Here is a 57,671-nt window from a genome sequence, read left to right on the forward strand (position 1 = left end):
GACTCTGAATCAGTGGGTTCTGGGTTCAAGTCCCAGGGGGTGCACGGAACAGCCTCAGTAGATCTCGCCATCTACCGAGGCTTTTCTGTTTTCCCGGTTGCTCCCCGATGGGGCGAACCTTTCCGCCCGCTTCTCCTCGACGTGTCGGCCGTGCTCGCCCCGCGTGACGACGGCGATGTCATCGTGTGTCCGAGCGACGAGCGCGACGGATTCTGCGGTATCGCGTAATGGATCGAGCCCGCCGCCGTCTCTCATATGGGGACACATGCCTCGCGCCCTCGGACGCCTCACTGCTTCGCAGCAGCGCCGACGGGATGGGCTACATCAAGAACTGGGGAAGATCTTGTACGAGAGAAACGGTGGCGCCGTCGTGCGCCGGAAGACAACCGCGATCATCGCCGCTGCGGCCGCAGCGCTGGGCGCCGTGATCACACTGGCCGGTGCGGGAGCCGCCTCAGCTGCGGAGTACGACTATCCCGCGGCCATCGATCCTTCGTCGATCACCGTGACCACGGTCGGGGGCGGCGGAGCGGTCTCGCAGTGGGACCAGGTGCGGGTCGACGCCGAGTGGTCGGTGCCGGACGGCGCGGTCGGTGGACAGACCTTCGGGTTCACCCTGCCGAAGGAGTTCGCCCGGGCGGGGACATCCTTCTCGGTACCCTCTGCGGAGGATCCGAGCAAGACGATCGCCGAGTGCACCGTGAGCACCGACGCCGCACCGGTCGTCACCTGCACGCTCACCGACTACGTGAACGGGCGCACCGGGGTCAGCGGCTCCCTGTGGTTCGTCGCCTCCGCCGATGAGCAGACGACCGAGAGCACGGTGGAGTTCACCGTCGATGGCACCATCACGCCCGTCGAGATTCCCGGCGGCGGCATCGGACCGTCGTCGCCGCTGCCCACAGAACCGCAGAAGTGGTCGTGGCAGACGGATGACGGCAGGATCGCGTGGCAGCTGGCGCTGCCGGGTGCGAGCTTCGCGGGCGCGGAGTCGATCGTCGTCGACGACACCCTGACCGGGGCGGGCGACGGATTCGCCGAACATCACAACGAGGATGAGCAGCTCGAGGTATGGAGCACGACGATGCAGGATCGGGATCCGCAGTCGATCACGAACTGGACCGGATCATGGAACGACGGCGGCACGGCCTTCCACCTCGTGATCCCCGGCCCGATCGACCCGACGCGGATGTACTTCGTCAAGTACTTCACGGTGCCGAGCTCGCAGGTCGACGGTGCCACCTACGCCAACACCGCCGACGTCAACGGGATCAAGCTCCAGGACAGGGAGGTGTGGTCTGTCACCGGTGGGGGAAGCGGAGACGGCGACGCCACCGGCGCATTCACCCTCACTAAGGTCGTCGGCGGCTCCGGTTCGTCTGAGGTACCGGCCGATGCCGTCTACACCGTGCGCTACAGCTATGGCGACCCGGTCGTCGAGCGCACCGTCACGGTCACGGCGGGGGCGACCGCACCGCTCATCCAGCTGCCCACGGGGACCGTCGTCACACTCGTGGAACTCACGCCACCGGCGGTCGAGGGGGTCGACTGGGGTGTTCCCGTGTTCTCGGGACCCGATGTGCACTCCGTGGCCGACGGCGGAGCGCAGTTCACCGTCGGCTCCGGTACGACACTCGCGGTCACGCTCACCAACACCGCGACGACGACGCCGCCCGTGATTCCGCCGACGACACCGCCGACACCGCCCACCGCGGTCACTCCGCCCACCGAGCTGCCACTCACGGGTGGGTCGTCGCTGGCCACCACCGGTGGCTATGTGCCCGCCGCGATGCTCTGGGGCGGCGCCGCTGCGCTGCTGCTCGGCATCGCTCTGACCGTTCTCGGAGCGGTCCGGGCGCGCTCGCGCGCGGCCCAGGACTGATCCATCGGACGACTGATCCATCGGACGACTGGTCCATCGGACGACTGATCCACCGGACGAGGCCGGTGCCGAGGAGTCTCCTGCTCCGCGGTACCGGTTTCGTCGTACCGGCTTCGTCGCGCGCGGGAGAGCAAAGGCTCTCCGGTCTTCCGCGAGATCCTTCTCCGTGAGGTCGTTCCCGGGAGTCAGACGACGGCGATCACCGTCGCGTCCGTGATACGGCGGAGCTCGTCGAACGTCAGTGGCATGACGGTGTGCGGATGGCCCGCGGCCGCCCACAGCTCTCGATGGTCCCGCAGTGCTTCGTCGATGAACGTGCGGAGCGGCGCGGGGTGCCCGACAGGCGCGACGCCGCCGATCGCCTGGCCGGTCGCCGAGCGGACCACGGATGCGGGCGCCATGGACACGTCGTCCGCGCCGATGCTCGCCCGCAGGGTGGAGAGCTCCACGCGGTGACCGCCGCTGGTCAGAACCAGGACGGGGACGCCATCGGCGAGGAACACCAGACTGTTGGCGATCGCCGCGACGTCGCACCCGATCGCCGCAGCGGCCTCCACGGCTGTGCGTGCGGAGTCCGGAAGCACACGGATCGCTGTCTCGACGCCGGCGTCCACGAGATGCTCATGCACGAGACGGCTGCGTTCGGGGAGGGAAGGCGTTTCGCTCATCGCCCCACGATATCCAAGGCGCAGGCTGCCGGATCCAGAGGGTGCAGGCTGCGACGCCGGAGCGGGCTCCGCTGGCCGTTCCGACGTCGCAGGTCCGGTTCAGGCGGCGTCGCCCACGAGGATAGCCGCGGCGTCCTCCGTCGTCGCGTCCGCAGGCTCGTCGTCGATGTGCGCGAGCACTCGGCGTCCCAGGAACACCGTGAGTGCGGCCAGCAGCACCGAGGCAGCGGCGAACAGGTAGGGAACCGTCGCGTTGAACGCGTGCCACAGCAGCGCCGCGATCGGAGGAGCCATCGCACCGCCGAGGAATCGCACGGCGGAGTACGCCGAGGAGGCGACGGAGCGCGGAAGATCCGTGGCCTCCATCACGGCCTCCGTGAGCACGGTGTTCATGACGCCGAGCAGGAGCCCGCCGATGACGATGCAGGCGACGAGAGCAGCGGCGTTCGCGACCAGGAGGCCGGCGGCGACGAGGTCGATCGCCAGGAGGGGGAGCACGACGAGGATGACGCGCGTGCGGGGCATCCGGCGCATCAGGATCGGCGCGACCCACACGCTGGTGACGGCGAGTGCGACGCCCCATCCGAAGAACGTGAAGCCGATTCCCATCGCGCCGAAGCCGAGGGGGAACGGCGAGAACGCCAGCAGCACGAAGAAGCCGATGTTGTAGAACAGCGCTGTGATCGCGAGGACCGCCAGTGCGGGACGCCGCAGCGCGGCGAACGGCGCGGAGAACTTCACGGGAACCCGCTTCTCCCCGGGCCCCCGCAGCAGCACGAGCACGGCAACGAATGCGACGGCCATCAGCACGACGACGCCGAAGAACGGGCCGCGCCAGCTCTGCTCCCCGAGGAGTCCGCCGAGGAGAGGGCCCACGGCGATCCCGAGGCCGAGCGCCGCTTCGTAGAGCACGATGGCGGCGCTGCTGCCACCTGACGCGGCGCCGACGATCGTAGCGAGCGCGGTCGAGATGAACAGGGCGTTGCCGAGGCCCCAGCCTGCCCGGAAACCGATGACGGCGTCGACACTGCCGCTCAGGGCGCACAGCAGGGCGAAGACCACGATCAGCGCCAATCCGATGAGCAGGGTGGCCTTCGCGCCGATGCGGCTCGAGATCCAGCTGGTCACGAGCATCGCGAGCCCGGTCACGAGGAGGTAGCTGGTGAACAGCAACTCGGTCTCGACCGGCGAGGCCTGGAGCGATTCCGCGATCGCGGGCAGGATCGGGTCCACGAGGCCGATGCCCATGAAGGCGACGACGCACGCGAATGCGACGGCCCACACCTGGGCCGGTTGCTTCCACACCGAGGGGGTGGCGGGGGTGTTCACCGAGATTCTCCTGTTCGATCAGTGGCGGTGTGCGCGGCGAGAATCTCCGCCGCACGCGTGAGGGCAGCCCATTCCTCGTCGCTCAGCGCGGCGAAGCGCGGGGCGAGCGTGTCACGGAACTCGGCGCGCCAGGCGGCGAGGGCGGCGGTTCCCCGTGGAGTGATGTCGACGACCGTCGCTCGTGAATCGTCGGGATCGGGGGAGCGGAGCACGAGTCCTTCCCGTTCCAAGCCGCCGAGGAGACGGGTCATGCCGGGTTGGGTTGTGCGGGCGGCCGCGGCGAGTTCACCCACCCTTCTCGCGCCTGCCTGTTCGAGGAGGCTCAACACTCGCCACTGCGCCGCAGGTGCGTCGTTTCCGGCGTCCTGAGCGGCGATGCGGCCGAGCGCGTACCCCGACAGCACCAGAGAGGGGATGACATCGACGCGATTCATACCAACGAGTATATACCGGTTGGTATGAATGGTCGTCACCGCCTGGTGCTGGCGATCCTCGCGGAGAGTTGGTGCGCGTGCGCGAGGAGCGTGCGACCGAGTTCGGCCATCCGGTCCGGGCCGAAGCGGAACTCGACGCCGGTCAGACTCAATGCCCACTCCGGACGTCCGGCGCGATCGAAGACCGCAGCGCCCAGCCCCCAGCTGCCCTCGACGATCAGGCCGGGGTTGACGGCATAGCCCCGTTCCTTGGTCTCGGCGAGGCGTGCTCGGAGGGGGAGCTGACCGTGCGCGCGCCCCCACGCTCCCTCCAGCTCGGGGTGGCGGTCGAGATAGGCATCCACATCGTGGTCGGGGAGGAACGCCAGGATGGCGAGTCCGGCGCTGGCGACGCCGAGAGGGAAGCGGACCCCTTCGCTGAGCACGAAGGAGCGGATCGGGAACGACCCTTCCTCGCGAAGCAGGCACACCGTCTCGTCCGCCCGTCGCACGGAGAGGAACGCGCTCTCCTCGGTCTTGACCGCGAGGGAGCGAACGATGTCGCGGGCGAGCGTGGTCACGTCGTAGCGCGCCGCCGCCACGGATCCCATGAGGAACAGCTCCGGCCCGGGCATCCATCGCGTGCTCGCGCCGTCGCGATCGACGAGACCTTCCGACTTGAGGGCGCTCAGAAGACGGTGGGCAGTGGAGCGCGAGAGCTCAGCGGCGACGGCGAGCTCCTGCAAAGAGGCTCCGTCCGAGCCGGCCGCGGTCACCAGGCGCAGCAGGCGCGCGGCCCTCGCGATCGCCTGCGTGCCGGGTACTGAAGAGGCGGGTTCCATAATGTGGACGCTACCTCCGTGTTCGGCCACATCGCAAGATCTGGCTTCCCCGCAGACGGCTCTTCGGCGGATGCTGGGGTGAGCACGGAATCGAAGGAGCCGACGTGATCGACAAGCAATGGGAGTCTGCGGAGGCTGCCGTCTCCGACATCGAGGACGGAGCGTCGCTGGCCGTCGGCGGTTTCGGCCTGTCCGGGAACCCGATCGCCCTGATCGAGGCTCTCCTCGCGCAGGGCACCAAGGGCCTCAGCGTGGTGAGCAACAACTGCGGAGTGGATGACTGGGGACTCGGCGTGCTGCTCGCCGCCCAACGCATCCGCAAGATGACCTCGTCGTACGTGGGGGAGAACAAGGAGTTCGAACGTCAGTTCCTGAGTGGCGAACTCGAACTCGAACTCACCCCGCAGGGCACCCTGGCAGAGAAGCTCAGGGCCGGCGGCTCGGGGATTGCCGCGTTCTACACCCAGACGGGCGTCGGCACGCAGGTCGCCGAAGGCGGGCTGCCGCGTCGGTACAACCCCGACGGAACCATCGCCACCGCCTCGCCGGTGAAGGACGTGCGCGTCTTCGCGGTGAACGGGCAGCCGAAGGAGTTCGTCCTGGAAGAGGCGATCACCACCGACTTCTCGCTCGTGCACGCGGCACGCGGCGACCGACACGGCAACCTCGTGTTCAACAAGGCCGCGCGCAACTTCAATCCGCTCGCCGCGATGGCCGGTCGCATCTGCATCGCGCAGGTCGAGCAGCTGGTGGAGCCGGGCGAGCTCGACCCCGACGACATCCACCTCCCCGGCGTTTTCGTGCACCGGATCGTCGAGGTGGGCACTGACATCCCCAAGCGCATCGAGCGGCGGACCGTCGCCGTGGAAGGAGCCTGAGATGTCACTCACCCGTGAGCAGATGGCGGCCCGCGCGGCGATCGAGCTGGAGGACGGCGCCTACGTCAACCTCGGCATCGGCCTGCCCACCCTCGTACCCAACCATGTCCCGCCCGGGGTCACGGTCGTCCTGCAGTCGGAGAACGGCATCCTGGGCGTCGGTCCCTACCCGCGGGAGGACGCTGTCGACCCAGACCTCATCAACGCCGGCAAGGAGACGGTCACCACCCTCCCCGGAGCGGCGTTCTTCGACTCCGCGACCAGCTTCGGCATGATCCGCGGCGGCAAGATCGACGCGGCCATCCTGGGAGCGATGCAGGTCTCCGTGAGAGGCGACCTCGCGAACTGGATGATCCCGGGCAAGATGGTCAAGGGTCCCGGCGGCGCCATGGATCTGGTTCACGGAGCCGGCCGCGTCATCGTGCTCATGGAGCACGTGGCCAAGGACGGCTCCGCGAAGATCGTCGACGAATGCTCGCTGCCGTTGACCGGTCGCGGTGTCGTCGATCGGATCATCACCGACCTCGCCGTGGTCGATGTGACGGCCGAAGGCCTGGTGCTCGTCGAGACGGCGCCGGGCGTCACGGTCGACGAGGTCATCGCCGCCACGGAACCACCGCTCACCATCTCCCGCACTCTCCTCACCGGAAGGACCACAGACCATGACTGAGAACGATGTCGTCATCGTCGCCGCCGCCCGCACGCCTCAGGGTCGCCTCAAGGGGCAGCTCGCCGCGTTCACCGCACCTCAGCTCGGCTCCTTCGCCATCCGAGGTGCGCTGGAGCAGGGCTCGATCGATCCGGCTGACGTCGACGCGGTCATCGTCGGCCAGGTGCTCGCCGCGGGGTCGGGGCAGAACGCGGCGCGTCAGGCGGCCATCGGCGCAGGGATCGGGTGGGACGTTCCCGCGCACTCCGTGAACAAGGTGTGCCTGTCCGGTTTGACCGCCGTCATCGACGCGGCGCGGATGATCCGCACCGGCGACGCCGATGTGGTCGTCGCCGCCGGGATGGAATCGATGACGCGCGCGCCCCATCTGCTCATGGGATCGCGCGACGGCTGGGCGTACGGCAGCGTCGAGGTTCTCGACCACATGGCATACGACGGCCTCACGGATGCGTATGACCGGGAGAGCATGGGCGCGTCCACCGAGCGGCACAACGCGCGCTTCGGACTGACCCGTGAAGCGCAGGACCGGGTGGCCGCGCTGTCGCATCAGCGGGCGACGGCAGCGCAGGAGGCAGGTCTCTTCGACGAGGAGATCGTCGCCGTCGACGTGCCGCAGCGTCGGGGAGAGCCCGTGCGCGTGACGAGGGACGAGGGCGTGCGTCCGGACACCACCGTCGAGACCCTCGCGGGACTGCGTGCCGCGTTCGCAGAGGGAGGTTCGATCACGGCGGGGAACTCGTCACCGATCTCCGACGGTGCCTCGGCTGTGGTGGTGACGACACGACGGACTGCGGACGCCAAGGGATGGCCCGTGCTCGTGACCGTCGGAGCGAGCGGTCAGACCGCCGGTCCCGACAACTCGCTGCAGGCGCAGCCGGCGCGTGCCATCGAACGTGCGTGCGAGAAGCAGGGCATCGCGCCCGCCGATCTCGACCTGGTGGAGATCAACGAGGCCTTCGGCGCTGTCGTCTCCCGTTCGCAGGAGGAGCTCGGCCTGGACGAGGGCATCGTGAACATCCATGGCGGCGGCATCGCCATCGGCCACCCGATCGGCGCATCGGGGAACCGGCTCGTGGTGCATGTCGCACATGAGCTCGCTCGTCGAGGTGGCGGTACGGCCGCCGTCGGCCTCTGTGGCGGTGGCGGTCAGGGAGAAGCCCTCATCCTCACCCGGTGACAAGAGTCTCGGGCGGGGAGGACGTCAGGGGCGAGCGTCCTTCGCGTGGTCCTGCGTGTCGGCGAGAGCCTTCTGCGACCGGAACTGCAGTCGCTGGGCCTTCTTCGCCTTCTTGACCGACTGGGGCGAGTCGGCGTCGACCAGGACGCCGCGGCGCTCACGGTTCATGTCGACGACGGCGCCGACCGCGAGTGCCATCGTGATTCCCCAGCTCACCCACGACAGGACGGCGCGCCAGGTGATCGGCTGCTCGCGCGTGCCGCGCAGCAGGGAGACCCCGGCAGAGATCGCAGCGACAAGTCCAGTGCTGAAGAGGTAGCGCATGCCCCCACGCTACCTTCCCGTACCCCAGGTCGCACCGAGCCTTGACAAGCCCTCCCTGATCCTGGCAGGGGAGTATGTGGTGAAGGACAGGCGGAGGGTGCGTTCGTCGGGGATACCGGAGAAGAACGACGTGCCCGGCACGAAAGCGACGTCGTGAGCGAGCGCTGCGGGAAGCGCCGATGCGGCGTCCCGTCCCTCGGGGAGTCGAACCCAGACGAACATGCCACCGTCGGGTCGGTTCCAGCTGCTTCCGTCCGGGAGCGCGGAGGGAAGCAGCTCCAGCATCGCGTCGCGACGAGCGGCATACGCTTCGCGGATGCGCGAGAGCGCGAGCTCGCCGCGACCCGAAGCGAGGTAGTGGGCGGCCGCTGCCTGGTCGATCGTGGAGGTGTGCAGGTCGGCCGCCTGTTTGGCGATCGTGATCGACGAGCGGATGTCGGCCGTGGTGCGGATCCAGCCGATGCGCAGGCCGGGTGCGATCACCTTGGAGAAGCTGCCGAGGCTGATGACATGTTCGGGGGCGAACGCGGCGAGCGAGGGGAGGGCATCCCCCGAGTACCGCAACTGGCGGTACGGCTCGTCCTCGACGATCCGGAAGCCTCGGCGCTGCGCGATCGCGGCGATCGTGCGTCGTGCTTCGACATCGTGCGTGCGTCCGGTCGGATTCTGAAACGTGGGCACGGTGTAGAAGAACTTCGGTCCATGGTGCGCGGCGAGGCGGTCCAGTGCGTCGAGGTCGAGGTCATCGCCGACGTAGGGGACACCGACGACGCGGGCACCGGCCAGCGCGAACGTCTGGAGCGCTGCGAGGTAGCAGGGCTCCTCAACCAGGATCGTGTCGCCGGGATCGACGAGCGTCGTCGAGATGAGCCCCAGCCCCTGCTGCGACCCCGTCGTGACGATGAGGTCGGATGCCGCGGTGGGTAGCCCGTCGGACGAATAGCGTCTGGCGACCGCGTCCCGCAGTCCCGGGTCTCCCTCGGACGTGGAGTACTGGAGCACCCCCGGGGAGTCGAGCACGGCATCGAACGCGGCGCGGATGCCCTCGACGTCGAAGAGCTCGGGCGCGGGGAGCCCGCCGGCGAACGAGATGACCTCGGGGCGCGCGGTGAGGGCCAGCAGGTCGCGGACCGGCGAGGTCTTGGCACTGCCGGCACGCTGTGAACGCGACGGGAGGGAGAGGATCGGCGCGGCGGGCTGCGGGGCAGTGGGCAACGGGGACTCCTCTTGCGCTTGTCGTTCGGCGGGTGTCGCCCAGACTAGACCCGTCCCGAGGCGCCGGCTTCCCTGCTGTTCCCCGGGCCGACCCGCTATCATGGCCTGGTCGCGGCTCGCCCGCGGCCGCACCCCGTGTATCTACCGGCCGTCGGCATTCCGACGGACAGCGGCGGCACCCGACATCGCGTCCTCGACGCGCGAGAGCCATGACACGCGCCACAGCAATCCCACCACTCACCGAGCCGAGCCTTCTGCGTCTCGCCGGTCTGCCCTACTTCCTGATCGCCTTCATCGCGCGGCTGCCGTTCGCCATGATGGTGGTCGGCGTCCTGACCGTGGTCGTGTCCGCCCGCGGTTCCCTGTCCCTGGGCGGGCTCACCTCCGCAGCCGTCGGCCTCGGCACGGCCTGCTTCGGGCCTCTTCTCGGCGCCGCCGCAGACCGCTTCGGTCAGCGCGTCGTCCTGATGGTGCTCGCCCTCGCCAACGGCGCCATGCTCCTGCTCTTCACGTTCGTGGTCTATGGCACCGCGGCAGACGGCTTCGTGCTGCTGGCCGCAGTGGGCATCGGAGCCACCGCCCCGCAGGTCGCACCGCTCTCGCGCTCGCGGCTGGTGACGATCATCAACGAACGGATGGCCGTGGCTCGCCGCGCCAAGACGGTGTCGGGCACGATGGCCTACGAGTCCGCGGCCGACGAGACCGTGTTCGTCTTCGGTCCCTTCCTGGTCGGTATCCTCGCGTCGGCCATCGCGCCGTGGGCGCCTCTGGTCGGCGCGGCCGTGCTCACGGTGGTCTTCGTCGGTGCCTTCGCTTTGCACCCCAGCGGTCGACACGTGTCGCAGGACCGCGACGCCGACGGCAGGGCGCCGTCCGCCGTCTCCGAGCTGTTCCGCCCGCAATTGCTGATCGTCGTCCTCGGCATCCTCGGAGTCGGGATCTTCTTCGGCACGATGCTCACCTCGCTGACGTCGTTCATGGCCGATCGCGGCGCGCCGGAGCAGGCCGGGCTCCTCTACGGGGTCATGGGCGTCGGTTCCGCCATCCTCGCGCTCGGCGTCGCCTGGCTTCCCGCCGCCTTCTCGATGCGGGCGCGATGGCTCGTCTTCTCCGGCATCCTGCTGGCGGGCACCCTTCTGCTCGGATTCGTCGACACACCGGGCACGATGATGCTGGCGCTCGCGATCATGGGAATCGGCATCGGACCCACCCTCGTCACGCAGTACAGCTTCGGCGCCGCCCGCAGTCCGCGCGGACGCTCGGCCACCGTCATGACCATGTTGGGATCCGGTGTGGTCGTCGGTCAGTCGATCGGAGCCGCGTTCGCCGGTGAGATCGCAGAGAACGTCGGCACTCCTGCGGCGCTTCTCTTGCCGATGATCGCGGCGTTCATCGCCTTCGCGGCGGGCCTGGCCAACTGGTTCCTGACTGGTGTGGGGCGCCGGGAGGCTCTCGTCAAGGCCTGAGCGACGATCCGCGGAAATCCGCGTTCCTCGATAGCCTGGAGGAAACCCCCGGGAGGAGCCCTCGTGGCCGCAGCAGATTTCGTCGTCGTCGCCAACCGCCTGCCCGTGGATCGCGTGGTGGGGCCTGATGGTGAGGAGACCTGGCGCACCTCTCCGGGCGGACTCGTCGCCGCCCTCGAACCCATGATGCGCAGTGTCCACGGAGCCTGGGTGGGCTGGCCCGGTCAGGCCGACGTCGAGCTGGAGCCTTTCGAGGCCGACGGCATCGATCTGATTCCGGTCGCGCTGAGTGCCCAGGAGGTGGCGGAGTACTACGAGGGCTTCGCGAACGACACGATCTGGCCGCTCTATCACGACGTGATCGCTCCTCCGCAGTACCACCGCGAGTGGTGGGATGCCTACGTCACCGTGAATCGACGGTTCGCCGAGGCGGCCGCTGATGCCGCGGCGCCGGAGGGCACGGTCTGGGTTCACGACTACCAGCTGCAGCTCGTGCCGCAGATGGTGCGCGAACTGCGCCCGGATGTCACGATCGGGTATTTCCATCACATCCCGTTCCCCGCACACGGGCTCTACGCGCAGCTGCCCTGGCGTGACCAGGTGCTGCGCGGGCTGCTCGGCGCCGACGTCATCGGTTTCCAGCGCGCGCAGGACGCCACCTACTTCCTGACCGCCGTACGCCGGCGGCTGCGCTACGAGGTCAAGGGCCCCCATGTCTCCGTCCCCGAGGGAGAGGGCACCCGAACGGCGATGGCGCGGGCATTCCCGATCTCGATCGACACCACCCCGTATCTCGAGCTCGCTGCCCGCGAGGATGTGCGCGCGAGGGCGGCGGAGATCCGCGCGAGCCTCGGAAACCCCAAGCGCATCCTGCTCGGTGTCGACCGGCTCGACTACACCAAGGGCATCCGTCACCGCATCAAGGCATACGGCGAGTTGCTGGCCGAGGGACGCCTCAAAGTCGAAGACGTGACGCTCGTGCAGGTCGCCAGTCCCAGCCGGGAGCGTGTGGATGCGTACGTGCACCTGCGCGACGAGATCGAGCTCGCGGTCAGCCGCATCAACGGCGATACCGACACGATGGGCCATTCCGCGATCCGATATCTTCACCAGGGCTATCCGCGCGAAGAGATGGTCGCGCTGTACCTCGCCGCAGATGTGATGCTGGTGACGGCCCTGCGGGACGGCATGAACCTCGTCGCCAAGGAGTATGTCGCGACCCGCGTCGACGACCGCGGAGTGCTGGTGCTCAGCGAGTTCACCGGCGCCGCGGATGAGCTGCGGCAGGCGGTCCGGGTGAACCCGCACGACATCGAGGGTCTCAAGGATGCGATCATGACGGCCGTGGAGATGCCTCCGGCGGAGCAGGGGCGGCGTATGCGGTCGCTTCGACGTCGGGTGCTGGACAACGACGTCGACGCGTGGTCGTCGTCGTTCCTGGCGGCGCTCTCCGAGGTCCGTGGTCGCTGACGTTCCTCCACGACCGAGATACTGAGCGTGCGGCTCACGCCGGAGCCGCCGAGAACCACCGCTGTGATTGGAGAATCCGTGACGCGTCCCTGGACCCCCGGAACCGCTGACGACGACCTGCAGGCTCTGGCTGCCACACCGCGGTTGGTGGTCGCCCTCGACTTCGACGGCACGGCTTCTCCTCTGGTCGCAGACCCGATGGCGGCACGGGCGCTTCCCGAGGTGGCGGTTCAGGTCGAACGCCTCGCCGCTCTGCCGGACACGCTCGTCGCCTACGTCTCCGGTCGCAGCATGCACGACCTTCGCGTGATCACCGAGCACACGGACGACTCCGCGATCGCGCTGGCCGGCTCACACGGCGCCCAGTACTGGTTCCCCGGCGAGGGCGACGTGGACGCACCAGGCGAGGAGACGGAAGAAGGGGCTCGGGAAGAGCTCTGGGCTGCGGCGAAGCCGATCATCGAACGGTACGAGGGTGCGGAGTTCGAGCCCAAGACCTTCGGCATGGGCGTGCACACCCGCCGTGCGGACCGGGAGACCGAGCAACGCGTCTTCGCCGAGATCGACGCGCTCGTCGCCGAGCGATTCCCGCACTGGCGGCGGCGCTCCGGGCACCGGGTTCTCGAATTCTCCTCGCGCACCGAGGGCAAGGACGCCGCGATGGCCGCGCTCCGCGATCGCTTCGATGCCACGGGGATCCTGTTCGCCGGCGACGATGTGACCGACGAGGACGCGATGCGTGTGCTCGGAGAAGGCGACCTCGGCGTGCGCGTGGGCCCGGGGGAGAGCGTCGCGACCTTGCGTGTGGACACTCCACAACAGATCGCCGAGCTTCTGGAGGCGTTGGCGGACGAACGCGCCTCTCGTCGGCAATAGACTTCCGTCATGTCCTCGCATGATCCCTCTCACAGCGCGCCCATTGACATCAAGCCCCGCAGCCGCGTCGTCACCGACGGCATCGAGGCCACGACCTCCCGAGGCATGCTCCGTGCCGTCGGCATGGGAGACGCCGACTGGGACAAGCCGCAGATCGGCATCGCGTCGAGCTGGAATGAGATCACTCCCTGCAACCTGAGTCTCGACCGTCTCGCTCAGGGGGCCAAGGAAGGCGTGCACTCCGGCGGCGGCTACCCGCTGCAGTTCGGCACGATCTCCGTCTCGGACGGCATCTCGATGGGCCACGAGGGGATGCACTTCTCGCTCGTGTCGCGCGAGGTCATCGCCGACTCCGTCGAGACCGTCATGATGGCCGAGCGCCTCGACGGTTCCGTGCTCCTCGCCGGCTGCGACAAGTCGATCCCCGGAATGCTCATGGCCAGCGCGCGCCTCGACCTGTCGAGCGTGTTCCTGTACGCCGGGTCCATCGCTCCCGGCTGGGTCAAGCTCTCTGACGGCACCGAGAAGGACGTCACGATCATCGACTCGTTCGAGGCGGTCGGTGCCTGCCGTGCCGGTCTCATGAGCGAGGAGGACCTCAAGCGCATCGAGTGCGCCATCGCTCCCGGCGAGGGTGCCTGCGGTGGCATGTACACCGCCAACACCATGGCGTCGGTCGCGGAGGCCCTCGGCCTCAGCCTTCCGGGCTCGGCGGCTCCGCCCGCAGCGGATCGTCGTCGCGACTACTACGCCCACCGCTCGGGCGAGGCCGTGGTGAACCTGCTCCGTCAGGGCATCACGACGCGCGACATCCTCACCAAGGAGGCGTTCGAGAACGCGATCGCCCTCGCGATGGCCCTCGGTGGTTCCACGAACGTCGTCCTGCACCTGCTCGCGATCGCCCGTGAGGCCGACGTCGAGCTGAGCCTGCACGACTTCAACCGCATCGGCGACAAGGTCCCGCACGTCGCCGACATGAAGCCCTTCGGCAAGTACGTGATGAACGACGTCGATCGTCACGGCGGCATCCCCGTGATCATGAAGGCGATGCTCGACGAGGGCCTGTTGCACGGCGACGCGCTCACCGTCACGGGCAAGACGCTCGCCGAGAACCTCGCCGACCTCGACCCGCAGCCGATCGACGGCGAGGTCATCCACACCTTCGACAACCCGATCCACGCGACCGGCGGCCTCACGATCCTGCACGGCTCCCTCGCCCCCGAGGGCGCTGTCGTCAAGACCGCCGGCTTCGACGCCGCCGTGTTCGAGGGCCCTGCACGCGTGTTCGAGCGCGAGCGCGCCGCCATGGACGCGGTCGCCGAGGGGGAGATCGAGCCCGGCACCGTCATCGTGATCCGCTACGAGGGCCCCAAGGGCGGACCGGGCATGCGCGAGATGCTCGCCATCACTGCGGCCATCAAGGGCGCGGGGCTCGGAAAAGATGTACTACTCTTGACTGACGGACGATTCTCAGGCGGCACAACCGGCCTGTGCATCGGCCACATAGCACCCGAAGCGGTGGACGCAGGTCCTATCGCCTTCGTGCGCGATGGTGATCTGATACGGGTCGATATCGCAGCTCGCTCTCTCGATCTACTCGTCGACGAGGCAGAGCTCGCCTCCCGCCGTTCTGGCTGGGAGCCGCTTCCCCCGCGCTACACCCGAGGCGTTCTTGCCAAGTACTCGCGCCTCGTGCGGTCCGCCGCCGAGGGAGCGACCACCGGCTGACCCGGACGCTCCGACGTCCGGCGTCCTCCACAGATCATCAGAAGGAAACTCATGACTGCTGATACCGCCCCGGCCGTGCCGAGGCCGCCCGCCCGTCAATCCTCTGCGCCGGAGATCACCGGCGCGGAGGCCGTGGTCCGCTCGCTCGAGCTGCTTGGCGTCACCGACGTGTTCGGTCTTCCCGGAGGTGCGATCCTCCCGGTCTACGACCCGCTCATGGATGCATCCGAGCTGCGCCACATCCTGGTGCGGCACGAGCAGGGCGCCGGTCACGCCGCCGAGGGCTACGCATCGGCCTCCGGCAAGGTCGGCGTGTGCATCGCGACCTCCGGGCCCGGTGCGACCAACCTCGTGACCGCGATCGCCGATGCCTACATGGACTCGGTTCCGATGCTCGCCATCACCGGCCAGGTGTTCTCGACGCTGATGGGAACGGACGCGTTCCAGGAAGCCGACATCGTGGGCATCACGATGCCGATCACCAAGCACTCGTTCCTGGTGAAGGATGCCGCGGACATCCCTGGCGCGATCGCCGCGGCCTACGAGATCGCGGGCACCGGACGCCCCGGCCCCGTGCTGGTCGACATCACGAAGGATGCGCAGCAGGCGACCGCCCCGTTCGTGTGGCCGCCCAAGATCGACCTCCCCGGCTATCGTCCCGTCACGAAGGCGCACGGCAAGCAGATCCAGGCTGCGGCGACGCTGCTCGCCGAGGCCAAGAAGCCGGTGCTGTACGTCGGCGGTGGTGTGATCCGCGGCAAGGCGTCGGCGGAGCTCCTCGAGCTCGCGGAGTCCACCGGCGCGCCGGTCGTCACCACGCTGATGGCGCGCGGCGCGTTCCCCGACTCGCACCCCCAGCACCTCGGAATGCCCGGCATGCACGGCACGGTTCCCGCCGTGCTGGCGCTCCAGGAGGCCGACCTCCTGGTGTCGCTCGGTGCCCGGTTCGACGACCGCGTCACGGGTAAGGCGGCTCTGTTCGCGCCGAACGCGAAGGTCGTCCATGTCGACATCGACCCGGCCGAGATCTCCAAGATCCGCACGGCCGATGTGCCGATCGTCGGCGACGTGCGCGATGTGCTCACCGATCTCGATGCGGCCTTCCGCGGGGCGACCTCCGGCGCGAAGCCCGACATCGAGGAATGGTGGTCGTACCTCGACGGACTGCGCACCGAGTTCCCCCTCGGATACGCGCCGACGACGGACGGCCTCCTGGCTCCGCAGTATGTGATCCAGCGGATCGGCGAGCTCACCGGTCCGGAGGGCATCTTTGCCTCCGGCGTCGGTCAGCACCAGATGTGGGCGGCACAGTTCATCAAGTACGAGCGTCCGAACGCCTGGTTGAACTCCGGCGGTGCCGGCACGATGGGTTACTCGGTGCCGGCCGCGATGGGGGCCAAGGTGGCGCAGCCCGAGCGTCCGGTCTGGGCGATCGACGGCGACGGCTGCTTCCAGATGACGAATCAGGAGCTCGCGACCTGCACGATCAACAACATCCCGATCAAGGTCGCGATCATCAACAACTCGTCGCTCGGCATGGTCCGACAGTGGCAGACGCTGTTCTATGACGGCCGTCACTCCAACACCGACCTGAACACGGGTCACGGCACGATCCGCATCCCCGACTTCGTGAAGCTCGCCGAGGCCTACGGCTGCCTCGCGATCCGCGTGGAGAAGGAAGAGGAGGTGGACGCCGCCATCCAGCTCGCGCTCGAGACGAACGACCGCCCCGTGGTGATCGATTTCGTCGTGAGTGCCGACTCCATGGTGTGGCCGATGGTCCCGCAGGGAGTCAGCAACAGCTATGTCCAGTACGCCCGCGAGCACGCGCCCGCATTCGACGAGGAGGACTGATCCATGTCGACCCACGTGCTGAGCCTGCTGGTGGAGAACACCCCCGGCCTGCTGACCCGTGTCGCGGGGCTCTTCGCCCGCCGCGGCTTCAACATCGACTCCCTCGCCGTCGGCGTGACGGAGGTGCCGGGCATCTCCCGCATCACCGTCGTCGTCGACGTCGACGAGCTTCCGCTCGAGCAGGTCACCAAGCAGCTCAACAAGCTGATCAATGTGATCAAGATCGTCGAGCTCGACTTCGCCACCTCCGTGCAGCGCGAGCACATGCTCGTGAAGGTGCGCACCGACAACGCCACGCGCTCGAACGTGATCGAGGTGGTGAACCTCTTCCGCGCCTCCGTGGTCGACTACGCCTCCGACGCACTCGTGATCGAGGTGACCGGTGACAAGGGCAAGGTCGATGCGATGCTGCGCGCGCTCGAGCCCTTCGGCATCAAGGAGATCGCGCAGTCCGGCCTTCTCGCGATCGGCCGCGGCGGCAAGAGCATCACCGAACGCGTCCTGCGCGGCTGACCAACCCGAGTACCGAGTTTTCGCCGCTCATCGAGCGCGCGAAGCAAGACGAAACGCAAAGAACAAGGAGAAACACATAGTGAGCACCGAGATCTTCTACGACGCCGATGCAGACCTGTCCCTGATCCAGGGCAAGAAGGTCGCGATCGTCGGCTACGGATCGCAGGGTCACGCCCACGCGCAGAACCTGCGCGACTCGGGTGTCGAGGTCGCGATCGCCCTCAAGGAGGGCTCCAAGTCGGCAGCCAAGGCCGAGGAGGCCGGCTTCCCGGTGAAGACCGTCGCCGAGGCCACCGAGTGGGCCGACGTCATCATGATCCTCGCGCCGGACCAGCACCAGCGCACGATCTACAGCGAGTCGATCGCGCCGAACCTGACGGCCGGCAAGACGCTCGCCTTCGCGCACGGCTTCAACATCCGCTTCGGTTACATCGACGCTCCCGAGGGTGTCGACGTGATCCTGGTCGCCCCGAAGGCTCCCGGTCACACGGTCCGTCGCGAGTTCGTCGCCGGCCGTGGCATCCCCGACATCATCGCCGTCGAGCGCGACGCATCGGGCAAGGCATGGGACCTCGGGCTCTCGTACGCCAAGGCCATCGGCGGCACCCGCGCCGGCGTCATCAAGACGACCTTCACCGAGGAGACCGAGACCGACCTGTTCGGTGAGCAGGCCGTGCTCTGCGGTGGCGTGAGCCACCTGGTGCAGGCCGGCTTCGAGACGCTGACCGAGGCGGGCTACCAGCCGCAGATCGCGTACTTCGAGGTTCTGCACGAGCTCAAGCTGATCGTCGACCTGATGTGGGAGGGCGGCATCGCCAAGCAGCGCTGGTCGATCTCCGACACCGCCGAGTTCGGCGACTACGTCTCCGGCCCGCGCGTCATCGACGAGCGCGTCAAGGAGAGCATGAAGGGCGTGCTGGCCGACATCCAGTCCGGCGCCTTCGCGAAGCGCTTCATCGACGACCAGGACAACGGGGCCGAGGAGTTCCTGGCACTGCGTGCGAAGGAGGAGCAGCACCCGATCGAGGTCACCGGCAAGGAACTGCGTTCGCTCTTCGCGTGGAAGCAGCAGGATGAGGACTACGTCGACGGCAGCGCCGCGCGCTGATTCGATTCTCGAAAGAACGGGCGTCCCTTCGGGGGCGCCCGTTCTTCGTGACCGAGGTCATTCTGCCTCTAAACATCCGATGTCTATGCCAGGATGGAGGACATGCGACAGGAATGGTTTGACCGGGCCCGGTTCGGCATGTTCGTCCACTTCGGCCTCTACAGCGGCGCTGCCCGGCACGAGTGGGTCCAGAACTACGAACGCCTCACCGATGAGGACTACCGGCAGTATTTCGAGCACTTCGACCCGGATCTCTTCGATGCGACCGCCCTGGCGCGCACGGCGAAGGAGACCGGCATGGGATACGTGGTGCTCACCACGAAGCACCACGACGGATTCTGCCTCTGGGACTCGAAGCTGACGGACTTCACGTCGGTGACGAACACCGGACGCGACCTCGTGCGCGAGTATGTGGAGGCGCTGCGGGCCGAGGGCCTCAAGGTCGGCCTCTACCACTCGGTGATCGATTGGCATCACCCCGACTTCACCGTGGACTGGAATCACCCGCGCCGTGACGACGAGGGCGCGCACGCGCTGAACGTCGGGCGCGACATGGCCGCGTACCGCGACTACCTCCACGGGCAGGTGCGCGAGCTCCTCACGGAGTACGGCGACATCGACTACCTCTTCTTCGACTTCACCTACCCCGAGGAGAAGGACGGATGGGTGGGCAAGGGGCCCGGCGACTGGGACGCGACAGCCCTGCTCGCCCTGTGCCGGGAACTGCAGCCGAACATGCTCGTGAATGATCGTCTGGGCATTCCGGCCGACTTCGTCACCCCCGAGCAGTACCAGCCGACCTCGCCGATCGTGCGTGACGGTGTGCCGCTGATCTGGGAGGCGTGCCAGACGCTGAACGGCTCCTGGGGCTACCACCGTGACAACACCGATCAGAAGTCGCCCACCATGCTCGTGCAGATGCTGGTGGACTCTGTGTCGATGGGCGGCAACATGCTGTTGAACATCGGCCCGGACGGACGTGGGGCGATCGCGCCCCGCGATGCGCAGACGCTGGGAGAGATCGGCGAGTGGATGCGCCTGCATCGGGGCGCCGTGATCGGCGCCGGGCACGCGTCGTTCACCCCGCCGCGCGAGGGGGTGTACACGCGTAGGGGGAACCGCCTGTACCTGAACCTGTTCAGTTGGCCGATGGGCTTCGTGCACCTGCCGGAGCTCGCCGGGAAGGTGTCGTACGCGCGGCTGCTGAACGACGGATCGTGGCTCCGGACCAGCGTGTCCGATCCGGATCGCGAGGCGGATCTGATGACGCCTGCGGGGGAGGCCGAGGGGACGCTGACGGTGCACCTCCCGGTGCGGCGCCCCGACGTGCTCGTGCCCGTGATCGAACTGACTCTGATCGCCGACTGAGTCCCTCGTGGCGGCGGCTCAGGCCGTCGCCACGGGGATGTCCATGCCCTCGAGCGCGAGGCGCGCGGCTCCATGCAGGATGGCATCAGCGCCCGTGGTCGCGGACTCGATGCGCAGGCGCTGCGTGGCGAGCGGGTGGCACGCCTCGTAGACCCGGCTGCGGACGGCGGCGATGAACGGTTCGGATGCGCTCATGCTGCCGGTGAGGAACACGGCGTGCGGGTTGAAGAAGTTCACGACGCCGGAGAGCGCCTGTCCGAGATGGGTGCCTGCGGTCCGCACCAGTGTCGTGGCCAGGGGATCCGCATCGCGCGCCAGGCTGAGCACATCGGTCGTCGTGTGCACGGAGTCGTTGCCGCGGTCTCGCATCTGCCGCACGAGGCTCGCCCCGCTCGCCACGGTCTCGAGGCAGCCGGTGTTGCCGCAGGAGCAGGGGATGTCGCCGCTGCCGTCGATGCGGGTGTGCGTGATGTCGCCGGCGGCGGAGGTCGCACCGCGGTGCACGCGGCCGTCGACGATGATGCCGCTGCCGATCGCGGTTCCCGCCTTCACCGTGATGCTGTGGCCGGTGTGGCCGAAGCGCTCACGGTGCTCTCCCAGGGCGGCGAGATTGGCGTCGTTGTCGACCGCCACCGGAACGTCGTAGCGCGTGGAGAGGTGCTCGCCGACGCGGAACCCCGGCCATCCGGGCATCCGCGATGGCTGATCGACCGAGCCTGTCGCGATGTCGACGGGGCCCGGAAGGCTGATGCCGATCGCGTGGACGCGGCCGGCGGACGCCAGGCGGTCGAACACGACACCGAGGCGGTCGAGCGTCGCCTCGGGGCCCTCGGTCACATCGACGGCGATCGACTCGCTGTCCAAGAGGGCGCCACTGAGGGAGTGCCTGCCGATGCGCGCGTGGCCGCCGCCGAGGTCTGCCGAGAGTACGAAGCCGTCCGCGGCGATCTGGAGGACCCGGGGACGTCGTCCGCCGCGCGAGGTGCCGTCGCCCGCTTCGCGGAGGACTCCGGCGTCGAGGAGGGACTGTACGCGGAGTCCGACCGTCGATGCGGCGACGCCGAGCGATGTGGCGAGCTCCGATCGCGAGCGGGCCTCGCCGCGCGCGACGAGGTCGAGGATCCGCCGCGTGTGCGGGTCGTCGACGGTGGTGTCAGCGGTGTTCGTCATGGGAGCACTTTCCTGTCGGAGCATCGTCAGCGTAGCGGGGGATGGTCGTGTTTCCCGGGAGTTACGAATTATCAAGGTCCGATAAACATCGGATGTTCAGCTTGCGGCCTCTTGCGAAGTATGAAACGGTAACTTCATACGAAATCCTACTAGGTTAATTCGAGCCTCGAAATAACCAGTTCCCTTCCAGGAGGCATTCAATGAAGAAGTTGCGTGTAGGGGCTGTTGTCGCCGTCGCCGGCGTGGCAGTCGCGATGACCGGCTGCGCGAGCGGCAGCGGCACCGGCGGTTCCGCCGACGGCGACACGATCGTCGTCGACATGTGGGCGGGGAGCGAGTCCGACGTCGATGCCCTCGAGGCCCAGGTCGCATTCGCGCAGGAGCAGAACCCCGACATCAAGATCAAGCTGCAGACGTCGCCGTGGAGCGACTTCTTCACGAAGCTGACCACCAACATGGCCAGCGGCAACATGGCGTGCGTGACCGGTATGAGCGGAGCGCAGCTGGGCGGCTACACCGGCGGCTTCCGTGAGCTGAGCGATGCCGACCTCAAGACGGCCGGCATCGACTGGTCCGAGTTCAACCCGAGCGCCGACGGCATCCTCAGCTTCGAGGGCAAGACCTATGGCGTGCCCTTCGACGTCGCCACCATGCTCGTGTACTACAACCAGGACATGCTGACCGCAGCGGGCGCCCCCACCCCGGAGATCGGGTGGACGTTCGACGACTTCGACACCATCGCCGCGGCTGCCACCAAGGACGGCAAGTACGGCTTCGGCATGGGCATGGGCGGCTACCAGTGGATGTCGATGCCGATCGCGTACTCCGCGACGCAGCCGGCCTCCGAGGACGGCACCCTGCACATCGACGAGAAGGCGTTCGTCGACGCCTCGACCTGGTACGCCGAGCTGGTGACCGAGAAGAAGGTCGCGGCCCCCGTGGCGTCCGCCTCCGACACCGGATGGGGCGAGAACCAGTACACCGGCGCCAATGCCGCGATGGCCGTCGACGGCACGTGGAACGCCGTGAGCTACCTCGACAACGAGTCCGGCTTCGCCGCCGGCATGGTGCCGCTGCCCGCAGGCGCGGACGGCAACCCCGGCCCGATCCTCGGCTCCGGTTACGGCATCTCGGCCAACTGCAAGAACCCGGAGGCCGCCCTCAAGGTGATGGGCTCGCTGCTGGGCGAGGACGCGCAGGACTACATCGCATCCTCGGGACGCTCGTATCCCGCGCGCACGTCGTCGCAGCCGCTGTACTTCGAGTCCATCGACGAGAAGTACCGCGACCAGGTGCAGTCGGTGTTCGAGGCCGCGTTCGGCGACACCGTTCCGCTGTACATGACGAAGAACTGGCAGAAGCTCGACAGCTACATCCAGCCCAACCTGGTCAGCGTCTACAACGGTCAGATGACGATGGAAGAGCTGCTCTCCAACGCGCAGGCGCAGTTCGGCGAGTGACCCGGCTCCGGCCACCGCAGTAACGCAGCAACAGAGAAAGAACTGAGATGACGATCACGACGAGACGTCGACGATCGCTCGCCAAGGTGGAGGCCGGTCAGGCGCTGGGGTTCGCAAGCCCCGCCCTGATCGGGCTCGCCCTGTTCACGATCGTGCCCGTCGGGCTCTCGATCGTGATGAGCGTCTTCGACTGGCCGACCTTCGGCGAGCGGACCTTCAACGGCGTGGACAACTACGTCAAGCTGTTCACCAGCAGCCCCGACTTCTGGCCGGCGCTGCGCAACTCGGCGGTATACACCCTGCTCTACGTGCCGCTGAGCGTCGCTCTCTCGCTCGTGCTCGCTCTCGGCCTCGGATCGCGAATCCGCGGACGAGGAGCCCTGCGCGTGCTCTTCTTCATCCCCGTGGTGACTCCGATGGTCGCCAACGTGCTGGTGTGGAAGATGATGCTGCAGCCGCAGGGGCTGTTCAACGGGCTCTCGCAGACCTGGTTCGGCATCGAGCTGCCGAACTTCCTCGCCGATCCGTCATGGGCCATGATCATGGTCGTCGTGATGAGCGTCTGGCAGGGGCTCGGCTACAACATGCTGATCTTCTCGGCCGCTCTCGAGCAGCTCCCCGAGAGCGTGCTGGAGGCGGCGAGCATCGACGGCGCCCGAGGGTTCCGCCGGGTATGGAGCATCATCATCCCGATGATCTCGCCGTCGATCTTCTTCGCGACGATCATGACGATGATCACCTCCCTGCAGGTGTTCGTCCAGCCGCAGATGCTCACCGGCGGCGGCCCCGGCAACGCCACCAAGCCGCTCGTCATGTACATCTGGGAGCAGGGGTTCACCTTCGGCGACCTCGGCCTCGCCGCCGCAGCCGCGTGGATCCTCTTCGCGATCATCATCGCGATCACCGGGCTCCAGTTCGCCGCGCAGAAGAAGTGGGTGCACTATGAGCACTGAGACCCTCGTCCGCCCCACGGGCCGTGCCGGCCGCTCCGATCGGGAGCGTGCGCGCGGCGCGGCGACCACACCGGGTGCCCGCGCGCGACTGATCCTCGCCCATGTCGCGATCTACATCGCGGCGCTGATCTTCATCTCCCCGCTGATCTACGCGTTCTTCTCGGCGCTCAAGCCGAACGCCGAGATGTTCTCGATGCCGCCGACCCTGGTGGGTTCCGAGCTGCGGTGGAGCAACTTCGTCGACGTGTTCGCCTACGGGCCGTTCCTGACCTACATCGTGAACTCCTTCATCGTCGCGATCGGCGGCACCCTCGTCGTTCTGGTCGTCTCGACCACGGCAGGGTACGCCTTCGGGCGTCTGCGCTGGAAGGGCCGCGACGCGGTGTTCGTGCTGTTCCTCGCGACGCTCATGGTGCCGGCCGAAGTCCTCGTCATCCCGATGTTCCAGGTGATGCAGTGGTTCAACTGGGTCGACACCTACCAGGCGCTGATCCTGCCCTTCGCCTTCGGGGCCTTCGGCACGTTCCTGATGCGGCAGTTCTTCCGCGGCATCCCGTACGAGCTGGAGGAGGCGGCACGCGTCGACGGCGCCGGCCCCGTGCGCTCGTTCCTGCAGATCATCCTTCCCCTGTCGAAGTCGGCCGTGGCGGTGCTCGCGGTGTTCACGTTCCTCTCGTTCTGGAACAGCTACCTGTGGCCGCTGATCGTGACGGTCGACTACAACGCGCACGGAACGCTCCCCGTCGGACTCGCGAGCTTCGCGGGACTCACCGGCACGCGGTGGGACCTGCAGATGGCCGCGGCCATCATCTCGATGGTGCCGACGACGATTCTCGTGATCGTGTTGCAGAAGCACCTCGTCAAGGGCATCGCGATGGCAGGACTGGGCGGGCGCTGAGCATGATCGGTCAGGAACAGCGCACCACCATGCCCGTCGACGGCGTCGTCCTCCCCAACGGCACCGGTCTGGTCGGGATCGACATCGGCGGCACCAAGATCGCGGCCCTCCTCGTCAGTGCCGAAGGAACCGTCCTCGCCAGGGGAAGCGTCCCGGCACCCGCTGCCCTCGGCGGAGGCGCGATGGCCGATGCGGCGGCAGAACTCACCCGCGCGCTGGTCGCCGAGGCCGACGTGACACTCGTCGCGGCAGGGGTCGGCGCAGCGGGGGTCATCGACCATGAGACCGGGACGATCCGCGCGGCATCGGCCACCTTCGTCGGGTGGGCGGGGTTCCCCCTGGCGGACGAACTCGAAGCACGTCTCGGCGTCCCCGTACGTGTCGAGAACGACGTCAACGCCTTCCTGCTCGGCGAGGCCGCCGCCGACGGGCGCACGGACCGCGATGTGCTCGGCGTGATGCTCGGCACGGGCGTCGGCGGTGCGCTCATGATCGACGGTGAGCTCCATCACGGTCCGCACGGTGCGGCGGGGGAGATCGGACACACCCCCGGCTACAGCGAGCTCGTGTGCACCTGTGGCCAGACCGGCCATCTGGAGACATTGGCGTCGGGCACCTCGATCGCACTGCGCTTTCAGGAGCGCACGGCGGGACCTATCCTCGACGCCAGAGACGTCGCCGACCGTGCCCGACAGGGCGACGTGGACGCGATCGCGGTGTTCGACGCCGCCGGGCACGCGCTCGCGCTCGCGTGTGCCAGTGCGGCGACGATCATGGATCTGCCCTGTGCGATCGTGGGCGGCGGCGTCGCCACCGCCTGGGACCTCCTCGAGCCGGCGATCGCGCGCACGCTGCGCACGGACTCTCCGGTATCGGGCATCCCTCTGCGCATCATCCCCGCCGTCCTCGGTTCCGATGCCGTCGCCCTCGGCGCCATCGAGACCGCCCGCCGTGCCCTCGTGCCGGCACGAGCACACTGATCCCGGTTCGCACCGACCACTCGATGAGCCCCGACCACCCGATGAGTCCACCCGACGAGCCCCGACAAGGAGCACACCACGTGACTGCACGTCCCGAAGCCCACGAGATCTGGATGGGTTCCCTTCCTTCCGTCGCAGACGGCGGGCTCCCGAGACCCCGCATCGGCATCGCCGGGATCTCGATCGAGTCGAGCACGTTCTCCCCTCATATCTCCGGTGACGAGGCCTTCACGGTCCGCACCGGAGAGGCCCTGCGCTCGTACTATCCCTTCCTCGAGGACGGGCGCGAGCTCGAAGCCGCCGCGGAGTGGGTACCGCTCACACACGGACGCTCCCTGCCGGGCGGAGCCGTGGCTCCGGAGACCTACCACCGGATGAAGGATGCGATCGTGGAGGGCATCCGCACGCAGGGGCCCTTCGACGGCTTCTTCTTCGACATCCACGGCGCCATGAGCGTCGTCGGCATGGAGGACGCCGAGGGGGATCTCGCTCTCGCGGTGCGCGCGGCCCTCGGCCCCGACACGCTGGTGTCGACCTCGATGGATCTGCACGGCAACGTCTCGGAGGTGCTGCGCGACGCGGTCGATCTGCTGACCTGCTACCGGATGGCGCCGCACGAGGACTGGATGAACACCAAGGAGCGGGCGGTGTGGAACCTGCTCTCGCGACTGCGGGGGCCGCACGGCACCGACCCGCTGCGTCGGCGCCCGTTCACGGCGTGGGTGCCGGTCCCGGTGCTGCTGCCCGGGGAGAAGACCAGCACCCGCCTGGAGCCGGCGCGCAGCATCTACGCGCAGCTGCCCGAGATCGAAGCGCTTCCCGGCGTCGTCGACGCCTCGGTGTGGATCGGCTATGCCTGGGCGGACGAGCCGCGGTGCCAGGCGTACGTCGTGGTCACCGGCGACGACGAGGAGCTGATCGCGCGCGAGGCCGAGCGCGTGGCACGGATGTTCTGGGACGCCCGCGAGGACTTCGTCTTCGTGGCCGAGACCGGATCCCTCGATGAGGCGCTCGAGAAGGCGCTCGCCCCGGGAGCGCCGCATCCGTACCTGATCTCGGACTCGGGCGACAACCCGACCGCCGGTGGTGCGGGCGACGTGACCTGGACGCTCGCGCACCTGCTGCAGCGTGCGGAGCTCACCGACGGCAGGCGCACCACTCTGGTCGCCTCAATCTTCGATCCCGTGGCCGTCGCCCAGGCAGCGGCCGCCGGTGTCGGCGCCACCGTCACCCTCGACGCCGGCGCAGGGGTCGACCCAGGCCCGCACGGCCCCGTGCCGATCACCGGGACCGTGTTCTCCATCACCGACGGGGATCCCGATGCGGGCACGCAGGTCGTGATCGCAGTGGGCGGGCTGCACGCCATCATCACCGAGCGCCGCAAGCCGTTCCACCACCTCTCGGATTTCCGGATGCTGGGGCTCGAGCCCACGAGCGCCGACATCGTCGTGGTGAAGATCGGCTACCTCGAACCGGAGCTGTACGAGCTCGCCGTGGGCTGGACGCTCGCGTTGACGCCCGGAGGTGTCGATCAGGACCTGCTGCGTCTGGGCCACCACCGCCTGCGGCCCGGCGTCTACCCCTTCGACCCGAACGGGAATCCCGATCTCACCGCGGTCGTCGTCCGTCGCGGAACCCCTGAGGAGCAGAGCGCATGATGAACTTCGAGAAGCGCACCGGACCGGACCTCGGCGCGGACGCTCCGACGTACCCGACGCAGGGTGTGCCCGACTGGTACCGCGACGCGAAGCTCGGCTTCTTCGTGCACTGGGGCCTCTACTCGGTGCCGGCGTGGGCCGTGCAGCACGGCGAGGGCGTGAACATTCCGACCGAGGACGCGTACGCCTGGCACCAGTACGCAGAGTGGTACGGCAACACCGTGCGCATCGCCGGCAGCCCCACGTGGGAGCGGCATCAGCAGCTGTTCGGGCCGGGCACCTCGTACGAGGACCTCGCCGATCGATGGGATGCCTCGGCGTTCGACGCGGATGCCTTCGTGGGCGAGCTCGTCGGCGCGGGAGCCCGGTACATCATCCCCACGACGAAGCACCACGAGGGGTTCTGCCTGTGGGACACCGCGACGACCGGCTTCAACGCGGTGGCTCGTGGTCCGCGCCGTGACCTCATCTCCGAGTTCCACGATGCCACCCGCCGGGCGGGTGCGAAGTTCGGCGTCTACTACTCGGGCGCGCTCGACTGGCATGTGAGCGACTTCCCGGCGATCGAATCGGACACCGATCTGTTCCGGTTCCGTCGCAACGACGCGCACTTCGCCCGCTACTCCGCCGCACAGCTCGACGAGCTCGTGGCGCGCTTCTCGCCCGACGTGCTCTGGAACGACATCGAGTGGCCGGACGGTGGCAAGGGGCGTGACGATTACGCGGTCGCCGCGCTCCTGGAGCGGTACTTCGATGCCGTACCGGATGGTGTCGTCAACGACCGCTGGGGTGTGCCGTACCACGGCTTCCTCACCCGCGAATACACGGACATCCCCGAGATCATCCCGGAGCCATGGGAGTCGACCCGCGGCCTCGGCTACTCGTTCGGTTTCAACCAGGCGGAGGACGAGCGGCACTCGCTGTCCGGTGCGGCGCTCATCCGCCTGCTCGTCGACGTCGTGGCCAAGAACGGCAATCTGCTGATCAACGTGGGCCCTGCGGCCGACGGCTCGATCCCGGAACTGCAGCGGAGCGCGATGCGCGAGCTGGGTGCGTGGCTGCAGGCGAACGGGCACGCGATCTACGGCACACGACCGTGGATCCGGATGGGGGAGCGGAGCGGCGCTCCGCGTCGCTACACGACCACAGGGGCGACGGTGCACGTGCACGCGCTCGACCCGAGCGTCGGCACGATCGGGTTGCCCGATGAACTGCGCACGCGCGATCTGCGCTGGTCGGACGGGTCCGTCGCCGAGCGGTCGGCGCAGGACAGCGCGGTCGTTGTGATCCCGGCCGGTCTGCGCGAAGAGGCTGTCGCGGTCCTGTCCGCAGGCTGAGACGGATCAGATCGCGACGAGGCGAGGGCCCTCCCGACCACGAGTCGGGAGGGCCCTCGCTGTGTGCGCCCGCGCTCAGGGGCGGGTGAGCTCCTCGAGCACCTCGATCACATGCCGATACGGTCGCCCTGTGGCACGTGTCATCCCGATCTCGCAGGTGCGGTTGGCCGACACGAACGCATCGAAGTCGCCGCGCGTGCTCTCGGCCTCCGCGATCTCCGCCGACTCCTGAGCGGTCGCGCTGGCCGTGAGCTCGGGGTGCAGCATGCCGCGGTCCCCGGCGAAGGCGCAGCAGCCCCACCCCTCGGGGACGAACACGTCGTCGGCGACGGCTTCGGCGATCGTGGTCAGCGCCCCGGTCGCCCCGAGCGCCGTCGTGGAACAGGTCGGATGCACCGCGATGGTGGGCAGCTTCGCCGTGACGGTCAGCTTCGGCAGCACCTCGCGGGACACGAAGGTCGTGGCGTCCTCGATACGCAGCCCGGCGTACCGGGGGTTCTTCGCGACCGACTGTGCGAGCATCACGTCCAGGCCCTCGGTGCAGGACGCCGCATCGCACACCACGGGAAGCTCGCCGTGCCGGCTCGCGACCCACAACGACTCCAGGACCCGGTTCGACATGCGTGCGTATCCGTCGAGATGGCCCTTCGACTTCCACGGTGTGCCGCAGCAGAGTCCGCCGTTCTCCTCGGGGATCACGACGGGGATCCCCGCCCGGTCGAGCAGTGCACGCAGGGCATCCCGAGATCCCTCGCCCTCGCCCTCCGCACCGAACATCGTCCCGATGCAGGCGCCGAAGAAGACGGCCTGCGCATCGGTCGGCGACTCCGGGCGCGGGGGCTTCGAGCCGCCGTGGGGGAGCCCGCCGTCGTAGAGGGGCACGGTGTCGGTGCCGAGGACCGCGCGGCCGAGATGGGTGACGCCGCGCACGAGCGGAGCGGGGAGGGCATCGGCGACGGTGAGCGCGACCCCTCCGGCCCGGGTGACCGTGCCCCAGTGCTTCGCGGCCACGCCCCACACCGCGCCTTCGATCGCGTTCGACTGCTCCGCACGAAGCCGACGCACGAGGTCGCCGGTGTTGATGTCGACCGGACAGGCCACGCCGCACATGCCGTCGACCGCACACGTCTGGACGCCGTCGTAGTCGTAGTCCTTCTGCAGGTCGCGCAGCAGCTCGGTGTCGCCCTGCTCCTCGGCCCACGCCATGTCGCGGCGGATCACGATGCGCTGTCGAGGCGTGAGGGTGATGCTCTTGCTCGGACAGGTCGGTTCGCAGTACCCGCATTCGACGCAGCGGTCGACCTCGCGCTCGACCGTCGGCACCCGCTTGAGGTCATGCAGGTAGGAGTCCGGGTCGTCGGAGAGGACCACCCCCGGATTCAGGATGCCGTCGGGGTCGAGGAGGCCCTTGATCTCCCACATCATGTCGGTGAGCTCGTCACCGTACTGGCGGCGTACGAACGGCGCCATGATGCGCCCGGTCCCGTGCTCGGCCTTCAGCGATCCCTGCTGGGACAGCACGAGGTCCACCAGATCATCGGTGAAGCGCCGATAGCGCGCGACGCTGTCGGCATCGTCGAAACGCTCGTTGAGGAGGAAGTGGACGTTGCCGTCCTTGGCGTGCCCGAAGATCACCGAGCCCTCGTACCCGTGCGCGGCGAACAGCTCGATGAGTCGCTCGCACGTGTGGAGAAGACGCGGCACCGGCACCACGATGTCCTCGAGGAGAGCCGTCGTTCCCGAGGGGCGGGCGCCGGCGACCGCGGTGTAGAGACCTTTGCGCACGTGCCACAGTGAAGCGCGTTCTCCGGAGTCCGTGGTGAGGCGCGGTGCCACGGCGAGCGGCAGTACCTCGAAATGCGCCTGTGCCGTCGCACTCGCCTCCCTGAGCGCATCGTCGTCGGAGGCGTGCACCTCCACCAGGAGAGCGGCGTGCCCCTGCACCTCGATCTCCGCGATCGATGCCGGGACGTCGCTCAACCCCTGCGCGACACGGAGGGAGGCGGCATCCATGAGCTCGATGGTGGCGAGTCCGAGTCGGGTGAGGTCGGGAAGTGCCGTCATCGCGGCGGACAGCGTCTCGAACACGAGCAGCCCTGTCGCGATCGACGGGCGCACCTCGATCGTGCGGAAGCGGGCCTCGGCAACGAAGGCGAGTGTGCCCTCGGAGCCGATGATGAGGTGCTCCAGGATGCGCACGGGGTCATCGAAGTCGAGGAGCGCGTTCAGCCCGTAACCCATGGTGTTCTTCATGGAGAACTGCTGGCGCAGGAAGGCGACGCGCTCGGGGGTTGCGAGCAGACGTGCCCGCAGATCGAGCAGGCCCTCGGCGATCGCGGGTTCCGCGGCGTGCAGCAGCTCATTCGCATCCGGACGGCCGGTGTCGAGGATCGTTCCGCTCGGGAGCACGATCGTCATCGACTCGATCGTCCGGTACGAGTTCTCGGTGATGCCGCAGGCCATTCCGCTGGAGTTGTTCGCGACGACTCCGCCGATCGTGCAGGCGATCTCGCTGGCGGGGTCGGGGCCGAGCTTGCGGCGATAGCGCGTGAGTCTGGTGTTGACCTGGCGCACGGTGGCGCCGGGGCCGACGCGCACGGTCGCGCCGTCGTCTTCCACGCGGATCTCGCGGAAGCTGCTGCGGGTGTCGACGAGGATGTCCCCGCTCACGCTCTGCCCGGAGAGGCTGGTGCCCCCGGAGCGGAACGTCATCGTGCGGCCGGCGGCGCGAACGGCTCCGAAGGCGCGTGCCACCCCTTCGGCATCCGCGGGGGAGAGCACCGCATCCGGGATCAGCAGGTAGTGGGAGGCGTCGTGGGCGCGGGCGAAGCGGTCGATGGAGCGCGAATGGACCTGAGTCGCGGAGCCCAGCAGGTCGGGGTCCAGCGGTTCGGCGAGGGTGGTCGGCACGGTGCTCCTCTGCTCCGTCGGAAGGTGATCAACGAGATTGTCAGACAAGTGTACCGAGCGTGCGGCTCTTCGATAGGCTGACCCGCATGACCACCACTTCGGACGCACCGCTGGGGATCGTCGGCGTCGTGGATGCCGTCACCGCACAGCTGCGCGGTCGTATCCTCGGCGGCGAGATCCGCTCGGGGGATCCGATCACGGAAGCGGCCGTGTCGCAGACCTTCGGAGTTGCGCGTCCCAGCGCGAAAGCGGCGATCGAACAGCTCGTCGCCAGTGGCCTGCTCGTGCGCACCGCGCATCGGAGCGCGCGTGTGGTCGGGATCGACCCCGCGACAGTGCGTGACGTCTACCGCACCAGGGTCCGACTCGAGAGCGCGGCGCTTCGCGAGCTCGCGAAGACCAGCACCGTGCCGCGCGCGGCGCGCGATGCGAATGCGGAGATCCTCGCGATGCCCCCGGGTCCCGACCCGGCGACCGTGAACCCCGATCTGCGGTTCCACACCGCCATCATCGATGCACTCGACAGCGAACGCACCGGGCGCATGTACCGCAGCGTGCTCGACGAAGTGCGGCTGTGCATGGCGCAGGTGCAGGGGCGCCGGCTTCTCGACGCCTCGGTGATCGCGTCGCAGCATGCCGAGATCCTCGACGCGGTCGCTTCAGGCGACGGAGAACGGGCAGCGGCTCTTCTCGACGCGCACCTGTCGTCGGCCGAGCAGCGGCTGGTGGAGGCGCTCGACGCGGAGTAGCGTCGAGCGGGCCGTCACTCCGCCGGAGCTTCCTCGACCACGATCGGGGCTTCGGCCGGATCAGCCCACACCGGCGCCGGGAGCACGGTGTCGGTCTGGCCTGCCTGGATCGATCGCAGCGCCTCGGTGATCTGCTCATCGTTCTCGGGGACGGGAAGGTCGCAGGCGCGCAGTTCCGAAGCGAACTGCAGGGTCAGCCGGATCTTGCCCGCCTCGACGGCCTGTGCGGTCGTACCGGTGCGGATCTCGCTCCCGGTCTGGATCGCCGGGACGTCATCGCAGACGTGGTAGACCTTGCCGCCGTCGACCCAGACCACCTCGTCCTTGCCCAGGAGCTGGATCACGGCCGACTGGTCGGCCGTGTACTGCTCGACGGACGCCGGAGCGAAGTCGACGCCGATGAAGACGGCCAGGGCCGCGAGGACGACGCCGACGATTCCAGCCGTGGTCTTCTGGCCCTTGTCCATGTCCTTGTTGAGGAAGATCAGGATGACCAGTGGGAGGAACGCCACGACTGCGACGATCGCACCGAGCTGGTTCTGCACGAAGAACCGCGTCTTGTCCGCCCTGCGCGCGGGGTCGAGGCGGTTGGCCTTCTTCCACAGCACCGAGCCGGTGATGGACAGGGCCGCGATCACGACGAGCAGCACGAGGAGCGTGATGAACGCCCACTGCGGGAACGTCGCGGTGACACCCTGCTCCTCGAGCAGGCCGGTGTCGGGGTTGCGGACGAGGGTGCCGTCTTCGCCGACGAACACACGCTGGCGCAGGAGCCAGAAAATGCCGACGCCTTCGCCGATGATCGCGACAGCCCAGAGGATGGCGGCGATCCAGCGGAAGCGCGTCGCCTTGGCCTTGGCTTCGGGGGTGGGGACCCAACCGGCAGGCGGTTCGGTCGCCGCGCTCTTCGCGGACTGGGCGACGCGGGCGTCGCTGTTCCCGGTCTCGGCGTTCTCGCTCGCAGCCACGGTGTTCCCTTCCCCTCCGGTGCCCGCCGATCCGGCTCAGGGCAACCCCGATCCTAGTGGACCGGGTGTCCTACGCTGGGGACATGACTTCCGATTCCGACGACGCGCTCAGCTGGGACGGCGACGAGGCCTCGACACCGAAGGATCGCGCGCTTCCGCACGGCTGGAACGCCGTCGGCAAGGGCAGCGACGACGTCGGGACGATCGAGGACGACGGCACCGTCACACCGGCGACCGATGACGAGCCCTCGGGTCTGAGCACCCCGATGCTGCTGCTCGTCGGTGTCGTCGGCGGCGTCTACCTTCTCTACACAATCGGCTGGATCGTCGGAGGGCTCCGGTTGCAGCCGCTGGCATCCTTCCTCGTCTCCGACGTGATGTTCCTGCCGTGGTTCTTCCTCGCGATCGCTGCGCCCGCGCTGTGGTTCCTGGCGACCTGGGTGCTCACACGGGGGAGTGCGGCCTGGATCCGCGTCGCGGTGCTGTTCGCGGGGGTCGTGCTCCTCGTCCCCTGGCCCTTCGTCACCGTGGGGGTGATCGGATCATGACCACGTCGTCGAACGAAGCGCAGGTATCCGCGGATTCTCCGCGTTGGCTCGTCGGGCTCGTCATCGGCCTGGCAGGACTCTTCTACGCCTACGCGGTCTGGAATGCCGTCGCGCACCTCATCACGATGGCCCAGACCGGACTGAGTGGCGGCGGGTGGGCGACGCTGCTGTTCGGCGTCGCCTTCCCCGCGATCGTGTTCGTCTTCGCCTATGTGATCGGCCGGCGGCGCCGTGTCGGCGAACTGGCGCTCGTGTTCCTCGCCGGACTCGGCGTCGTCGCGGTGTTCTGGATGAGTCTGATCGCGCTGAGCCTCACGATGCCCAGCGCGTGAGCGGCCTGCCGTACCGCGTCACACGGCACGGAGCGCTGCGCCTGCTCCGGTAGAGTTGACGCGATCGCGCCCCCATGGTGTGCGGCGCATCGGCCCCTGCCGCGCTGCCCCGAAGGATCCACTGTGCCGAAGCCTGTCGTGCTTATCGCCGAAGTACTCTCTCCCGCCACGATCGACGCTCTCGGTCCCGACTTCGACGTCCGTGACGTCGACGGCACCGACCGCGAAGCGCTGTTCGCGGCGCTCGCGGATGCCGATGCCGTGCTGGTCCGCTCGGCGACGCGCATCGACGAGGAGGCGCTGGGGCACGCCCCGAAGCTGAAGGTGGTCGCCCGCGCCGGAGTGGGCCTCGACAACGTCGACATCAAGGCGGCCACGGCTGCCGGCGTCATGGTCGTCAACGCGCCGACCTCGAACATCGTCTCCGCCGCCGAGCTCACGGTGGGCCACATCCTGAGCCTCGCCCGCCGCATCCCGGCGGCGCATGCCTCACTGTCTGCCGGTGCCTGGAAGCGCAGCTCCTTCACCGGCGCCGAGCTGTTCGAGAAGACGGTCGGCATCGTCGGTCTCGGCCGCATCGGCGCGCTCGTCGCCGCGCGCCTCGCGGCTTTCGACATGCGGGTCGTCGCCTACGACCCCTATGTCACGTCTGCCCGCGCACAGCAGCTCGGCGTGCAGCTGCTCTCGCTCGACGAGCTCGTGGCGGAGTCGGACTTCCTGACGATCCACATGCCGAAGACGCCGGAGACGACCGGCATGATCGGTGCCGAGCAGTTCGCAGCCATGAAGCCGACCGCCTTCGTGGTCAACGTCGCACGCGGTGGGCTGATCGACGAGGAGGCGCTGCACGCGGCCCTCGTCGCGGGTGAGATCGCCGGTGCCGGACTCGACGTGTTCACCTCCGAGCCCCCGGCAGAGGGAGGCACCGCGCGGCCGCTCCTCGACCTGCCCAACGTCGTGGTCACCCCTCACCTCGGTGCCAGCACCGAAGAGGCGCAGGAGAAGGCCGGCGTCTCGGTCGCCCGTTCCGTGCGCCTCGCTCTCGGCGGCGACCTCGTCCCCGACGCGGTGAACGTCGCGGGTGGCGTCATCGATCCCTACGTGCGTCCCGGCATCTCGCTCGTCGAGAAGCTCGGCCAGATCTTCGCGGCACTCGCGACGTCGCCGCTCACCAGCCTCGATGTCGAGGTGCACGGAGAGCTGAACGACTACGACGTCAGCGTGCTCAAGCTCGCTGCGCTGAAGGGCGTGTTCACCAACATCGTCAGCGAGACGGTCTCTTACGTCAACGCGCCGCTCCTCGCCGACCAGCGGGGGATCGCAGTGCGTCTGCTCAAGGATGACGTCAGCGACGAATACCGCAACGTCATCACCCTCGCGGGCGCGTTGTCCGACGGCTCGCAGCTCTCGGTGTCCGGCACGCTCACCGGCCCGAAGCAGACCGAGAAGCTCGTCGGCATCAACGACCACCGGCTCGAGCTGCCGATCGAGAAGCACCATGTCGTGATGCTCTACACCGACCGCCCCGGCATCGTCGCCGTGTACGGCCAGAAGTTCGGGGAGGCCGGCATCAACATCGCCGGCATGCAGATCGCCCGTCAGGCCGCCGGGGCCCAGGCCCTCAGCGTGCTGACCCTGGACTCGCCGGTCTCGGACGAACTGCTCGACGACGTGCGCGACGCGATCGACGCCGACCTCTTCCGTCAGATCGAGATCACCGAGGTCTGATCGCACAGGTCTGGCTGCACCGGTCTCAGTGCGCCGATGTAGAAGAGGGCGGGAGCGTGATGCTCCCGCCCTCTTCTCATGTCTCGGCGGGTCAGGCCGTGGCTCTGAGGACCAGGGCGATCAGCTCGGCGAGTTCGTCGCTGCGGGGGACGAGCCGCTCGGGGCCGTGCACGTCTAGCGAGTTGTTGAAGTAGAGCCCGTCGCTCACGAGCATCACGAGGTCGAGGCTCGCATTGTCGCGCACATGCGGGCGGATCGTCTCCGCCCAGCGTCGTCGCGTGTCGCGGAGCATGTCGGCGGCAGGGATTGATCCGCCCTGGGCCAGCCGCGTCGTGGCGATCAGCACGCGATCGAGGGCGTCGTCCTCCATGACCGAGGTGCGCACGTAGTAGGCGACCGGCCCCTCGTCGGCTGCGGTCATGCGTTCGAGGTCGAGCGTCGTGAGCCGGTCGAGCCGCTCGACGAGCCCTGCCTCCAGTTCATCCTTCGACCCGAAGTGGTAGAGGAGGCCACCCTTGGAGACGCCGGCCGCCTTCGCGGTCGCATCGAGCGTCGCTGCACGTTCGCCGTCTTCGATGAGGATCGCTTCGAAGGCGTCGAGCACCTTCTCGCGGGCGAGGGGAGGTCGGGGCATCGTGGATCCTCTGCACAGGGGAGGGGCGGGAATTCTGTTACTATACCATCTGGACGGTTCACTAACCGTGCCGTCATGATTCTGAGAGGTGTTCCATGAACCGTACTGCGTCGATCCCGACGACAGAGACGGACGCTCCCCGCGTCGGAGCCCGCGGCTGGGCGGCACTCGTCGTCCTCATGCTGCCGGTGCTGCTGGTGTCGGTGGACAACACGGTGCTGAGCTTCGCGCTCCCCGAGATCTCGATCGCGCTCGCTCCCACGGGGGCGGAGCAGCTGTGGATCATCGACGTGTACCCCCTGGTGCTCGCCGGCCTCCTGGTCACGATGGGGACGCTGGGCGACCGCTTCGGGCGCCGGAAGATGCTGCTGATCGGTGCGACCGGCTTCGCCGCCGTCTCCGCACTGGCCGCCTTCGCGCCCACTGCCGGGCTGCTGATCGCCGCCCGGGCGCTCCTCGGCTTCTTCGGCGCCATGCTGATGCCGTCGACCCTTTCCCTCCTGCGCTCGATCTTCCAGAATCGCGACCAGCGCCGCATGGCGATCGCCGTGTGGGCGTCGGCGTTCTCCGCGGGCTCCGCGCTCGGACCGATCGTCGGCGGCTTTCTCCTCGAGCACTTCGCATGGGGTTCGGTCTTCCTCATCGCCGTGCCCGTGTTGATCCCGCTGCTCGTCGCCGCGCCGCTGCTGGTGCCCGAGAGCCGCGACCCGAACCCCGGGCGCATCGATCTGATCAGCATCGCGCTGTCGATGGCGACGATGATCCCGGTCGTCTACGCGATCAAGTCGCTGGCCGTCGACGGGCCGAGTCTCAAGGCCGGAGCCTGGGCGCTGCTCGGCTTCGTGATGGGCTACCTGTTCGTCCGTCGCCAGCTGCGTGCCAAGACGCCGATGCTCGACATGGCGCTCTTCCGTCGGGGATCCTTCTCCGGTGCGATCCTGGTCAACCTGCTGAGCGTCGTGGCTCTGGTCGGTTTCCTCTACTTCGTCTCGCAGCACCTGCAGCTCGTCCTCGGGCTGTCCCCGATGATGGCCGGGCTCGCGCTCGTGCCCGGAATGCTCGCGATGATCGTGGCCGGACTCTCGGTCGTCCCGATCTCCCGTCGTATCCCGCCGCACATCGTGATCCCCGTCGGGCTCGCGTTCTCTGTGGCCGGCTACCTGATCGTGGCGTTCACGACGCACGAGCACGGCGTCCTGCCGCTGGTCGTCGCATTCGTGGTGCTCGGCATCGGCATCGGTGCCGCCGAGACGATCTCCAACGAACTGATCCTCTCCAGCGCCCCCGCCGCGAAGGCGGGAGCAGCGAGTGCGGTCTCCGAGACCGCCTATGAACTCGGCGCGGTGCTCGGCACCGCGGTGCTCGGTGGCATCATCACGGCCTTCTACCGCGGGGCTCTCGTGCTTCCGGAGGGCTTGCCGGCAGACGTGGCGCACGCGGCGGGGGAGACTCTCGCCGGGGCCTACACGGCGGCGCAGGCGCTGCCGGGCCAGCTCGGCACCGCGTTGTGGGAGGCGGCGGCGGCCGCATTCGGCTCCGGGGTGATGGTGACCTCGCTGATCGGCGCTGGTCTCGTCGTCGTCGCGGGCGTGATCGCCGCCGTCACACTGCGCAAAGCCCCCACGCACTGACCAGTACGCTGGGAGGACCGGCTCGCTCGCCCTGCGGTGAGCCCGAGCCGGTCCATCCCCGTGCAGTGCGCAAGGAGTCTCATGTCGCGTGTCGTGAAGCTGGCCGTCATCCCCGGAGACGGCATCGGTCCCGAGGTCATCGCCGAAGCGGAGAAGGTGCTCGACGCCGTCACCGCCGACAGTGGTGTGGTCTTCGACAAGACCCGTTTCTCTCTCGGCGCCGGACGCTTCCTCGAGACCGGCGACACCCTCACGGACGATGACCTCGCCGCGATCTCCGCGAACGATGCGATCCTGCTCGGCGCGGTCGGCGGCACCCCGGGCGACCCGCGCCTCAAGGACGCCAACATCGAGCGGGGCCTGCTGCTGAAGCTGCGTTTCACCCTCGACCACTACGTGAACCTGCGGCCGTCGAAGCTGTTCGTCGGTGCCTCGGGCCCGTTGGCCGAGCCCGGCGACATCGACTTCGTCGTGGTGCGTGAAGGCACCGAGGGGCCGTACGTCGGCAACGGCGGGGCCATCCGCAAGGGCACCCCGCAGGAGGTCGCGAACGAGACCTCGGTGAACACCGCCTTCGGCGTCGAGCGCGTCGTGCGCTACGCGTTCGACCTCGCCGAGCGTCGTCATAAGAAGGTCACGCTGGTGCACAAGACCAACGTGCTCGTGCACGCCGGTGCCATCTGGCAGCGCGTCGTGAACGAGGTGGCGGCCGAGCACCCCGACGTCGAGGTCGACTACCTGCACGTCGACGCCGCCACGATCTTCCTGGTCACCGACCCCTCGCGCTTCGACGTGATCGTCACCGACAACCTGTTCGGCGACATCCTCACCGACCTCGCGGGCGCGGTCACGGGTGGCATCGGCCTCGCCGCCTCGGGGAACATCAACCCCGACGGCGCGTTCCCGTCGATGTTCGAGCCGGTCCACGGCTCAGCGCCCGACATCGCCGGACAGCAGAAAGCCGACCCGACGGCGGCGATCCTCTCGATCGCGCTGCTGCTCGACCACCTCGGACTCACCGAGGAATCCGCACGGGTCGGTGCCGCGGTCGAGGCGGACATCGCGGCACGGACGGTGGCTCGCACCACGGCGGAGATCGGCTCCGCGATCACTGCACGCCTCTGACTGCAGGCGTAGGCTGAACGGGCGCGAGGATGCGCCCACCCACGAGGAATGGATGATGAGATGACGACCATCGATGCCGAGGCGACCGTGGCTCCCCTGGAGTTCGCCGTCACGAAGAACCTGACCGCTGCGTCTCCCGCACGGCTCGCCGAGGTGCTGGAGAATCCGGGCTTCGGCGTGGTCTTCACCGATCACATGGTCGACATCTGCTGGTCCGCCAAGGGCGGCTGGCACCGTCCTCGCGTGCAGCCGTACGGTCCGATCCCGCTCGACCCCGCGGCATCGGTGCTGCACTACGCGCAGGAGATCTTCGAGGGTATCAAGGCCTACCGTCACGCGGACGGTTCGATCCACACGTTCCGCCCCGACCGCAATGCTGCGCGTCTGCAGGCCAGCGCTCGTCGTCTCGCTCTGCCGGAGCTGCCGACCGAGTACTTCATCCAGTCGCTGCGCGAGCTCATCGCCGTGGATGGCCGCTGGGTTCCGGACGGCGCTGACCAGAGCCTGTACCTGCGCCCGTTCATGTTCGCGAAGGAGGCGTTCCTCGGCGTGCGCGCCGCGCAGAAGGTCGCCTATTACGTGATCGCGAGCCCCGCAGGCGCCTACTTCTCCGGCGGGGTGAAGCCGGTGCGCATCTGGCTCTCCGAGGAGTACGCCCGCGCCGGCAAGGGCGGAACCGGCAAGGCCAAGACCGGAGGCAACTATGCCTCGAGCCTGCTCGCCCAGAGCGAGGCGAGCGCGAAGGGGTGCGACCAGGTCGTGTTCCTCAACGAGAAGCGCGATGTCGAGGAGCTCGGCGGCATGAACGTCGTCTTCGTCTTCAAGGACGGACGTGTGGTCACCCCCGAGTCGGACAGCATCCTCGAGGGCATCACGCGTGACTCGCTCCTGCAGCTGGCGGAAGACCGCGGCTACACGGTCGAGAAGCGCCCGATCTCGATCGATGAGTGGCGCGAAGGCGTGGCCTCCGGCGACATCGTCGAGGTGTTCGCGTGCGGCACCGCCGCGGTCGTCACCCCGATCGGCGCACTCGTCGGAGACGGGTTCGACGAACCGCAGCCGCTGGGCGAGCTCGCACTCTCGCTGCGTGAGGAGCTCACGGACATCCAGTACGGCCGCCGCGAGGACAAGCACGGCTGGCTTCTGCGCCTCGACGCCTGACCGCTCGGACGGTACCAGCGCCCATCACCGAGACCCACGCCTGCCGCCTGCGCACGTGTGGGTCTCGGTGTCTGCGGTGCGTCTCGGCGGGGTGGGACGCCCTCGCTAGGCTGGATCCCATGAAGATCGCCCGGTTCAGCCACGACGAAGCCATCATGTACGGGATCATCGACGAGCGTGAGCTCGTCGTGCTCGCCGGAGACCCGATGTTCACCGGGTACGAGACCACCGGCGCCCGTGTGCCGCTCGCGGATGCCGCGCTGCTCGCTCCGGTGATCCCGCGGTCGAAGGTGGTCTGCGTGGGCAAGAACTATCACGACCACGCGGCCGAGATGGGGGGAGAGGCTCCCGAGGAACCGCTGCTGTTCCTCAAACCGAACACCGCGGTGATCGGACCTGGTGACGCGATCGTGCGTCCGCCCCTCTCCGATCGCACCGAGTACGAGGGGGAGCTCGTCGTGGTCATCGGCAAGATCGCCAAGAACGTGAAGGCCGAGAACGCGCTCGACTACGTGCTGGGCTACACGATCGGCAACGACGTGACCGCGCGCGATCTGCAGCGCAAGGACGGACAATGGGCGCGCGCGAAGGGCTTCGACACGTTCTGCCCGCTCGGACCCGTGATCGAGACCGACTTCGATCCCGCGACCGCCACGATCGAGACGCGGGTGAACGGCGAGGTGCGCCAGCACGCTCCGCTCACCGACATGATCCACTCGGTGCCGGCGATCATCGAGTACGCCTCGGCCGTGTTCACGCTGCTCCCGGGTGATGTCATCATGACGGGCACGCCGGCGGGCGTCGGAACCTTCGGCGCAGGAGACGTCGTCGAGGTCGAGATCACGGGGCTGGGCATCCTGCGCAATACCACGCGGGACGCCGCACCCGCGTCATGACCGATGTGGCCCTGACGGCGGCGCAGCAGACGGCGGTCCAGCGACGCACCGTGCTGGTGCTGTCGCTCGGGCAGGTGCTCGGCGGTATCGCCTTCGGTGCCACGGTGTCGCTCGGAGCGCTCCTGGCCGCGGACATCTCGGGGAACGACGCGCTCTCCGGTCTGGCGACCGCCTCGGTCACGCTCGGAGCGGCGGCGTGCGCGATCCCGCTGGCCCGCCTCGCCGCTCGTGTCGGCCGGCGTCGTGCGCTCACGCTCGGCAACCTGTTCGCACTGGTCGGCATCGCGGTCGTCATCCTCGCCGCCTCCCTGCGCATCTTCCCGCTGCTGCTCGCCGGCATCCTCATGATCGGCGCGGGCAACGCGGGAAACCTGCAGTCTCGCTTTGCCGCGACGGATCTCGCCGCCCCGCAGCACCGTGGCCGGGATCTGTCGATCGTCGTCTGGTCGACGACGATCGGAGGGGTTGCCGGGCCCCTCCTGCTGGGACCGGGAGAGATCGTCGGGCAGGCGGTCGGGATGCCTCCGCAGACGGGTTCCTATCTGTTCTCGTTCGTTGCGCAGTGCGCGGCACTCCTGCTCTACATCGTCGCGCTGCGCCCTGATCCGCTTCTCGCGGCGCAGCGGCTCGCCACGGCGTCGGCGGCTGCCGCCGGAGCGGTGGCAGTGGACCGGCCACGGGTGGCGCGCTATGCGATCTTCGCGATCGCGGGTTCTCACGTGGTGATGGCGTCGGTCATGGCCATGACCCCGGTGCACCTGTCGCACATGGCGCACGGCGCCGGAGGCATGGCGGCGACCCCGGCGGATGTCTCGGCTCTGGTGGGGATCACGATCGCCCTGCACGTGGGCGGGATGTACGCCCTGTCGCCGGTCTTCGGTGTGCTCGCCGACAGGTGGGGCCGACTCAAGGTCGTGCTGCTCGGCCAGGTGCTGCTCGCCGGTGCTCTGGCGTTCGCCGTGTTCACGGGTACCGAGGCCTGGGGTGTCATGGTCGCGCTCATCCTGCTGGGGCTGGGGTGGAGCGCGGCGACGGTCGCCGGGGCGGCGCTGCTCACCGAGGCCTCCGCACCCGAGCTCCGCACGCGCAGACAGGGTCGCAGCGATTCGCTCATGAGCCTCTCGGCTGCGGCCGGCTCGGTGTTGGCCGGAGTAGTGCTGTCGAACTTCCAGTACTCCGGACTCGGGATCGCAGCCTTCATCCTGGTCGTCGCGATCGTGGCGCTGTCTCCGCTGGCTCGCGCGGGAGCACGGTGAAGGACTGGTCCGGGGTCGGCGAAGCGTACTCCGCCTCCTACTCGGCGCTGTGCGCCGGGACCTTCGTCGCGATGCGGGAGGCTCTGGGCGAGCCGCACGGCCGCAGCCTGGTCGACGTGGGCGCCGGAGACGGCACCCTGGCTGCGATGTGGACCGCCGAGGGATGGACGGTGACCGCGTGCGAGCCGGAGTCGACCATGCGCGCGGTCTCGCGTCGCCGGCATCCTCGGATCGACCCCATCGACGGCACCTTGCCGGCGCTTCCGTTCGCAGACGGCGCGTTCGACGTCGCCATCGCGAACTTCGTGTTGAGTCACGTCCCGTCACCGCGTTCGGCCGCCGCAGAGCTGCGACGGGTCAGCCGGGGTGCGGTCGTGGCGACGACCTGGACGCTCTCTCCCTCGTGGTTCTGGGCCGAGATCACCGAGCGTGCCGGTATCGCGCCCTTCGGGGGGCCGAGGCTCCCGGATGACGAGGACTTCGAGCGCACGGCCGACGGGTTCGGGCGGATGCTGCAGGAGGCCGGGCTGCAGCGCGTAGAGGTCACCGAGCTCGACTGGACCTGGAGCGCGGATCCGCGAGCCCTCTGGCGGTCTGTCGAAGGGGGAGTGGCCGGTGCCGGTGCGCTCTACGCCGGTCTCGACCAGGTCGACCGGCAGCGGTTTCGGACCGCTTTCGACCAGGTGGTCGACGAGCGGAGTGCGAACAGTTTCCTACCGCTGGCGCATCGTGCCGCGGTCGCCGTGAGCGCCGCTCGCTGAGCGCTTCGATCCTCCAGCGGTGCGGTCACCCGTCCCCGTAGAATCGAAGGGCTATGGCTACCCCTCACCCCCTCACCACGACTGTCAGTGGTGCCGACGTCCGCGTCCGCTTCTGCCCCTCACCGACCGGTCTGCCGCACGTCGGCATGGTCCGCACGGCTCTCTACAACTGGGCCTACGCCCGACACAACGGCGGGAAGATGGTGTTCCGCATCGAGGACACCGACGCCGCCCGTGACAGCGAGGAGAGCTTCCGCCAACTGGTCGACGCGCTCACCTGGCTCAAGATCGACTGGGACGAGGGCGTCGAGGTCGGCGGACCGCATGCGCCCTACCGGCAGTCGGAGCGTCACGACATCTATCGCGAGGTGATCGACAAGCTCATCGCGACGGGCGCCCTCTACGAGAGCTACTCGACGGCCGAGGAGATCGACGCGCGCAACGAGGCCGCAGGCCGCGCCAAGCAGCTCGGCTACGACAACTTCGACCGCGACCTCACCGACGAGCAGAAGGCGGCCTTCCGCGCCGAGGGTCGACAGCCCGCTCTGCGCCTGCGCGTGCCGGACGAGGACGTCACGTACGTCGACCTGATCCGTGGCGAGGTCACCTTCCCCGCCGGTTCATTCCCCGACTTCGTGGTCGTGCGTCCGAACGGCGTGCCCTTGTACACGTTCGTGAACCCGGTCGACGACGCACTGATGGGCATCACGCACGTCCTGCGCGGTGAGGATCTGATGCCGTCGACCGCGCGCCAGCTCTCGCTGTACGCGGCTCTCATCGATGCGGGCGTCACGACGTTCGTGCCGCGATTCGCCCACATGCCGCTGGTGCTGGGGGAGACGGGCAACAAGAAGCTCTCCAAGCGCGACCCGCAGGCCGACCTGTTCCTGCACCGCGACCGCGGCTTCATCCCCGAGGGCCTGCTGAACTATCTCGCGCTCCTCGGCTGGTCGATCGGACCCGACCGCGACGTGTTCTCGCTCGACGAGTTCACCGCGGCATTCGACATCGTTAACGTGAACCCGAACCCGGCGCGCTTCGACCAGAAGAAGGCCGAGTCGATCAACGGCGACCACATCCGGATGCTGGGGGAGAAGGACTTCGCCGAGCGGACGATCCCGTATCTCGCCGCCGCCGGGCTCTTCGACGAGCCCACACACGAGCAGCTGGTGACGGCGTTCCGTGTCGCCCCTCTCGTGCAGGAGCGCGTCCAGCTGTTGGGCGAGGTCCCCGGGATGGTGGGCTTCCTCTTCACCGACGAGGTCTCATACGCCGAGGACGCGCTCAAGGGACTGCCGGCGAATGCTGCCGAGGTGCTCGATGCCTGCGTCGTCGCTCTCGAGCCGCTGGAGGAGTTCACGCCCGAGAAGATCCAGGAGGCTCTGGCTGCAGAGCTGGTGGAGAGACTCGAGCTCAAGCCGCGTATCGCCTACGGCCCGCCGCGCGTGGCCATCACCGGCCGCCGGATCTCGCCGCCGCTGTTCGAGTCGATGGAGCTGCTGGGCAAGGACGAGTCGCTGCGTCGTCTGCGTTCCCTGTCGGCGTTCCTCGCGAGCTGAGTCGCGACGCGCCCGGGCGGCGGCACACGGCGCCGGTTTTGGTGTTCCGCCGCCGCTCGGGTAGGCTTGATTCTCGGTGCGAGGCTCCGGTTTCGCCCTTGGGGTATGGTGTAATTGGCAACACGACGGTTTCTGGTTCCGTTATTCTTGGTTCGAGTCCAGGTACCCCAGCAAGATGAAAACCCCCGCTCAGGCGGGGGTTTCTTCGTTAGGTGATGCGTCGGAGTCGTCCGCCGCGAGAATGACGCGTTCGGCGGCGGCCCCCGGCCATCCGTGTCAGCACGGAAAGCAGGGGGCCTTCGCCATCGGTCGTCAGGCCGCGCGGCGGAGCAGGCGGGCCAGCCACGCGCCAGCCCCCAGCAGGGTGGCAGCCAATCCCGCCCACACCCAGACGATCGCCCCGTCTGCTCCGGTCGTCGCGAGCGGAGCAGCGGAGCCGTCGGTTCCAGGTTTCGCCACGGTGCCGTCTCCGCGTCCCGTGCCGCCGTTCCCGTTGCCGCCCTCGCCGGGGGTGCCGCCCTCGCCGGGCGTGCCGCCCTCGCCGGGGGTGCCGGTGTCGGCCGTGGCGAAGTCGATCGAGGCGAGCACGCGGCTCTCGACGCCTGTCAGCACCAGTTCCGCACCTTCGATGGCGAAGCTGTCGACGCCGCTGACCGTGACCGTTGAACCCGCGATCCCGAAACCGGCAGCCGGCGTGAGCGTCAGGCGCACCTGGCCGCCGCGATCCGCAACGCCCTCTGCGGGCGAAACGGTGCCGCCGCGCACCTCGGTGCGATAGCTGAAGCGCACGGCCTGGGCCTCCACGGCGTCGACGGCGGCCTTCAGCGACTCGAAGCTCGTCCGCAGCTGTGCCTTCGTCGGTGCGACGGCGGCGACTGTCGCGACCGTACCATCGGTCGAGCCATCCCGCGCTCCCGGAGATCCCGCGAGCAGAGCCGCACTGTGGGCTGTCGCCGCGGCGAGAGCATCGCCGAGCGTCTCATCGAAGACACGTCCGTTCGCCGCCTCGACCTCGTTGACGTTCATCAGCTCGGTCGCGTATTCGACGGCCTGGGTGAGTGCGGCAGTCTCTGTGGTCGAATCATCGGCGGCGAAGAGGGCGGCGACCTCGGTCGTGGACAGAGCCGTGTCCCACATCCGCAGGTCGTCCATGTCGAGACCGATGCCGTAGCTCTTGCTCCCGTCGACGCCCACGAGCATGTTCAGGCCGCTGGTCATGCTCCCGATCCCCGCGATGCTCGTCTCCTTGGCCAGCATGCCGTCCATGTAGGTGCTCGCGGTGTTGCGCGTGCGGTCGACGGTCACGGTCATGTGGTGCCAGGAGCCGCGGTACTCGCCGACGTCGCCGGTCGCGTAGACGCCGTCGGTGCCGTCGCCGAGCGTGAACTCGAGCTTGCCGGTGTTCGTGCCCTCCGGGGCGAGGTTGATGCCCGAGCGGTACCAGTTCGCCCAGTTCTTGTTGCTGATGATCGCACCGTAGCCGTTGACGCCGGTGACCTTCGTCCAGAAGCTGATCGTGAGGTCCTTGTCGGCGCCGAGGTCGAACTCGGGTCGGGATCCGAGATCGACGTAGCTGCCCGCGCCTCCGCCGATGCGCACGGCTGTTCCGGAGGCCCCAGGGCGATCGGTCGCGACGTAGGAGACCGAGCCGACCGGCTTCGCCGTGGGCCCGGATGCCGCATGCGTTCCGGTGTCACCGAGGTCGCCCTCGAAGGCGAGATGCAGGAACTCGCCGTCCGGTGCAGGTGCCGGGGTCTCGGGGAAATCGGGGAAGACGAGCTCGCCGGCCGTGCGCACGAGGCCGGTGAGCGGCTCCGACGCGTTCTGGAAGTCGTCGTACGCGGTGACCGTGACGGTGTAGTTCTTCGCCGGTTTCAGACCGCGGACGTCGAAGCCCATCGTGTTCGGGGTCATGTAGAACCGCGAGTACGCCTTGAAAGATCCGGTGACGGACTTCGCCGCGTTCTTGCCGAAGTCCGGCACCTGGTTCGCCGTGTACGCGACCGGGTTGCCGGCCTGGTCACGGATCTCGACCTCGTAGTAGTTCACGAGCTCGTCGTCCTTGGCCTGGTCGAAGCGCAGCGTGAGGGACTCCTCGGCGACGTCCGTCGCGGTGATTGCCGCGGCATCCCACCAGGGTGCGATCTTGCTGCGCTGATCGGCCGTGTAGCTGAACCCGCTCTTGCCTTTGGTCGTGTCGACCACCCAGGGCATGCCGACCCAGCGCTGATGGGTGACGTCGAATCGACGGATGACAGTGGAGCCGTCGGTGAGCACGGAGATGAAGTTCGCGTACTTCTGCGACACCCCGGCAGCAGGGTCTCCCTGATTGCCCCCGAAGTAGCCGCCGCCGAGGAAGTCGCTCGGCACGTCCTGGTAGATGTAGTTCATCGAGGCGTTCTCGTAGACCGTGAAGTCTTTCTGGAAGATGCTCGTCTCCGGGTTCGAGGAGAAGTGCGTGTGCGCCGAGCCGAGCATCACCTGCGGATAGGACGCGAGGATCCGCTGCAGGTCGGGACCTGCCATGTCGTAGTCGGCGTGGAAGGGCCCCCCGAGCGACGTGCCCGCGTAGCCGCTGTGGATCGAGACGAAGATCGGCTTGGCGGGGTCGTAGTCGGGCTTCGCAGCGATGTCCTGCAGCGTGCTGGTGAGGAAGGCCTGGTAACCGGTGCGCTGCCCGCCGTACCCGAATGTGCTGGTGCCGTTGTAGTCGAGACCGATGAAGTCGATGCCCTCGATGGTCGTGTGGAAGTTGCTCACGTATGCGCTGTCGGCGTTCGGGTAGTGCCACGCGGGCGCGTCGGCCGGTGCATTCTTCCGCGCGGAGTCGAAGGTCGTGCCCATCAGATCGGCGATGTCGTGGTTGCCCTGGGTGAGCAGGACCTGCGACTCGGGGAAACTCTCGCGCATGACCCGTTCGACCGCGCGATACCAGCCGGCGACCTTCTCGCTGTCGCCGGCGAGGTGGGCGGAGTACTCCGGGTCGTTCGCACCGACGACATCGCCGTTGTCGACCACGACGCGCGGGTCGAAGCCCTTGGCGTCCGCCCAGGAGCGGAGGGCCTGGAAGTGCGGCTTCGCGCCCTCGTAGGCCACCTGCTCGGATGTCTTGTCCGCCGTGGCGGCGCCCCCGAGCTCGGTATCGGACATCGTGATGAACTCGAGTGTGGCGTCGGCGCCGTTGTAGGCGTCGTTCGCGGCGTCGATGCGCTGTTGCGTCATCGGTTCCACGGCGGACGACGAGGTCGGGACGGCCGTCGGCGCGACCGCCGCCGCCGGGAGAACGGGGACCAGGAGCGTGAGGGCCGTCGTGGCCGCGATCATCCCTCCACCGAGTGCGCGGCGTAGGGCCGCCTCCGGACGGGGGCGTGTCGTCTTCGGTCGATCAGGGGTCAGCATGGGGTTCCTCGCAGGTGTCGTCGGGGTTCGGAAGGCGGTCGAGAAGTGTGGGGAAATCAGGGAAGCGCGGGCACGGAGGACATCAGTGAAGCGGCCCAGGGTGCCGTCACGGCGCGGAAGTCGGGGATGCAGGCCGTCGTGCCGCTCGCCTCCCTCCGGTCGGCCCGGACCTGCACGACGCGGCATCCGGCAGCGACGGCAGCACGCACGCCGACCTCGGAGTCCTCGAACACCAGACACGCGGCCGGATCGACGTCGAGCAGGCGGGTCGCCCGCAGATAGGGTTCTGGGCTCGGCTTCGTGCGTCGCACATCGTCCGCGGTCACGACGACGTCGAATACGCCGAGGCTCACGTTCTCGGCGACCGCATCGACCCATGCCCTGGTCGAGCTGGTCACGAGACCGATTCGGATTCCCTCGCGCCGAAGGTGCGCGAGTGCTTCCTCGGCACCGGCGACCCATTCCAGACGCCCCGCGAAGGAATCGATCGTGACGAGCTCCAGCTCCGCCGCGAGCGCGCTCGCACTCGCACGCGTACTCCCGAGCCCGATCAGAGCGTGGGCGGCATCGATGCCGGACAGCCCTTCGAACCCGGCGAGCTGCGCCGACGACACCGTTGTGCCGAGGTGGGTGAGGTGGGCGCTGATCACGTCGAGCCAGGCCCGTTCACTGTCGACGAGTGTGCCGTCGAGGTCGAAGAGCACGGCGGCGGGTCGAGCCGCGGCGGGCCGCGCGGGGGTGGAACGAGGGGAGGCGGAGCGATCAGAGGCGGAGCGATCAGAAGCGGAGCGATCGGAAGCGGGCGTCGACGAGGTCACGGGACGATTACCCCGCTCCGTGGTGTGCACGGGGCGGCGTGCAGATGAACGACGTCTGAACGATAGCCGCCGGCGGGCGTGCAGCGGGGGACAACTGTGAACTGCTGTCCTGATCGCGCGATCGACGGTATCGCGGCTCACCTAGTCTGAGACGGTGTTACCGGCGACCCCGCGCTCCCATCGCGAGATCATGAGCGATCTGATGACCAGGATCATCGATGGGGAGTTCTCTCCGGGCTCCCGTCTTCCGTCGGAGACGAAATTGAGTCTGCATTACGGCTCAACCCGTGGCACGATCCGACGGGCTCTCGCGGGTCTCGAGGACCGAGGCCTGGTATCCCCGGTTCAAGGCGCGGGCTGGACCGTTCGTTCGGGCCGACAGAGTCAGTCGTTCGAAGAACTGCGTTCGTTCGCGCAGTGGGCGCGGTCCAAGGGTCTGGCGCCGGGCGGGCAGGTGCGTCGCAAGGAGTTCGGGGAGGCGACCGCGGCGGAGGCGCGTCGCCTGTGGGTGAGCCCGCGGACGCGTGTGCTGCGCGTGACCAGGACGCGTAGCATCGACGGCCGCGACGTGATGCTGGAGCGCACCAGCTACCCGGACTGGATCGCCGATCGGCTGGCCTCGATCGCCGATGACGAGGCCTCCGTCGTCGAGGCGCTCTCGCGTGACTTCGGGATCGTGACCGCGTTCGCCGAGCACGCCATCGATGCCGTCCCCGTGTCCAGCGCCGACGCCGAGCTGCTCGGCGTGCGTCGGGCGAGCGCGCTGCTGCGGGTGCGCCGCGTGAGCTACACCGCGGCAGGCGAGCCGATCGAGTACGGCGAGGACCGCTACCTGCCCGACACCGTCACGTTCCTCGTCACGGCATCGCGGGAGAGCACACCCCTCACGCGCACCGAGTTCTCGCGGTAGCGGATCAGCTCGCGTCGTCACCCCGCGTCGCGTCCGGCGATGTCGAGGGCGCCGAGTAATGTGAATACGTGACAGGAACACGAGCAGAAGCGGCATTCTCGCGCGCTGTCACCGCATTCAGCACGCCGACTCTCGACCTCCTTCACGGACGTTTCGCGCCCTTCGTCGTCGCGTCCCTCTCGCTGCTGTTCACGGCAGACCGGGCGTCCATCCCGATCGCCGACGCCCAGGCCGAGCTCGCCGAGATCCTCGATGAGCTGAGGGGAGCGGGCGACGACGATGACGACCGCCGGGTTCCCGCAGGGACCGGCCGCGACGTCGCGCGGAACTGGGTGCGACTGGGCTGGCTGGTGCAGCAGATCGACGAGGACATCGAGGTGTACCGACTCTCCGCGCACGCCGTCGAGGCGCTGGAGATCGCCGGACGCACGGGCGGGGGGCGCACACGTGTATCCAACTCCCGTGTGCGAACGCTCCTCGACGCCGTGGAGCACCTCTCCGACAGCGCCGAGGCCGATCCCGAGCGTCGCCTGGCTCGTCTTCGGAAGGAGCGGGCGGCACTCGACGCCGAGATCGATCGGATCGAGGAATCGGGCAGGGCGGATCCGCTCGACGATGAAGAGCTGTTCGAAGAAGCGGAGAACGTGCTGCACCTGGCACGGGAGCTCCCCGCCGACTTCACCCGCGTCGCCGAGTCGCTCAAGCTCATGCAGCGCGACGTCGTCGCCCATCTGCGGCGTGACGAACGCCCGACCGGCGAGGTGCTCCGCGAGTATCTGCGACGCGCGCAGGACGTGATGAACTCGACCCCGGAGGGGCGCGCGTTCTCCGGCGCCCTGCGGCTGATCGGCGATCCGGATCGCATCGACGCGCTCACCGAACAGCTGCACGGTCTGCTCCGGCAGCCGTTCGCCCGCATGCTCGACAGCACGCAGCGTGCCGAACTCGACGCCATCGGACGTCGGGTCGAGCTCGGCGTCGAAGAGGTCCTCGCCGCACAGCGTCGAGCGTCGCACGTCATCACCGGCCAGGTGAAGACCCACGATCCGCTGCGGGACCGTCAGATCGACGATCTGCTGCGCGACGTCATCGCCGCTCTCCACATCTGGGACGGTGCGGGGGCGAGCGACTCGCCGGTGCGCAGTCTCCCGCTCGCAGATCTGGGGCACCTCAGGCAGACGGTGAGCAGCATCCGCCCGCCGGCCGTCCCCGCACCTCTCGCGGACGCCGACGACGTCGAGTTCGCCGACGTCGACTCCCGCGCGTGGGGTGGTCCGCGGTATGCGGAGCTCGAGGAGTACGTGTCGGGTCTCGGCCCCGAGTTCGACCTCGCGGCGGCGTTCACCCAGGGAGCCGACGATACCCGTCGTCCTGTCGACCTCGTCGGACTGCTCGAGATCGCGCACCGCAACGGCATGACCGAGGGCGAGGAGGTCTCGGTGGTCGAAGCGCGGCGTCCGGACGGATCGACGCGACGTTTCGCTTTCGGCGCCGTCACGGCGCGCAACCCGAAGGAAGAATCACATGCCTGAAGAGAGCCTCGTGACGGAGACGCCGGTCGAGGATCCGTTCATCGCCCCGGTCCCGATGGAAGACGACATCGAGGAGCACTTCGCGGGTGACCGCGGCACGCTGGACCCCGAGATCCGGCGCCTGCTCGCGCACATCCTCCAGCGCCGTTTCATCGCCGCGGAGCGCAACCGCCGGGAATGGGCCCTGCTGCTCGACCATCAGCACGTGATCGAGTCGCGCCTGAACGACCTCTACCTCCGCCTGGTCGTCGACCACGGCCGCGGGTTCGCATACAAGCAGCAGCTGCGCTCCGACGAGATCGACATGCCGGTGTTGCTGAAGGACGCGCCGTACACACGCGCCGAGACCCTGGTTCTCGTGCATCTGCGCACGGTCTATCAGCGCGAGTCCGCCGCAGGCGAGGCATCCGTGCGCATCGACATCGAGGATCTCGAGCAGACCGTGCTGAGCTACTTCAGTGACGTCGACGGCGGCACAGCCCGGCAGCAGAAGGCGATCCGGAACGCGATGGATCGCCTGGATCGAGAGGGCATCGTGCAGGAGGAGACCAGCGGGCGCTATCGCATCAGCGCGCTCGTCGAGGTCGTCCTGAGCGCCGAGACCCTGAAAGAACTCCGCGACTGGCTGCGGTCGCAGGAAGCGGTGGAACGATGACCATGGTCGACACGCTCTTCGGCCTCATCCCGGCGGGTTCGCGCGGGCAGCAGTGGGTGGCGGAGGAGCTGCAGCTGATCAACTGGGGCGGGTACGACGGCGGACCCCATCGGGTGCGCTTCTCGCCGCACGCGACCCTGCTCTGCGGAGGCTCGGGCTCCGGCAAGTCGACGTTGATGGATGCGTACATCGCCTTGATGATGCCGCACACGACGCCGTTCAACGGAGCGTCGAACGGCGGCGTTACGGGTCGCCCGCGCGGCGAGGAGCAGCGGAACATCCTCTCCTACGGGCGAGGGAAGATCGACGAATCCCGCACCGAGGAGGGCACGAAGCTGCGTGTGCTCCGCGGAGACGGGGAGGACACGTGGAGTGCGATCGCGACGACGTGGATCGACCACGACGGGTCGCGGTTCACAGCCGTGCGTGCGTGGTACATCCCCGCGGATGCACGCGTCCTCGAGGACACGACGCGGGTCAGGGCCACCGTGAACGGGGCGTTCGATCTGGGACTGCTGGAGCGCGCGGCGACGCAGCGGCTCTCGGATGCGTCGGTGCGGGCGACGGGGCTGGAGACCCTCGCGACGGACCGTGAGTTCGCGGCGCGCCTGCAGGCGGTGCTCGGGATCGGTGCGGCCGGCTCCGGTGCCAAGGCCATCAGTCTTCTGGCGAGGATCCAGGCCGGGCAGCAGATCACGACGGTCGACGATCTGTACAAGAAGCTCGTCCTCGAAGAGCCCGAGACCATGGCCACCGCAGATGCCGTCGTGGCGCATTTCGACGAGCTCGAGAGCACGCGCATGAGGATGCTCACGGCGAAGCAGCAGGTGAACGCGCTCGAGCCGATCCGGGGCATCAAAGACCGCATCGTCTCGGCGTCCGAGCGTGTGCGCGTGATCGACGAGGTCGGCGTGTTCACGGATCCGACCTCTCTGGCCGCCCTCTGGAACGCGCAGCGACGCCTCGATCTCCTGCGCGACGTGGAGGTCGAGCTGGGGGATCGTTCCCGCGCGCTGAGTCTTGCCGTGCGCGAGAAACGTGCTCTCGTCGATGCCGCGGATGTCGAGCGCGAAGGGCTTCTCGACGTGCTGCGCCAGTCCGGCGGCGACCGTCTCGAGACAGCTCAGCGCGAACTCCGCGTCGCCGAGCGCCGAGTGGACGACGTCCGGCGGGAGCGGGCGAAGTTCGACATCATCGTCCGGGAGCTGGGAGCGGAGGTGGAGACCGCCGCGCAGTTCGACGCCTTCGCCGCCGACGTTCGGGGGTCGGCTCCGAAGTCCGAGATCCGTGCTGCCCGTGCCGCTTTCGCCGATGCCGAGAGCACACGCCGGACGACGGAGGCCGAGATCCGCCGCCTGCGCGAGGAGCGTGAGAAGACGAGTCGCGTACGCGGGAGCATCCCCGCGCATCTCGACGAGTCGCGCAGCCTGCTCGCAGAAGCGGTCGGGCTCGACCCGGCCGATCTTCCGTTCGTCGGCGAGCTCATCGAGCTGCGGACCGAGTTCGAGCCGTGGCGGGAGGCATTCAACCTCGCGCTCGGAGGCTTCGCCAGGACGCTTCTGATCGACGTCGAGCACCTCGCTTCGTTCCGCACGGCCATCAACTCCGTGCGCACCCCGGAACGTCTGAACTACGAAGGCGTCCATACCGGCATCCCCGAGGTGCGGAACGCCGACCCGAAGACGCTTCCCGGGCGGCTCGAGTACCTCCCGACGCCCTTCACCGGTTGGCTTCAGCAGCGACTTCAGGATCGCTTCGGATACGTCTGTGTCGACTCGTCGTCGCAGTTGGGCGCACACCAGAAGACCCTCACGATCAGCGGCCAGGTGTCCCAGGGGAGTCGAGGTGCCCACGGAGGGCAGGGGCGCAGCAACGTCCTGGGCTTCACCAACGACCGTCGCCTGCGCGAGATCGACGAACAGCTGCGGCGGCTGACGGCGCAGCACGAGGAGTGCGCGTCCGCTGCGCACGAGGCCGAGGCCGCCCTCGACCGCATCGAGGCGCGGTCGACATCCTTCGCGAAGATCGAGGACCTCACGTGGGAGCAGATCGATGTGGTCACGGTGGAGGCCGAGCGGGAGCGCTGGCTCGCGGTCGAGGCGGAGGTCACCACGGCCAGCCCCGAGATCGCGCAACTCAAGCGCCAGGCCGAAGAACTGCGGGCGCGGGCGGCGCGGCTCCGCGATGAAGAGGCGCGTCTCGGCAACGAGCTCGCTCAGACCCAGGAGCAGTGGGGTCGGGTCACCGACGACGTCGACAGCTGTCAGTCGGTCATCGACTCTGCCGCGGCATCCGGACTCGTGCTCGCGGACGGGCACGCCTCGTTCCTCGACAGCCGATTCCTGCACGCCGAGACCGGAGGATCCGCGACGGCGGCGCAGCGCCTGACCCATTTGGACACCGCCCTCAGGACGGCAGCTCAGCGCCTTCTCGATGACCGCCGCGAGGCGGCCGAGGCGCACGAGCAGCAGCGCGAGAGCATGCGCCGACTCATGACGGGGTTCCTCGAGCGCTGGGACACCCTCACGATCCTTCCGGATCCCGACGCTTCGGTCGGGGAGTTCGAGAGCATCCTGGAGGCTCTCCAGACCAACGGGCTCCACGAGCTGGAGACCGAGTGGCGCGACAGCCTGCTCAAACTGTCGGGAAACGACCTGACGAGTCTCGACTCGACGCTCAGCCGGTCGCTCCGTGAGATCAAGGACCGGATCGATCCGATCAACCGGATCATGGAGGAGCTGCCGTTCTTCGACGACGATCATCGTCTGCAGATCACCCCCCGGGAGAACCAGACGGAGGCTCGCAAGCGCTTCCGCCGTGAGCTCCGTGAGGTGCGGGGACTCATCGATGCGGCGGCGACGGATGCGGAGCGGGAGACCGTGTACCGCAAGATGAGTCGCCTCATCGCGCGCATGCGCCGCACCGCCCCCGACTTCGCGGAGCTCATCGATGTGCGAAACCATGTGCGGGTGAGCGCGGAGCGCGTCACAGCCGCCACGCGAGAGCACGTCGCGCTCTACGATCACATCGGTGAGAAGTCCGGAGGCGAGTCGCAGGAACTCGTCGCGTTCATCGTCGGGGCCGCCCTCCGGTACCAGCTCGGAGACGCGGGCGCCGCTCGACCTCGCTATGCGCCGGTGTTCATGGACGAGGCGCTGATCAAGGCCGACGCCCACTTCACCAAGCGTGCGATCGGTGCGTGGCGCGGGCTCGGCTTCCAGCTCGTCATCGGTGCGCCGAACGACAAGTACAGCGCGATCGAGCCGCATGTGGACGTCGAGTACGACATCCTCAAGGACACGCGCGGTCGGTCCTGGGCCAAGGCGAAGGTGGGTCTGCCGGAAGCGGGGGTCTGACCGTCGGTCGTCGACGCGCGAGCACCCGTATCGTCAGTCGCACTCCCCGAGGAACCCGAGGTAGCAGACGGCCTCGTGAGTGACTGCTGCTTCGTAGTCGTTGTTCGAGACCTGTCGCGTCGCGACCTCCGGTGTGCGGGTGAGGTGGCCGAAGTCTCCGAGCGAGGCGACGACCGCTCCTTCGGAGTCCTCCGCGCGCATGCGATCGATCTCGGCGCGATGCTGTTCGCAGAGCATCGCCGCGGCGGGAACGAGCTCGACGCCGGCGCAGGCTCCCGCATACTGGGCCTCCATCGCGTCGATGCAGTCGGTCCAGTCCTGATCGACGGCGCACGGGCTCACGCCGTCGTCCGCCACCAGGTACAGACCGGTCTCGTACTCCTCGCTGTGGAAGGTCTCGGGCTTCTCGGGCGCATCGACCTTCGTCCAGTGCCGGGCGGTGGTGAACGCCACCACCACGACGATGATCGCGAGCAGCAGCAGGGCACCGACGATGGACAGCGCGACCCAGAGACCGACCCGGCTCTTCTTCTCCGGTCCGCCGGGGACCGGGGCACCGGGAGAAGGGATCGCTGTGGTCGGCGTACCGGCGTACGCCGGCGGAGCGGATGCGAACGCCGCTGTCTGGGCGAAGTCGTGTCCGCCGAGCGGCACCGTCTCGGCGGCCGGGGTCGTCTCGGGTGCGGGGAACGCGGGAGCGGCAGGCTCCGTCTGCGGGTTCATGGATTGCCAGTACGCGTACCAGCTCTGGGCGGCGTGCGGGTCGGCCGCGACCTGCTGGGCTTCGGTGTCCGAGAGCCGGATGCCCAGCCCCTGCCGGGAACCGGCGTCCACCAGTGCGGAACGGAACTCCTCGAGTGACAGCGCCATGTTCGTGATGATGGCAGAAAGCCGCCTCGTCCGACAATCCGCTCGCGAACGCGATGTCTCCGGCATCCGCAAGAATATCGAGGTGATCGGTATGAGGAGCTTCTGGAACGCCCTACCCACGGAGGGGCGGTGGTTGCTGTCGACGGTCGCGATCCAGACGCTCGGTCGCGGTATGACCCTGCCGTTCACGATCATCTATTTCCATGAGGTGCGCGGCTTCGACCTCGGCATCTCCGGAGCGCTGATGAGTCTCATCGCGATCACCGGGCTGATCGTCACAGGCCCCGGAGGGACTCTCATCGATCGCTTCGGCGCACGGCGGGTGCTGATCGTCGGGCTGCTGTCGATGATCGCGGGATGCGCGCTGCTGGCCTACGCCACCCATCCGGTTGTCGCCGCCGTCGCGGTCATGCTGATCGGGGTGAACTTCGGCGTCTCCTGGCCCGGCTTCAACGCCCTCATCGCCACGGTGGTCGAGGGAGAGGTACGTCAGCAGTACTTCGGTGTGAACTTCGCGCTCGTCAACCTGGGGATCGGCGTCGGAGGCGTGATCGGCGGCTTCTTCGTGGACGTGACCGATCCCGCCACCTTCACGACGATCTTCCTCGTCGACGCCGCGAGCAGCCTCATCCCGCTCGCGCTCCTCCTCGGACCGCTCCGCCGTGTGCGCACGCAGCACGACGCCGAGGCCGACGCCCCTCCGGTGGGCGGGTATCGAGAGATCCTGCGGCGGCCGGCCGTGCTCTGGCTGACTCTTCTGACCTTCCTTTCGGTCTTCATCGGATACGGCCAGATGGAGGCGGGCTTCCCGGCGTTCGCCCGCCAGGTGTCACAGGTGTCGACGCAGGTCGTCGGCATCGCGTTCGCCGTGAACACCGCGGTGATCGTGCTTCTGCAGTTCGCCGTGCTCCGGGTCATCTCCGGCAAGAGGCGCACGCGGGTGATGCAGGTGATGGCCCTCATCTGGGCCGTGTCGTGGGTGGTGCTCGGGGCGACGGGCTTCCTGCCGGACACAGTCGCCGCCGCCATCGGCGTCATCGCCTACATGGGAGTCTTCGCGTTCGGAGAGACGATGCTGCAGCCCACCGTTCCCGCGATCTACAACGATCTCGCGTCCGACCGCACGCGCGGCCGGTACAACGCGATCAATTCCGCGGCGTTCCAGGGCGGTGCGATCACGGGCCCGCTCGTGGCGGGTGTGATGCTCGGTGCGGGACTGGACATCGGGTTCATCGGCGTCATGATCGCGGGAAGCCTGGCGGTCGGTGTGCTGGCGCTCGTGCTGGAGCGGGCGGTACCACCGGCTGCGAACGGCGCACCCGACATCCATCGAACGGTCGACGTCGACGACGCGCGGACGCAATAGGCTCCCCTCATGGCTCTGGAGTCTCTCTTCCTCCGTTTGGACCGGATCGCCGGTGGACGAAAGGCCGGCGTCGCGATCAGCGAGGCGGACCGCACGCATCCCAAGACCGTCCGGGCATTCACCTGGATTCTCTGGCTCCTGGTGGTCGAACTCGTCATCGGCGTCGGTGCGGTCATCGTCGCATTGGTGCTGGCGGTCGATGGCGAGTCGGTGTCGTTCGCGGTCTGGATGCGCACCCTCGTCGTGCTCGCGATGACCGCGACGTTGTTC

At 68.4% G+C, this 57,671-nt stretch carries 49 protein-coding genes and 1 tRNA gene (1 of these 50 running past the window's edge); 37 read left to right on the plus strand and 13 right to left on the minus strand.

The window, feature by feature from the left end; all coding sequences use genetic code 11:
• Positions 1-228 (plus strand): hypothetical protein (locus tag L687_RS43130; RefSeq protein WP_235045235.1); only part of this gene is annotated, 228 nt, incomplete at its 5' end.
• A 142-nt stretch (positions 229-370) separates the two neighbouring features.
• Positions 371-1,882 carry an Ig-like domain-containing protein gene (locus L687_RS34315; RefSeq protein ID WP_031207583.1) on the plus strand — a complete coding sequence of 504 codons (1,512 nt, stop codon included), beginning with the start codon at positions 371-373 and terminating at the stop codon, positions 1,880-1,882.
• A 185-nt stretch (positions 1,883-2,067) separates the two neighbouring features.
• Here L687_RS34315 and L687_RS34320 read toward each other — a convergent pair whose 3' ends face one another.
• From L687_RS34320 to L687_RS34335, 4 genes are all read right to left on the minus strand, one after another.
• On the minus strand, positions 2,068-2,550 hold the full coding sequence (locus L687_RS34320; RefSeq protein WP_021200364.1) for a YbaK/EbsC family protein: 483 nt from the start codon (positions 2,548-2,550) through the stop codon (positions 2,068-2,070).
• 99 nt (positions 2,551-2,649) lie between these two features.
• Positions 2,650-3,879, minus strand: coding sequence for an MFS transporter (locus L687_RS34325; protein WP_021200365.1), 1,230 nt, complete (start codon positions 3,877-3,879; stop codon positions 2,650-2,652).
• Entirely contained in the window at positions 3,876-4,313 is a 438-nt protein-coding gene (locus L687_RS34330) for a MarR family winged helix-turn-helix transcriptional regulator (RefSeq protein ID WP_021200366.1), read from the minus strand. Before L687_RS34330 ends, L687_RS34325 begins: the two co-directional genes overlap by 4 nt.
• Before the next feature lie 35 nt (positions 4,314-4,348).
• Positions 4,349-5,134, minus strand: coding sequence for an IclR family transcriptional regulator (locus L687_RS34335; RefSeq protein ID WP_021200367.1), 786 nt, complete (start codon positions 5,132-5,134; stop codon positions 4,349-4,351).
• A 104-nt stretch (positions 5,135-5,238) separates the two neighbouring features.
• On the opposite strand from L687_RS34335, the gene L687_RS34340 reads away from it, so the two are divergent.
• The 3 genes from L687_RS34340 to L687_RS34350 are packed head-to-tail and all read left to right on the plus strand — an operon-like array spanning position 5,239 to position 7,859.
• Complete coding sequence (locus L687_RS34340; RefSeq protein ID WP_021200368.1) at positions 5,239-6,012, plus strand: CoA transferase subunit A; 774 nt, start codon at positions 5,239-5,241, stop codon at positions 6,010-6,012.
• Position 6,013: 1 nt separating this feature from the next.
• Positions 6,014-6,682: a CoA transferase subunit B gene (locus L687_RS34345; RefSeq protein ID WP_021200369.1), complete on the plus strand. Its 669-nt coding sequence runs from the start codon at positions 6,014-6,016 to the stop codon at positions 6,680-6,682.
• On the plus strand, positions 6,675-7,859 hold the full coding sequence (locus L687_RS34350; RefSeq protein ID WP_021200370.1) for an acetyl-CoA C-acetyltransferase: 1,185 nt from the start codon (positions 6,675-6,677) through the stop codon (positions 7,857-7,859). Before L687_RS34345 ends, L687_RS34350 begins: the two co-directional genes overlap by 8 nt.
• Positions 7,860-7,883: 24 nt before the next feature.
• Here the strand turns inward: L687_RS34350 and L687_RS34355 are convergent, their stop codons facing one another.
• Together L687_RS34355 and L687_RS34360 are read right to left on the minus strand one after the other, a co-directional pair.
• Positions 7,884-8,183 (minus strand): hypothetical protein, encoded by a 300-nt coding sequence (locus tag L687_RS34355; protein ID WP_021200371.1) that lies wholly within the window; start codon positions 8,181-8,183, stop codon positions 7,884-7,886.
• A 9-nt stretch (positions 8,184-8,192) separates the two neighbouring features.
• Positions 8,193-9,398 (minus strand): aminotransferase-like domain-containing protein, encoded by a 1,206-nt coding sequence (locus tag L687_RS34360; RefSeq protein WP_021200372.1) that lies wholly within the window; start codon positions 9,396-9,398, stop codon positions 8,193-8,195.
• Between the two features lie 209 nt (positions 9,399-9,607).
• On the opposite strand from L687_RS34360, the gene L687_RS34365 reads away from it, so the two are divergent.
• The 8 genes from L687_RS34365 (at position 9,608) to L687_RS34400 (ending at position 19,781) form a co-directional block, all read left to right on the plus strand.
• Positions 9,608-10,864 carry an MFS transporter gene (locus L687_RS34365; protein ID WP_021200373.1) on the plus strand — a complete coding sequence of 419 codons (1,257 nt, stop codon included), beginning with the start codon at positions 9,608-9,610 and terminating at the stop codon, positions 10,862-10,864.
• Between the two features lie 63 nt (positions 10,865-10,927).
• Positions 10,928-12,334: an alpha,alpha-trehalose-phosphate synthase (UDP-forming) gene (locus L687_RS34370; RefSeq protein ID WP_021200374.1), complete on the plus strand. Its 1,407-nt coding sequence runs from the start codon at positions 10,928-10,930 to the stop codon at positions 12,332-12,334.
• Positions 12,335-12,412: 78 nt separating this feature from the next.
• Positions 12,413-13,210, plus strand: coding sequence for a trehalose-phosphatase (gene otsB / locus L687_RS34375; RefSeq protein ID WP_021200375.1), 798 nt, complete (start codon positions 12,413-12,415; stop codon positions 13,208-13,210).
• Positions 13,211-13,219: 9 nt separating this feature from the next.
• Complete coding sequence (gene ilvD / locus L687_RS34380; RefSeq protein WP_021200376.1) at positions 13,220-14,938, plus strand: dihydroxy-acid dehydratase; 1,719 nt, start codon at positions 13,220-13,222, stop codon at positions 14,936-14,938.
• A 51-nt stretch (positions 14,939-14,989) separates the two neighbouring features.
• Positions 14,990-16,792 carry an acetolactate synthase large subunit gene (locus L687_RS34385; protein ID WP_021200377.1) on the plus strand — a complete coding sequence of 601 codons (1,803 nt, stop codon included), beginning with the start codon at positions 14,990-14,992 and terminating at the stop codon, positions 16,790-16,792.
• Between the two features lie 3 nt (positions 16,793-16,795).
• Positions 16,796-17,305, plus strand: coding sequence for an acetolactate synthase small subunit (gene ilvN, locus L687_RS34390; RefSeq protein WP_017830816.1), 510 nt, complete (start codon positions 16,796-16,798; stop codon positions 17,303-17,305).
• Positions 17,193-18,413: a ketol-acid reductoisomerase gene (gene ilvC / locus L687_RS34395; RefSeq protein ID WP_323131865.1), complete on the plus strand. Its 1,221-nt coding sequence runs from the start codon at positions 17,193-17,195 to the stop codon at positions 18,411-18,413. Before ilvN ends, ilvC begins: the two co-directional genes overlap by 113 nt.
• A gap of 93 nt (positions 18,414-18,506) precedes the next feature.
• Positions 18,507-19,781: an alpha-L-fucosidase gene (locus tag L687_RS34400; RefSeq protein ID WP_373695051.1), complete on the plus strand. Its 1,275-nt coding sequence runs from the start codon at positions 18,507-18,509 to the stop codon at positions 19,779-19,781.
• Between the two features lie 18 nt (positions 19,782-19,799).
• On the opposite strand, the gene L687_RS34405 is transcribed toward L687_RS34400, so the two are convergent.
• The gene (locus L687_RS34405; protein WP_021200380.1) at positions 19,800-20,951 is read right to left on the minus strand and encodes an ROK family transcriptional regulator; all 1,152 of its coding nucleotides are present in this window, start codon (positions 20,949-20,951) and stop codon (positions 19,800-19,802) included.
• Between the two features lie 200 nt (positions 20,952-21,151).
• On the opposite strand from L687_RS34405, the gene L687_RS34410 reads away from it, so the two are divergent.
• The 6 genes from L687_RS34410 to L687_RS34435 all read left to right on the plus strand — a co-directional run bounded on the left by L687_RS34410 (position 21,152) and on the right by L687_RS34435 (position 28,237).
• Complete coding sequence (locus L687_RS34410; protein WP_021200381.1) at positions 21,152-22,411, plus strand: ABC transporter substrate-binding protein; 1,260 nt, start codon at positions 21,152-21,154, stop codon at positions 22,409-22,411.
• Positions 22,412-22,458: 47 nt separating this feature from the next.
• A complete protein-coding gene (locus L687_RS34415; protein WP_017830811.1) occupies positions 22,459-23,364 on the plus strand; it encodes a carbohydrate ABC transporter permease in 906 nt (301 codons plus the stop codon).
• Positions 23,354-24,262, plus strand: coding sequence for a carbohydrate ABC transporter permease (locus L687_RS34420; RefSeq protein WP_021200382.1), 909 nt, complete (start codon positions 23,354-23,356; stop codon positions 24,260-24,262). The genes L687_RS34415 and L687_RS34420 overlap by 11 nt, the downstream gene beginning before the upstream one ends.
• A 2-nt stretch (positions 24,263-24,264) precedes the next feature.
• A complete protein-coding gene (locus L687_RS34425; protein ID WP_021200383.1) occupies positions 24,265-25,242 on the plus strand; it encodes an ROK family protein in 978 nt (325 codons plus the stop codon).
• Positions 25,243-25,355: 113 nt separating this feature from the next.
• Entirely contained in the window at positions 25,356-26,900 is a 1,545-nt protein-coding gene (locus tag L687_RS34430; RefSeq protein ID WP_031207594.1) for a M81 family metallopeptidase, read from the plus strand.
• Positions 26,897-28,237: an alpha-L-fucosidase gene (locus tag L687_RS34435; protein ID WP_021200385.1), complete on the plus strand. Its 1,341-nt coding sequence runs from the start codon at positions 26,897-26,899 to the stop codon at positions 28,235-28,237. The genes L687_RS34430 and L687_RS34435 overlap by 4 nt, the downstream gene beginning before the upstream one ends.
• 75 nt (positions 28,238-28,312) lie before the next feature.
• Here L687_RS34435 and L687_RS34440 read toward each other — a convergent pair whose 3' ends face one another.
• Positions 28,313-31,147: an FAD-binding and (Fe-S)-binding domain-containing protein gene (locus L687_RS34440; protein WP_021200386.1), complete on the minus strand. Its 2,835-nt coding sequence runs from the start codon at positions 31,145-31,147 to the stop codon at positions 28,313-28,315.
• Between the two features lie 86 nt (positions 31,148-31,233).
• On the opposite strand from L687_RS34440, the gene L687_RS34445 reads away from it, so the two are divergent.
• Positions 31,234-31,896, plus strand: a complete 663-nt coding sequence (locus tag L687_RS34445; RefSeq protein ID WP_021200387.1) for a GntR family transcriptional regulator — start codon at positions 31,234-31,236, stop codon at positions 31,894-31,896.
• A 14-nt stretch (positions 31,897-31,910) separates the two neighbouring features.
• Here L687_RS34445 and L687_RS34450 read toward each other — a convergent pair whose 3' ends face one another.
• The gene (locus L687_RS34450; RefSeq protein WP_021200388.1) at positions 31,911-32,864 is read right to left on the minus strand and encodes a hypothetical protein; all 954 of its coding nucleotides are present in this window, start codon (positions 32,862-32,864) and stop codon (positions 31,911-31,913) included.
• 83 nt (positions 32,865-32,947) lie between these two features.
• Here L687_RS34450 and L687_RS34455 point away from each other — a divergent pair, with 83 nt between their 5' ends.
• The 3 genes from L687_RS34455 (at position 32,948) to serA (ending at position 35,472) form a co-directional block, all read left to right on the plus strand.
• Entirely contained in the window at positions 32,948-33,412 is a 465-nt protein-coding gene (locus L687_RS34455) for a hypothetical protein (protein ID WP_021200389.1), read from the plus strand.
• The gene (locus tag L687_RS34460) at positions 33,409-33,744 is read left to right on the plus strand and encodes a hypothetical protein (protein WP_021200390.1); all 336 of its coding nucleotides are present in this window, start codon (positions 33,409-33,411) and stop codon (positions 33,742-33,744) included. The genes L687_RS34455 and L687_RS34460 overlap by 4 nt, the downstream gene beginning before the upstream one ends.
• A 123-nt stretch (positions 33,745-33,867) precedes the next feature.
• Positions 33,868-35,472 (plus strand): phosphoglycerate dehydrogenase, encoded by a 1,605-nt coding sequence (serA, locus tag L687_RS34465; protein WP_021200391.1) that lies wholly within the window; start codon positions 33,868-33,870, stop codon positions 35,470-35,472.
• Positions 35,473-35,563: 91 nt separating this feature from the next.
• Here the strand turns inward: serA and L687_RS34470 are convergent, their stop codons facing one another.
• Positions 35,564-36,106, minus strand: coding sequence for a TetR/AcrR family transcriptional regulator (locus tag L687_RS34470; RefSeq protein WP_021200392.1), 543 nt, complete (start codon positions 36,104-36,106; stop codon positions 35,564-35,566).
• Positions 36,107-36,201: 95 nt separating this feature from the next.
• On the opposite strand from L687_RS34470, the gene L687_RS34475 reads away from it, so the two are divergent.
• From L687_RS34475 to L687_RS34510, 8 genes are all read left to right on the plus strand, one after another.
• Positions 36,202-37,737, plus strand: coding sequence for an MFS transporter (locus L687_RS34475; protein WP_021200393.1), 1,536 nt, complete (start codon positions 36,202-36,204; stop codon positions 37,735-37,737).
• An 81-nt stretch (positions 37,738-37,818) separates the two neighbouring features.
• Positions 37,819-38,862: a 3-isopropylmalate dehydrogenase gene (locus L687_RS34480; protein ID WP_021200394.1), complete on the plus strand. Its 1,044-nt coding sequence runs from the start codon at positions 37,819-37,821 to the stop codon at positions 38,860-38,862.
• Positions 38,863-38,922: 60 nt separating this feature from the next.
• Positions 38,923-40,023, plus strand: coding sequence for a branched-chain amino acid aminotransferase (locus L687_RS34485; RefSeq protein WP_029265497.1), 1,101 nt, complete (start codon positions 38,923-38,925; stop codon positions 40,021-40,023).
• Positions 40,024-40,142: 119 nt separating this feature from the next.
• Positions 40,143-40,919: a fumarylacetoacetate hydrolase family protein gene (locus tag L687_RS34490; protein ID WP_021200396.1), complete on the plus strand. Its 777-nt coding sequence runs from the start codon at positions 40,143-40,145 to the stop codon at positions 40,917-40,919.
• Positions 40,916-42,175 carry an MFS transporter gene (locus tag L687_RS34495; protein ID WP_021200397.1) on the plus strand — a complete coding sequence of 420 codons (1,260 nt, stop codon included), beginning with the start codon at positions 40,916-40,918 and terminating at the stop codon, positions 42,173-42,175. Before L687_RS34490 ends, L687_RS34495 begins: the two co-directional genes overlap by 4 nt.
• Complete coding sequence (locus L687_RS34500) at positions 42,172-42,936, plus strand: class I SAM-dependent methyltransferase (protein WP_021200398.1); 765 nt, start codon at positions 42,172-42,174, stop codon at positions 42,934-42,936. Before L687_RS34495 ends, L687_RS34500 begins: the two co-directional genes overlap by 4 nt.
• A 53-nt stretch (positions 42,937-42,989) precedes the next feature.
• Positions 42,990-44,495, plus strand: a complete 1,506-nt coding sequence (gltX, locus tag L687_RS34505; protein WP_021200399.1) for a glutamate--tRNA ligase — start codon at positions 42,990-42,992, stop codon at positions 44,493-44,495.
• A gap of 99 nt (positions 44,496-44,594) precedes the next feature.
• Positions 44,595-44,666 (plus strand) — tRNA-Gln (locus tag L687_RS34510).
• Between the two features lie 141 nt (positions 44,667-44,807).
• Here L687_RS34510 and L687_RS34515 read toward each other — a convergent pair.
• Together L687_RS34515 and L687_RS0121735 are read right to left on the minus strand one after the other, a co-directional pair.
• Positions 44,808-47,894: a LamG domain-containing protein gene (locus L687_RS34515; protein ID WP_031207597.1), complete on the minus strand. Its 3,087-nt coding sequence runs from the start codon at positions 47,892-47,894 to the stop codon at positions 44,808-44,810.
• Between the two features lie 56 nt (positions 47,895-47,950).
• Entirely contained in the window at positions 47,951-48,598 is a 648-nt protein-coding gene (locus L687_RS0121735; RefSeq protein ID WP_021200401.1) for an HAD family hydrolase, read from the minus strand.
• A gap of 268 nt (positions 48,599-48,866) precedes the next feature.
• Between L687_RS0121735 and L687_RS34520 the strand changes: the two genes are divergently transcribed.
• The 4 genes from L687_RS34520 (at position 48,867) to L687_RS34535 (ending at position 55,165) form a co-directional block, all read left to right on the plus strand.
• Positions 48,867-49,622: a GntR family transcriptional regulator gene (locus L687_RS34520; protein ID WP_235045236.1), complete on the plus strand. Its 756-nt coding sequence runs from the start codon at positions 48,867-48,869 to the stop codon at positions 49,620-49,622.
• Positions 49,623-49,690: 68 nt separating this feature from the next.
• The gene (locus L687_RS34525) at positions 49,691-51,154 is read left to right on the plus strand and encodes a DUF3375 domain-containing protein (RefSeq protein ID WP_021200403.1); all 1,464 of its coding nucleotides are present in this window, start codon (positions 49,691-49,693) and stop codon (positions 51,152-51,154) included.
• Positions 51,147-51,809, plus strand: coding sequence for a DUF4194 domain-containing protein (locus tag L687_RS34530; RefSeq protein WP_021200404.1), 663 nt, complete (start codon positions 51,147-51,149; stop codon positions 51,807-51,809). Before L687_RS34525 ends, L687_RS34530 begins: the two co-directional genes overlap by 8 nt.
• Positions 51,806-55,165 (plus strand): ATP-binding protein, encoded by a 3,360-nt coding sequence (locus tag L687_RS34535; protein ID WP_021200405.1) that lies wholly within the window; start codon positions 51,806-51,808, stop codon positions 55,163-55,165. The genes L687_RS34530 and L687_RS34535 overlap by 4 nt, the downstream gene beginning before the upstream one ends.
• Before the next feature lie 33 nt (positions 55,166-55,198).
• Here L687_RS34535 and L687_RS34540 read toward each other — a convergent pair whose 3' ends face one another.
• A complete protein-coding gene (locus L687_RS34540; RefSeq protein WP_021200406.1) occupies positions 55,199-56,035 on the minus strand; it encodes a hypothetical protein in 837 nt (278 codons plus the stop codon).
• 10 nt (positions 56,036-56,045) lie between these two features.
• On the opposite strand from L687_RS34540, the gene L687_RS34545 reads away from it, so the two are divergent.
• Positions 56,046-57,401, plus strand: a complete 1,356-nt coding sequence (locus tag L687_RS34545) for an MFS transporter (RefSeq protein WP_235045237.1) — start codon at positions 56,046-56,048, stop codon at positions 57,399-57,401.
• A 9-nt stretch (positions 57,402-57,410) separates the two neighbouring features.
• Positions 57,411-57,671, plus strand: partial view of a hypothetical protein gene (locus L687_RS34550; RefSeq protein WP_021200408.1) — the 5' portion only. It continues 240 nt past the right edge of the window; 261 of the gene's 501 nt are visible here — the first part of the coding sequence; it begins with the start codon at positions 57,411-57,413; its stop codon lies beyond the right edge, outside the window.

The organism is Microbacterium maritypicum MF109 (genome assembly GCF_000455825.1).
Classification (GTDB): Bacteria; Actinomycetota; Actinomycetes; order Actinomycetales; family Microbacteriaceae; genus Microbacterium; species Microbacterium maritypicum_A.

Excerpts from the sequence above, each read along its gene's own strand:
- L687_RS34320 (WP_021200364.1), bottom strand. The coding sequence starts at position 2,550 with ATGAGCGAAACGCCTTCCCTCCCCGAACGCAGCCGTCTCGTGCATGAG.
- L687_RS34330 (WP_021200366.1), bottom strand. The coding sequence starts at position 4,313 with ATGAATCGCGTCGATGTCATCCCCTCTCTGGTGCTGTCGGGGTACGCG.
- L687_RS34335 (WP_021200367.1), bottom strand. The coding sequence starts at position 5,134 with ATGGAACCCGCCTCTTCAGTACCCGGCACGCAGGCGATCGCGAGGGCC.
- L687_RS34345 (WP_021200369.1), top strand. The coding sequence starts at position 6,014 with ATGTCACTCACCCGTGAGCAGATGGCGGCCCGCGCGGCGATCGAGCTG.
- L687_RS34350 (WP_021200370.1), top strand. The coding sequence starts at position 6,675 with ATGACTGAGAACGATGTCGTCATCGTCGCCGCCGCCCGCACGCCTCAG.
- L687_RS34355 (WP_021200371.1), bottom strand. The coding sequence starts at position 8,183 with ATGCGCTACCTCTTCAGCACTGGACTTGTCGCTGCGATCTCTGCCGGG.
- L687_RS34365 (WP_021200373.1), top strand. The coding sequence starts at position 9,608 with ATGACACGCGCCACAGCAATCCCACCACTCACCGAGCCGAGCCTTCTG.
- ilvD (WP_021200376.1), top strand. The coding sequence starts at position 13,220 with ATGTCCTCGCATGATCCCTCTCACAGCGCGCCCATTGACATCAAGCCC.
- L687_RS34385 (WP_021200377.1), top strand. The coding sequence starts at position 14,990 with ATGACTGCTGATACCGCCCCGGCCGTGCCGAGGCCGCCCGCCCGTCAA.
- ilvN (WP_017830816.1), top strand. The coding sequence starts at position 16,796 with ATGTCGACCCACGTGCTGAGCCTGCTGGTGGAGAACACCCCCGGCCTG.
- ilvC (WP_323131865.1), top strand. The coding sequence starts at position 17,193 with ATGCGATGCTGCGCGCGCTCGAGCCCTTCGGCATCAAGGAGATCGCGC.
- L687_RS34400 (WP_373695051.1), top strand. The coding sequence starts at position 18,507 with ATGGAGGACATGCGACAGGAATGGTTTGACCGGGCCCGGTTCGGCATG.
- L687_RS34405 (WP_021200380.1), bottom strand. The coding sequence starts at position 20,951 with ATGACGAACACCGCTGACACCACCGTCGACGACCCGCACACGCGGCGG.
- L687_RS34410 (WP_021200381.1), top strand. The coding sequence starts at position 21,152 with ATGAAGAAGTTGCGTGTAGGGGCTGTTGTCGCCGTCGCCGGCGTGGCA.
- L687_RS34415 (WP_017830811.1), top strand. The coding sequence starts at position 22,459 with ATGACGATCACGACGAGACGTCGACGATCGCTCGCCAAGGTGGAGGCC.
- L687_RS34420 (WP_021200382.1), top strand. The coding sequence starts at position 23,354 with ATGAGCACTGAGACCCTCGTCCGCCCCACGGGCCGTGCCGGCCGCTCC.
- L687_RS34425 (WP_021200383.1), top strand. The coding sequence starts at position 24,265 with ATGATCGGTCAGGAACAGCGCACCACCATGCCCGTCGACGGCGTCGTC.
- L687_RS34430 (WP_031207594.1), top strand. The coding sequence starts at position 25,356 with ATGGGTTCCCTTCCTTCCGTCGCAGACGGCGGGCTCCCGAGACCCCGC.
- L687_RS34435 (WP_021200385.1), top strand. The coding sequence starts at position 26,897 with ATGATGAACTTCGAGAAGCGCACCGGACCGGACCTCGGCGCGGACGCT.
- L687_RS34445 (WP_021200387.1), top strand. The coding sequence starts at position 31,234 with ATGACCACCACTTCGGACGCACCGCTGGGGATCGTCGGCGTCGTGGAT.
- L687_RS34455 (WP_021200389.1), top strand. The coding sequence starts at position 32,948 with ATGACTTCCGATTCCGACGACGCGCTCAGCTGGGACGGCGACGAGGCC.
- L687_RS34460 (WP_021200390.1), top strand. The coding sequence starts at position 33,409 with ATGACCACGTCGTCGAACGAAGCGCAGGTATCCGCGGATTCTCCGCGT.
- L687_RS34470 (WP_021200392.1), bottom strand. The coding sequence starts at position 36,106 with ATGCCCCGACCTCCCCTCGCCCGCGAGAAGGTGCTCGACGCCTTCGAA.
- L687_RS34475 (WP_021200393.1), top strand. The coding sequence starts at position 36,202 with ATGAACCGTACTGCGTCGATCCCGACGACAGAGACGGACGCTCCCCGC.
- L687_RS34480 (WP_021200394.1), top strand. The coding sequence starts at position 37,819 with ATGTCGCGTGTCGTGAAGCTGGCCGTCATCCCCGGAGACGGCATCGGT.
- L687_RS34485 (WP_029265497.1), top strand. The coding sequence starts at position 38,923 with ATGACGACCATCGATGCCGAGGCGACCGTGGCTCCCCTGGAGTTCGCC.
- L687_RS34490 (WP_021200396.1), top strand. The coding sequence starts at position 40,143 with ATGAAGATCGCCCGGTTCAGCCACGACGAAGCCATCATGTACGGGATC.
- L687_RS34495 (WP_021200397.1), top strand. The coding sequence starts at position 40,916 with ATGACCGATGTGGCCCTGACGGCGGCGCAGCAGACGGCGGTCCAGCGA.
- gltX (WP_021200399.1), top strand. The coding sequence starts at position 42,990 with ATGGCTACCCCTCACCCCCTCACCACGACTGTCAGTGGTGCCGACGTC.
- L687_RS34515 (WP_031207597.1), bottom strand. The coding sequence starts at position 47,894 with ATGCTGACCCCTGATCGACCGAAGACGACACGCCCCCGTCCGGAGGCG.
- L687_RS34530 (WP_021200404.1), top strand. The coding sequence starts at position 51,147 with ATGCCTGAAGAGAGCCTCGTGACGGAGACGCCGGTCGAGGATCCGTTC.
- L687_RS34535 (WP_021200405.1), top strand. The coding sequence starts at position 51,806 with ATGACCATGGTCGACACGCTCTTCGGCCTCATCCCGGCGGGTTCGCGC.
- L687_RS34540 (WP_021200406.1), bottom strand. The coding sequence starts at position 56,035 with ATGGCGCTGTCACTCGAGGAGTTCCGTTCCGCACTGGTGGACGCCGGT.
- L687_RS34545 (WP_235045237.1), top strand. The coding sequence starts at position 56,046 with ATGGCAGAAAGCCGCCTCGTCCGACAATCCGCTCGCGAACGCGATGTC.